Genomic DNA, 57,671 nt, shown 5'->3' with positions numbered 1-57,671 from the left:
TATGGTCATCCTTTCCCGCGCCTGCTGCAGTTCAAGGTTCTGCTGGCTCGCATTGTAATAGGACTGAAGACCATTGAATAAATTAAGGGTCATGCCGAGGACGATCTCATTCTGTTGCTCGGGCAGATCGTCCTGATCCAGGCGCCGCGTCCGGCGTAATTCAGCGGTAAACTCGGGAAAAAAGGCTCCTCTGGCTGCTTTGTGCTCAGCCTGTTCGCTGGCGATCAGCGCCTGACTTTGGTGCAAAAGAGGATTCTCGGCCAGGACTTTGCCATAGAGAACTTCCGCCTTATCAGGCAGATTCCTGGGAATGTCGGGCCAGACCAAAGGGGCGTCCGGTTCAAAGCCTAGATACTGGAGCAGCTGGGCCCTGGCAATTTCCAGCTGACTTTCAGCCATCGTTGCGGAACCTTCCGCAGCCGCCAGTCGAGCCTCGGCCTGCTGCACGTCGGAGCGTATGGCGGTGCCGGCCTTGAAGCGTGCGCGTACGACCGTCACCTGCTCCTTCAAAACTCTCACCTGCTCCCGCTGGTGCTCAAGGATCTCCATGCGCGCGAGTATCGCGAGGTAGGTCTGCGTCAATTCCAGTTTGATATTCTGCAGTGAGGAAGCTGTTCCGGCGATACGGGCGTCAAGCATGGATTGAGCGGCCCGCCACTGATAAAAACGGGATCCTCCATAAAAGAGAGGCTGCGCCAGGCTAATGGAATATTCAGAGGCGCGCCGGGGTTCATCCACGTCGGTCGTGTCCGGCCGCTGGTGGATGGAGCCCCGTATATTCAATTGAGGCAAAAGCTGGCCTCGGGCTCTTAACGCGGCCGCCTCGGCGATCTCGATATTGGCCTTTTCCGCCTGAACATAGGGGCTATCCTTTAATACATGCTGCAAGGCATCGTTCAGCGTAAAATGTTTCTGAGCATAGGATGCTCCGGACCAGGACCAGATCAAAACAAAAATGAAGCGTTTCACACTAGAGCCTCGTGAGTTTCGAGTCTGCCTTCACCCTGCCTGGCAGCACTTTCCAACTGCGTCTCCAGGACCTTTCCGGCCTGGCCACGAGGTTTTACATGCGGTGCGATCAGGGAATAGGCCAGCGGCGTGAGATAGAGCGTAAACAAGGTGGAGAGTCCCAGGCCGCCGAAGATCACCCAACCGATGGCGTTGCGGGCTTCTGCTCCAGGACCCTGGCTGAGCAGGAGCGGTAAACTGCCGAGAACGGTTGACAAAACGGTCATCATAACCGGTCGCAACCGAACCCTGGCTCCTTCCATAACCGCATCGGGAACATTGCGGCCTTCGTCCCGCAGTTGATCCATAAACTCAACCAGCAAAATGGCATTTTTCGTCATCAAACCGATGAGCATGACCAGCCCGATCTGGCTATACAAGTTAATGGATTGACCCGTCAGCAGGAGGGCAAACACCGCCGCGGCGATGCCGAACGGCACGATAAACATGACAATGAAAGCGGTTGCCAGACTTTCAAACTGAGCCGCCAGAACCAGAAAGACAACAGCAATGGCGAGAAGAAAGGTGATGGCGACTTCATAGGAGGTTTCCTCAAGCGTCGCGGCTTCCCCCAAAAAAAGAATGCTGATGTTCGCGGGTAACACTTCAGCTGCGACCGCGCGGACCTGCGCCATCACATGACCAATGGCCGCCCCGGGTGGAAGATCGATATCCAATTCAATGGCCCGGCGCTGGGCGTGCCGGTCAAGCTCAGCTGCGACGCCGCGCTCCTCCACACTGATGAGAGAGCTCAAGGGCACAAGCTTCTGGTTCGCATTGGGTACAAAGATATTGAGCAGGTCACCGGGATCATTGACAGCGCCCATTTTTGATCCCAGCATCACGGGAACGGCCTGATCCTCGATATTGAGGTCAATGACATCATATTCATCGACCATCACCCGCAGTGTCTGGGAAATGGCGTCCAGAGGAACCTTGAGATCCTGGGCTTTCTCGCGATTGATATTGAAGGAAAGCTCAGGCTGGGAGGTATCAAACTGGACCCGGACATCCTCAATCCCGTCCACACGCTCCAGGAGAGCGGCCGACAGTTTGTGAGCAGCTTCGGCAATGTCTTCATATTCATTCCCGAGCAGGGCCAGCTCCAGGCCGGAACCGCCACCTCCAATATCAAGCCCGGATCCCTGATTGATACGCACCTGAGCCCCAGGCAATGCCGAGAGCTGCTGATTCACGTCATCCGCCAGCTCCATCTGGCTGAAATCCCGATCTTCGGCATCGACGAGAGTGGCAATCGTCAGAGCCCGGTTTTTATCCCAGCTGCCGACGATCGTATAAATGTCCTTGATGAGTCCCGCCTCCTGATAGGGATGGAGAATGGATTCCACCTTCTGGGCCTGACGATCGGCATAAGCCAGAGAAGCTCCATCGGGCCCGGTCAGGGATATGCGCAGTTCCCCGCGATCTTCCACGGGCAGCAGCTCCTGATTCAGTTGGAAAAAGCCGAACGCGCCGGCGACCCCCAGGACGAGGGCCGCAGCCAGGGACAGGAAAGGTCGCGCCAGCATTTTTTCCAGGGTTTGAAAATAATACTGGCTCAATCGGTGACCGAATTCACTGAGACGCCTTTGAAGGAACGATGAATCTTTTCCGCCGGAACCTGTATTCATGCGGGACATGATCATGGGGCATAACGTGATGGCCACGAAAGAACTTATACTCACGGCAATGGCCAAAACCAGCGCAAACTCGCGAAACAGCCGGCCCGCTTCTCCCGGTAAAAAGGCGATCGGCAAAAAAACAGCGACCAGGGTCACGGTCGTCGCGATCACAGCGAAAAACACCTGATGGGTTCCAATCACAGCGGCCGCCATGCTGCCCAGACCCTGGTCCATGCGTCTTTGAACATTCTCCATGACAACAATCGCATCATCCACCACAAGGCCAGTGGCCAGAACCAAGGCCAGGAGGGTGAGCAGATTGATGGAAAAACCAAATATCCAAATGGCAGCCAGAGTCCCTATCAGCGAAATGGGCATTGTCACGGCAGGCACCAGTGTGACCCGCCATTGGCCAAGGAACAGGGCGATCACGAGGAGAACGATGAGGATGGAAATGATCAGGCTATACAAAACCTCCAGGAGCGCACCCTTGATGAAGACGGCATCGTTCGAGGTCAGGACGATCTCAAAGTCGCGAAAGCGCTCATTCATCTGCGCCATGCGTTTTTCCACTTCGTCCGATATCGCGATGGTATTGGAACCGGCCTGCCTGATGATTCCGAGGCCAATCACCATGCGACCGTTTAAAAGCGAATAGGATTCCGCTTCCTCCGGCGCGTAAAATGCGTCTCCAATATCACCGATCCGGATATTGCCGCGGATATGCATGCGCTCAACCTTGGCGGGTTCGATGACAGAGGCATAAGCACGAACGATCAGTTCCTGGTCCTCGGATTCGTAGCTACCGGCTGGCACATCGAAATGAGCATTGCGCATGGTTTCGATGACGTCAGCCGCCGAAATAAGATTAGCGGCCATGCGCGCCGGGTCGAGCACAACGCGAAGCACCATGGGCTGATCCCCGTTCAAGCGCACATCCGCCACGCCCGCGATGGAGAGTAATTCAGGGGCCACATCCTTTTCGATGCGTTCGGCCAACTCATGCTTTGAGAGTTGCGTGCTCATAACAGAGAGCTGCATGATGGCTTCGGCGTCGTCGTCGGCCTTTACCACAAAAACCTGATCAATATCTTCCGGCAGATCCCGCTGAACCCGGCTCACGGCTTCGCGCACATCATTGGAGGCGTCATTGATATCGACCTCCGGCTGAAACTCAACCCGTATCCGCGTGCTGTTCTCTTCACTGGACGATTCGATATTCCTGACGCCGGAGACCCGGGCGACCGCTCCCTCCAGAATGCTGGTCACTTCCGTATCCATGGTTTTTGGGGAAGCTCCCTCATACCGGGCCTGGACACTCACCACGGGGCGATCGACATTGGGCAGCTCGCGAACATCGATCCCCAGCAAACTCGCCAGACCCACCAGCATAATGAGAAGATTCATGACGGCGATCGTCACGGGGCGTCGCACCCCGAGGGCTGTCAGTGTGTTGCCACTCTCCTTCATGATTCTCCTGCCCCTAACATCCGGACCTTGCTGCCAGGAGTCAGACGCTGCACGCCTTCGACAACAACATGATCGCCGTTTGTCACCGCGCCCTCAACCAGGACCCGTCCTGAGGTTCGGGCGATGACGCGGACGGGTATTTTTTCAGCCTTGTCCCCGCGAATCACCCAAATAAAAGCCCCCTCGCGGCCCCATTGCAGAGCAATTTCAGGAACGGTTGGAAATTCGTTGCCTTTTATTTTCCAGCGGGTCACGAAGGACATTCCGGGGCGCAAGAGATCCTTCTCGTTCACGATATTGGCTCTGACCATCATCGTCCGGCGCTCCGGATCGATCCGACTCTCCAGGGCGGATATATGAGCGTCGAACGTAAGTCCAGGCCACGCTGGTGTTGTCGCGGTTATGATCTGTTCGCCTTGAAGAGAACTGACCAGGGCCTCGGGAACTTCGATATCGACGTAAAGGATGTGCCGGTCGTCCAGCACTGTGATCACCGTATCGGGAGAAACCCTGTCACCCGGATCAATTCTCGGCAGACCGACAACACCATCAAAGGGTGCGATGATACTGTGCAATTCCAGGTCGAGCTGAGCCTGGTCCCGCGCGACTCTTTTCGCTTCAAAATCAGCCCGAGCCTGGTCCACTTCCGACTTCGGAACTCCTCCCTGCCGTCCGGCCTGTTCGTAGCGATTCAGCAAACGCCTGGCTGCGTCCAGCTCAATCTCCGCCCGCCTGAGAGCCAGTTTCTCTTCGCGGTCGTCCAGGCGAACCAGGACCTCACCTTTTTTGACAGGACCTTGGGCTGTAAAAAGCACTTCCTGAACAGCCTCGGACACGGCCGGATAAATCTGAACCGAGAGGCGTGCACGTCCCGTTCCGATCGCTTCGAAAATGCGATCGTTCCCCGTTATGGCGATGGGCTCCGTAATCACCGTGATGACGGGTGCCTTGGCATCGGCATCTGACGAACCCAAAATCGAATCCTGATCGTTCCAGAAAAAATCCCTATTCCAGAAAATCATGAGGATAACCACCAGGGTTATGGCTGCGATGATGAACCTTTTTTGTCGTAAAATGTTAATACCCATCCTCCATCCGCGCAATGTATCACAAACACAAGAATACAAAAGCTTCGCAGACGAACGTCATTATTGTCTGGGTAATAAAATTGAATCAAGCTGGTAAGATTTCATCGGGGATTTTCTGGATCGTCCCCTTGGCTACGCAATCACCTCGGGGCTGGGGGAAAGTGTTCGACGTGACAATCGCCCTTGCGACCCAGATAGATAACCCTGCGACCGGCAAGACAGGCAATGTAATAGACAGTCCCGGCGTCCATGATCCTTTGCAAAAACTGGGGATAGGTTATCTCCCCGGCCTGGCTGCTCCTGACGGCTGCTGCAACCTTCTCGGCTGAAAATTCCTGGGCTGCAGTCGGATGCGGGAACGGAACGCTTTCAACATGATGCTGGCCGGATGCCGTGTAGTAGCGATTCTCAGCCCGCACCAGATCCACATGGTAGGATTCCACCCCCTCTGCCATGAGTTTGCCGACCACCTCGGGGAATCTGAGTGTGTTGCTCCATGAACCTTGGATAACTTCCTTTAACGTGCTGATGTTCATATGTCCTCCTGTTATTCGATGGGAGCGCTGGTCAGGCTGTGAACTCTGGCCAACTTTTTCAAAATCCTTGTCAGCTGTTTGCGCTCGGCTTCGGTGAGTGGCGTAAAGTACTCGTCATCATTTTGATCCGCAAGGGCAGCCAGCCGGGGAACGAGTTCCTGCGCTTCGGCGGTCAGTCGGATGTCCTGGTAGCGTCGATCAATCGTGGATTCGGTGCGCCCGATATAGCCTTTCTGCAAAAGGCGCTCCAGGAGTTTGGAAACAGCTCCCCGGGAAAGGCCGGTGAGGTCGGCGACCTGGCTGGGTGTCGTCAGACCAGCCTCACCGTACATCTCCCGCATCACAACCCATTCAGCCACCGTCACGCCGGTTGATTCCAGCTTCCTTGCAAACGCCTGCGAGACATTGTTCGAAACCAGCCTCATCCAGAATCCAATATGCGACTGCAATGGACTCACCGTTCTGCCCTTTGCCATGCCCGCCCTCCTCTGCTGCCGACATTAGTTTAATCGGAAATAGTTGTCTAGGAAATTATTAGTCAGACTGAAACGTTGTTATATCAACGGGTTATAGTGGAGGATTCTGAAAAATGTCAGTGTTCGCCATCCGATTCCGCCATTTTCTGGAGAACTATGGCGATGGTTGCGGCATCGACTCTCGCGGCCTTCATCAACTTTTCTGCTTGTGCGAAATCATCCGAGTCGATGGCTTCAAAGAAGTCGTCCACCTTGTCGATTTCCGCGAGTTTCTCAAGAACAAGGGATCCTTCGAAAAATGTGTCGTCCATGGATGTACTCCTTATCATTCCTGCTTCGTTCCACGTGTTGGACCTTTCCTTCCCGCACCTGCGGCGCTATAACTGAATAGCTGAAACCGGCAATGGTTCGAAAAGGATGATGCCTGCCATGACAAACAGATGGAAACTGGTCGATCAATTGAAAGGTGCCACACGTCTTGCTGTGGAGGCCACCCATAGTATTACCAGCCTCGTGGAAACGATGCATCATACAATTGGGGGCGGGCCGGCGCTGGTTGGACAGCCTCTGGGAGCGGTCACAAAGCTGCTGACCGCGCCGACCTATGGAGCGATTCGCGGTGTGACCGGCATGGTTGGATGCGGATTGGAACGCGTTGCTTCCGAATGTGAACCCTTCCTGAGCACACCAGGTGCCGAGCGGGGCGTGTTTCTCGCGGCACTCAATGGCGTTCTTGGGGATTACCTGGTTGAAACGAACAACCCTTTGGCTATCGAGATGCGTTTGTGTCACAACGGGAGGCCGCTGCGCCTCGAACGGGAAGCCCTGGAAGCGAGCTTTCCTCAAGGGGGACGGCCCTTGATCCTATTGCATGGATCCTCGCTCGATGAAGGCAGCTGGCTTCGAAAAAATCATGATCATGGTGTGGCGCTGGCGGCCGAGCTCGGTCTTATCCCGATCTATCTGCGCTACAACAGTGGTCTGCATATTTCGCAAAATGGACTGGCGTTCGCCATACTCCTGGAACGCTTGCATGAAGCATGGCCTGGGCCCATGGAGGATATTCTGTTCGTGGGCCACAGCATGGGCGGACTGATCGCGCGGAGCGCGTGTCTTGCGGCGGAAGCGAAGGGCATTCCGTGGCGTCAGAAACTGCGCGCGCTGGTCACCCTCGGCACGCCACATCACGGAGCACCGATGGAGCGCCTGGGGAACTGGGTGGATACGCTGCTCGGCATCAGTCGGTACAGTGCTCCCTTGGCCCAACTCGGTAAAATACGGAGCGCGGGTGTTACCGATCTGCGTTACGGCAATGTCCTCGATTCGCATTGGCAGGATCGCGATCGTTTCGCGCGCGGCGGTGATCCCCGAACAGCCGTGCGTCTGCCAGCTGGTGTCGCGTGCTTCGCCGTGGCTGCGAGTCGGAGTCTGGACACATCGCGACCTCTTGCCGGTGATGGCATCGTCCCGGTTGCCAGTGCTTTGGGGCAGCATGGGAACCCGGAATTCGACCTGGCCTTCGCAGCGGATCAGCAGTGGGTGGCCATGGGAACTTCGCATCTTGGTCTGCTCAGCAGCCGGGCGGTCCATGAACAAATCCACGCCTGGCTGAAACCGATCCTCCGTCTTTCCGAATCTCGTTAAACAAGCAGCCTCATGGTGTCATGCAGGGTCCTGATCAAGCGCATGATAATTTTTCTGTAGTGCCGACCGTCTTTTTGCGCAGTGGAAACTTTGGCTTTCTATTGGATAGACTCCACGCATAACTCCTCATCGGGTTATGTCCTCTCTCTCTATTTATCAATAAATACGCCACGGTTGGGGGCGAGTATGCCAAACTTCTTCAGCGATCTTCTGAGTTCCGATTCGTTCATGCCCCATGGACATTGTTACCTCTGGCAGGCGAACATCCTGTGGACCCATGTTATTTCCGATGCCATCATCGGCCTGGCCTATGCCACGATCCCGTTCGCCCTCATCTATCTCGTCCGCAAGCGCAAGGATCTCGCGTTCAATTGGATCTTCGTCATGTTTGGAATCTTCATCCTCGCCTGCGGCGCCACTCATGTGATGAATATCTGGACGGTATGGGATCCGGTCTATCGTCTGACAGCCGTCGTCAAAGCCATCACTGCAGCCGCATCCATAGGAACGGCCGTCGCCCTTTGGCCCTTGATTCCTCGTGTTCTGGTGCTTCCCAGCCCCTCGCAGCTAAGAAAGGCCAACGAAAGCCTTCACCTGGAGATCGTGGAAAGGAAGAAGGCGGAGGAGGCGCTGGAGGAGAGGAATCGAGCCTTGATCGAAGCCGAAAAACTCAAAAGCGAGTTTGTAGCCAACGTCTCCCATGAACTCCGAACGCCCCTGACTCTGATCCTGGCGCCCATCGAGTCGCTGCTGAACAGCCCGGAGTCCAGAAATTTGCCGGAAAGAAGTCTCAATTCCCTGGCGACCATACATGGCAATGCCATACGCCTTCTGCAGATGGTGAACAGTCTGCTGGATTTCTCCAAGCTTGAAGCCAATAAAATGGAGGTCAAGCGTGAACCGACAGATATCGCGAAGGTCACCCGGGCGATCCTTGCCGATTTTGAACCGATCATGGCCGTCAAAGGCATCCAGGGACAATTCACAAGTCACGAGCCATCCCTTATCGTGGACATGGATCGTCACCTTTACGAACGGATCCTCTTCAACCTTCTCTCCAATGCGGTGAAGTTCACGGATGAAAAGGGTTCCATCTCCGTGGACCTGGCCCACAAGGGCGACCGCCTCGAACTGAAAGTGGCCGATACCGGGATCGGTATTTCCGAAGAGGATCAGCAGCATCTCTTCCAAAAGTTCAGGCAGCTCGAAGGATCCGCCGACCGGCGCTATGAAGGAACCGGTCTTGGATTGGCCCTTGTCAAAAACTTCAGTGAGTTGCTGGGAGGTCATGTTTCGGTCCAAAGTCGTCCGGGGGAAGGCAGTGTCTTCAGCGTCAATCTTCTTGCTCCAGCGGCCGATGCGAAGGCCCTCATCCGTTCTGATTCCCAGCATGCTCCCATGTTTCACGCCGCGCTCCCCAGGGTTGAGCCGATGCATCGAGGCGAGCAGGCTCAGGTTAATGGTGCCCTTCCCAAGGTGCTCATTGCGGAGGACAATAGCGAGCTGTCCACTTATATCAGCTCGGCGATTCAGGATATCTGTCAGACGAAAACAGCCGTCCATGGAGACGAGGCCCTGGCCATTCTCAAGGACTGGCAGCCGGACCTTATTATTTCCGATGTCATGATGCCGGAAAGAGATGGCCTTAGCCTCTGTCGGGCCATAAAAAGTAACGAGGGGACACTGCACATCCCCGTTGTTCTTCTCACGGCCTTGACGCATCGAGAAGCACTGATTCGGGGATGGGAAGCCGGTGCCGATGAATACCTGTTCAAACCTTTTCATCCTACCGAATTGATTACCCGGGTCAAAACCCTGCTGGAGGGAGCCGCATCCCGCAAGGAATCGGAAGGACATCGGCTGGCTCTGGTCAGGGAAAGTGCCGCGCGTGAAGAGGCGGAAAAGAATGTCCAAAGGCTCGAAAAGATCGAAGTTGAATTACGGCGCATCAACAGGCTCAAGGATGAGTTTCTGGCGATGATTTCCCATGAGCTGCGAACACCCATGAATGCCATACTCGGCTGGTGCGAACTCCTGGTGGAACAGCAGGTCGACGAAGCGGAATACCACGAAATATTCAAAATCCTGTACCGCAGCGCCAAAGCCCAGGCCAGGATCATTGATGACGTCCTTGATATGTCCAATATCATAACGGGGAAAATGCAACTTCACATTGAACCCGTGCGGTTGTCCGCGATCATCGCGGAAACAGTGGACTCCATGCGCCTCGCGGCTCAGACCAGGAAACTCAGCTTGGAGATGGCCCTGGATCATGCAGCGGGTCTGGTGGGTGGCGATCCGGATCGGCTGCGGCAGGTGGTCTGGAATCTTCTGTCCAATGCCATCAAATTCAGTCGAAACGGGGGTGTTATCCAGATCGTTCTGGAAAAACAGGAATCCAAAGTAGTGCTGACTGTTGCCGATCAGGGCGAAGGCATCGATCCCGAGTTTCAGCCCCATGTCTTTGAACGGTTTCTGCAGGAGGACTCAAGCCTGACTCGAAAGTTTGGAGGGCTGGGCCTCGGCCTCTCCATCGTCAAATACATTGTTGAGTCGCACGGCGGCAGCATTGAGGTGCAGAGCCCGGGCAAAGGTTTCGGGACCACTTTCAGGGTTGTGCTTCCCGTATTGGCCGTCGGCGAAGTGGTGGAAGAGAAGAGTAAAGGCAATTCCATCGCGCTGGTGAACAGTTCAGAGGAAAAGTCGTCCCATCAGCAGGTGCTGTGAAGTGGTCCCGGCGCGTCGCGAGCCGGGAGCGCAACATCATCGTTATTTGGCGTGATAGAGTACAGCATCGAATTCAATCGGCCGGTGATTCGGTGTGGAACCGTTCAGATGATCGCTGGCGCGTCCCATCTGAATGCCGACGTCATGATCCTTGATGCGATCATAAACATTGGTATGAAGCCTGGGTATCCTTTGACCACCACAGTTCAAACCGGCGACGTCCTCGGGCTTGCCAGCCTGCCAGTTGCGAATGCCACAAAGTTCATAGGCATTGAAGTTGTCCGCCACGCCTTCGCTCAGCGGCGTCAGACGTATGGTCGTGAAGCTGTAGTCGATGAACCCCAGGGTTTCGTCGAGATGATAGGGTCCTTCGAAGACGAAATCATAGGCCGGTGCGAGGCACTCACTGTCCCCAAAGACAGTCTGCACCTGCTTCAGCGTGTCGCCATCAAATGCCATATCTTTATATGCCGATAAGCCTTCGACCTGCAGGCATTCACTGCCATACAGCCCCTGAATGGCTGCATGTGCATCAGTCCCCATCCAGAGCAGGGCTGCTGTGAAAACCGTGGATTTCATGGTCCCGGATCCTCCTTGCCTCATGTTGGTGTGAACAGCTGTGACGGCGAGAATAGGGAATACCGTCGCCATTGGTCAACACAAAATCATGCATGACTCCGGCAAAGAGCCGCGTGTCCGAGGCTCGGGCAGAAGGAATGGGGATTTTTCAGGGGCTTGGACGGCTGAAAAGTTTTTCGCGCAGGGCCTGCAGCTTAAAGAACTGTCGCTGCATGCTCCGTTCATCTGTCAGACTTTGGGCGTCATCAAGGCTTAACCAACGCAGGTCATGCGACTCTTCGCTAATCACAAGGGGCAGACCCGGGTCCAGACTGCAGAGAAAACGCACGTCAAAGTGAAAATGCTGAGGGTCCTGCTTCCGCGCCGGAATCAGGTGAATGTCGATATCAAAGGGCAGGGGCTCTTCCATGGCTGGCATGCCCCACAGCGTTTCGTAGGAGAAAAGTCGAACTTCGCTGCGACCGGATTCCTCCTGCGCCTCCCGCAGAGCGGAATATGGGATATCGCTGTCGCTATCCACGTGGCCGCCGAGCTGCAGCCACTTGTTAAGCTTGGCGTGCAGAGTCAGAAGAACCTTTTCGCAGTGGGGATCGGTGACCAGAGCCGAGGCGGTGATATGACCTTCGACACAGCTGCGTTCCAGGCAGTGAGGCTCCCGTCGCACAAAATCCCGCAGGCGATTTAAGTTGCCGAGTTCTTCACCGGCATCAAAGGTGGACCAGGCAAGGACCCCGCGTGCCCAGGTCTGCTCGTATGCATCCAGCAGTTCGAGAAGTTTGTGTCGATGCATCGCGTGGTCCCTTGCTCTTAAAGACGGAAATCGGCGGCAAACAGGAAAGTTTGTTCGCTCAGAAGGTAGAGGTCAGCGCGCAGGTCAATGGCGGGATCCACCGCGAAAGCTCCGCCCAACCGGATATTCAGACGATTGTCGCGTTCCACGTCATCGTTCGCCGAACCAAAGTCGATCTCGCCATCGGAGAAGAGATAGGCTTCGAGTCCACCATAGAGCGAGGCCCGGCTGATGCGATGCGCGAAGAGTCCACCGATCTTGATTTCGGTCATCGTGAGATCAAGATCGATGTTACGGCCCACAAAGTCCTCCTGGAAGGAGTAGCGATCATGGGTGAGCGCGAAGGTTCCCATCAGGGTGTTGGCGCCCCATTGTTTGAAATTGAATTGACCATCCACGAAAAGACGAAGACCGCTGCCATCTTCAGCACGGGCTTCATCCCCCAGTTCACCATCCAAAACAATACCCACGCCAGCGCCGAGAGCGAAGTTAGGGGACAGGGCGGCCTTATATCCCCCCATCAGCTGGGTTGTCTCAACATTAAAGTCGGCCGTCGTTTCATAGTCGGTATCTTGGAGGAGGAGACCACCCGTCAAGCGTCCGCCGCTCGAGACGCCGGTCACGCTGGTGTAAGCTGAAGCCTGGCCTGTCGCCAGCATAAGACAGAATGCGGAAGCTAGATAAGAAATGCGCACAGGATACTCCGAAAAAAGGCTGCAAGATACGTGAGCAACTCACAGCCTTTCCTCTTATCCTCAGTCTATATATTTTTCAAATATATAATCAGTGGCTTTGGCTTGAGCGTTGTGGCATTCGTAGCAGCCTTTGACCACATCCACCGCTTTTCTTTTGCCTTTTGCGTCATACACACCATACGCCCAGCCCCCGGTGGCCGAGGCTTTCGGAGTTTTCACCATGACGGCGTCCATGATTTTTGCACCTTGAGTGGACGCGCCACCTTCGTTTTTGACTTCATAGAACGACACGACGAAAGCCGATCCATCCGGATAGGGGCCGTTGCCCGCCTTCAACGTGGTCAACGCTTTCTTGTTGGCGTAAATATTATGAAAACCATAAAGTCCGTGTGATTTGTCAGGAATGACCATCGATTTGGTATGAGTCCACATGCGAAAGCCTTTGGGCAAAACAGCAAATTCAGCCGCAAAAGCCAATCCTGCCGAACAAAGAATACTCATTACACCAAGCGTCGCCAGAGCTGTCTTCATGACAAACCTTTCGGTAAATAGAAATGATGCGGGTATTAATGAGCATTGTACCGAAAGGAGCGGCGCCGGGGTCAAGAAAAATCGGGGTGCCGGGCCGCGAGTTTTCGGGCTTTACTTGCAAAGCGCTCAATGAATGGACAACGCTGACATAAATCCTCCCGCCGTTCGCCGCGGGCAAAGCCTTGGCGGATGGATTCAGCGCGCGGACTCTGCAGGATTTCCGTCAGACTTTGCCTGGCGATATTGCCGAGGTTGATCACGGCTTCCTTATCCAGACAACAGGGAACGACCGTGCCATCGGCATGAACTCCAAAATGATTGGAAAGACCGTGGCAGAATCCGGTTCGGGACAGTGGGGGCAGCGAGGGCGAAGGCCAGGTGAAGCGCGAATCGAAATGCAGGTAGATGCGACCCTGCAGAGGCAAATTCTTGCGCCGTCTGATATCGACTTTCAATTGCGAAAGGTCGAGGTGAAATTCCTCTTCGATATGCTGGCGAATGGCGGCGTTGGTCGCGTTGAGGCTGGACGGATCGGTGAGATCCCAAAGCCTGAGATTGATGTAAAGGTCCGGGCGTTGCGCCAGCGCCTCGCGGGTGAATTGAAAAACACGCTCCATATAAGGACCCACATCGCGCAAACCGAAATTCGCCTCAAAACTATGCACCGAAATATTCACCTGCCGCACGATCGGATGCAGAGCCCATTCCTTGCGCGGACCCTGCAAAAGAAGACCATTGGTGGTTAAATTCACCGGCAGCTGATGCCTGGCACAAGCCGCTATGAATTCTGAAAAACGCGGATGATTCAAGGGTTCACCCATGAGGTGCAAACAGACTTCATCCACCAAAGGTGCCAGCTGCGCAGCCAGTTGATCAAAGGTTTCCGGTCGCATGACCTGTTTTTCCCGTTCGACTTCCGGGCAGAAACTGCATTTCAGATTGCAGATGTTGCTGATTTCCACGTTGGCTCGTCGATAGGTTTTCGGCATCTTTTCAACCAGAGCTATGGGTCCATGAAGAGATGGACACTATTACGGATCGTTCGCCCTCGCAACTGCGCCATTAAAGCCGAAAATGTCCTCCATGGTTTCTCCATAGTCCTTGCCTAAAGTCTTTCCAAACTACTGAAACAGGAGTTCTCATGATGCCTCGAATCAGCCGTCTTGCGATCCTGCTGCTCCCCCTGGCCTGTTCCCCCAAGGATGAGAGTGAGAGTCAAACCCCCAGCGCCAACGCCCAGGGGCCGGCTCTGACTGAGGAGCTGACCTACTACGCCGACATCAAGCCGATCCTGGAACAAAACTGCGTCAATTGCCATAGGGTCGGTGGCATTGCGCCCTTCAGTCTCGAGGATACGAACACGGCCCTGCGTCTGCACAAGGCGATCGCCCATGCCACACAGACCCGAGCCATGCCGCCCTGGTTGGCCGGCCCTGGCTGTCAGGACTATGCGAATGATCGGTCCCTTTCGGAGGAGGCCATTCAAGCCCTCGGCGCCTGGTCCGCGGCCGGCGCGCCGGCGGGTGATCCGGTCGATTATGTGGCGCCACCGCCGCAGCCGGAGCAACTGAGTCGCGTGGATCGCGAGCTGATGCCGCTCGAATCGTATGTTCCCAAACCCAGGACCAATGACTATCGCTGCTTTATCATCGACTGGCCGGACACCAGCACGCAGTACATCACGGGTGCCGGCGTGCAGCCCGGTCAGCCGGAGATCGTCCATCATGTGATCGCCTATCGTGTGCCGCCGCAGCTGCTCGGCGCTGTGAAAGCCATGGATGAGGCTAAAGCCGGGCCGGGTTACACATGCTTTGGTGGGCCGTTGGAAGGCGGAAAAAACCTGCCGCAAATCGCCCATTGGGCTCCGGGCAGCATGGGACGTGATCTGCCGGCCGGCACCGGTTTGAAAGTGGAACCGGGCTCCAAAATCGTGATGCAGGTTCATTACCATACCGAACATGGGACGAACCCGGCCGATCGCTCGAAGCTTCTTTTGAAACTCGATGCCAGCGTGGACAAGGAAGCGTTTGTGGTGCCGTTTACCAATTCGGATTGGGTGAACAATCACACCATGCTGATACCGGCCGGACAGAACAATGTGATCCATGCCTATGGCGCGCCCTTCACCCAATACGCGGCCTCGTTCACGGGCGGGCAGCTTTCGGCTTCGGCACCGCTGAAAATTTATTCCAGTGCGCTGCATATGCACCTTCTGGGGCAGAGCACGCGTTTGCATGTGGAACGCAAGGACGGGGCCCGCGGCTGCCTTCTGGATATTCCGCGCTGGGATTTTCACTGGCAGAGCAGCTATGTGCTGAAAGAGACCATGACGGTGAACCCCGGTGATCGCCTGAACCTCGAATGCCGCTTCAATAATCCGGGCCCCAAGGATGTGAATTGGGGGGAAGGCACCGAGGATGAAATGTGCATAGGCTTTGTCTATGTGAGCCCATGATCCGCCGGCGGACGCTGCGTCCGCCACATGGATGAACGCGGTCTATTCGTAACGCAGGGCATCAATCGGGTTCAATTGGGCCGCCTTGCGGGCCGGATAGATTCCAAAGATGACGCCGACACTTGCAGAAAAGACAAAGGCCAGCGTTACCGATGAGGCGGTGATGCTGGTATTCCAGCCGGAAACTGCGGAGAGCGTGGTGGTGATCAGCACGGCCAGGGCAATGCCGGACACGCCACCGACCAGACTCACCACCACCGATTCGATCAGAAACTGCCAAAGGATATCCGCCCGGCGCGCGCCGATGGCTTTGCGCAGACCAATTTCGCGCGTGCGTTCGGTGACGGAGACCAGCATGATGTTCATGATGCCGATCCCGCCGACAAGAAGCGAGATCGAGGCAATCACCGACAGAAGAAGGGTCATGATACGCGTGCTCTCACTCAGGGCATTTTGAATTTCGGCCATATTGCGAATGCTGAAGGCCTCATCCTGCCTGGTGGGCGGCACCCGCTTGCGCCTGGTCATGAGTTCCTCGGTGCGCTCCTCAACGCTGTCCATCGCCTCGGTGCTTTCCACTTCGATCTCGATGTAGTCCACGTAATCCTTGCCGAGGAGGCGATGCATTGCAGTTTCCACCGGCATCAGAATCTGATCATCCTGATCCCGAAAACCGGAGGCGCCTTTTTCCGGCAAAAGACCGATGACCTGAAAATTCACCTTGTTGATCTTGATCAACTCGCCGATCGGGTTCCGGCCTTCGAAGAGCTCCCGCACCAGGGTGCGGCCAATCACAGCCACCCGCGCGCGCTTTTGATTTTCCTCTTCCGTGAACATGCGGCCCACATCGGGAACCATGGAATGCATGCGGGCATAGGAAGGCGTGGATCCAATCAGGGATGTCGACCAGTTTTTGTTGCCGAAGGTCACCTGACCACGGCCGTTGACGTTGGGAACGGCCTCCCGCACACCGGGGATCCGCTGTTCAATGACATCCGCATCCTCCACGGTAAAGCGGGTCACGGCCCCGGCCTCCGACCGGGCTCCACCCGGACCACGTGAAGCGCCGGAGCGGAGCACGAGCAGATTGGAACCCAGGGAGGAGAGTTGCCTTTCAATGGCGGACTGCGCGCCCTTGCCCAGGGCCAGCATCGCCACCACCGCCGCGACACCGATCATGATGCCCAGCATGGAAAGACTCGTGCGCACCTTGTTGGCGGCGAGCGTGCTGGTGCCCTGAACAAAATGCTGCCAGATGTGGCTCAGACCGGAACCACCTTTTTGTGCGGCCTCACTCAAGGTCGGCGGATTTTGAGGCTTGGGCAGAGGGGCCAGACGTTCATCGGATTGAATTTCCCCGTCGCGCATGCGAATGAGGCGTCGGGCCTGTTGTCCGATCTCGTCCTCGTGGGTGACCATGATCACGGTGATGCCTCGCTCATTCATCTCGCGCAGCAGAGCCATGATCTCTTTTTCACTTTTGGAGTCGAGGTTTCCGGTTGGTTCATCGGCCAGAACCATCAGGGGTTTGTTGATCATCGAACGGGCGATGGCCACACGCTGCTGTTGACCCCCGGACAATTCATTGGGTCGATGCTCCTTGCGCGTGCCGAGACCCACGGCGTCGAGAACATCATGGGCCCGCTCGGCCTGGAGTTTCCCTTCAGAATAGAAAAGGGGCAGGGCCACATTCTGAGCCGCGGTCATGCGCGGCAGCAGGTTGAACTGCTGAAAAATAAAACCGAGCACCCTGCGGCGTAAAACGGCCAGGTCATCCTCGTTCAGCTGCGCAACCTCACGGCCATGGACCAGATAGGATCCTGACTCGGGCACATCCAAAAGACCCATGATATGCATCAGAGTGGATTTGCCGGAACCCGAGGGACCCATGATGGCGACAAAGTCACCGCTTTCGATCGTGACGGAAACATTGCGAAGCGCATAAACCGTACTATCGCCCATGCGATAACTTTTGTTGATATTCCGCAGCTCGAGCATGCTCTTATCGGCCTCCTCTGGAACCGCGCGGTCGGCGCGACGGCATGAAAGGATTGCCACCGGCCGCCGCCCCGTTGCCCAGCGTCAGGTTTTCAATCAGGATCGTGGCGCCTTCTTCAAGGCCTTCCACAAGTTCCGTCTGCTTGCCATCGGTCACACCGATTTTAATCGGCTGTTCGATGGGCGGCAGGCTTTGGTCGGGATTGGGCCGCAGCACGGCGGGTTTGCCGTCCATGAACTTGATGGCCTCGCTCGGAATGGTGAGAACATCCTTCTTTTCCGAAACGAGAAAGGTGACGTTGGCTGTCATCCCGCTGCGCATGAACTCCGGAGTTTTATTCGGCAGCACATCCACGGTATAGGTCGTGACATTGTTCACGGTCTTGGCATCGTAGGCGAGTTTTTCCACCTTGCCGGGAATTTCCTCACGGGGGTAGGCGTCCAGCACAACGGTTGCGGTCTGGCCTTTTTTAATCTGGGCCAGATCGGTTTCATCCACCTGGGCCTTGATGGTCAAACGGTTCGACATCGAGAATACCGAGTCCACGTTGGAAAAGGTCTGACCGGCTTCCACATTGCGCAGGATGATGGTGCCGTTGATGGGAGCCATGATCGGAGTGGGACGATAGATATCCTCCCAGCGTTTGACTTCAGCGGCGCCTTTTGCACGGGCGGCATCGAGCAAGGCCGCCCGTTCGGTGGAACTCATCCAGGCGAGGATCTGGCCCTTTCTCACTTCGTCGCCCTCATTCACCAGAACCTGTTCGACCCGACCGGCGATCGGCGGTTTGATTTCGAGGCGATTTTCCGGCTGCACAATGCCGGTGCTCAGAATGGTAATCTGCAGCGTATCGCGGGTGACCGTGGCCTCGGTATAGGTCACCGGAGGCAGGCTTTTCTTTTTCTTATAGTAGTACCAGCCTCCACCGCCGAGCAAAAGAGCGACACCCAGAAGAATCCAAAGTTTCAGACGGGATTTTGACTTGGCTTGATTCACTGCAGTGCTCCTCTTCCCTGCGCTTGTTCCCATGCGGCTTCCGCGGTCACCCGATTGCCCTGACTGGACAGCACCGCGCGCTGGCGATTGATCAAATCACTTTCAATCAAATCCCAGTCATCGAAGGTGGTCAGGCCATTGTTGTACTTGCTCCGAGCGATTTCCGCACGCAGCGTGACGGCATCTTCAAAACTTTCATCCACTTTCAGGCGTTCACTGGATTCCAGGAGAGTCACATGCGCCTGACGCAGGCGGGCCACGATATCACGTTCCGCATTTTCCCGTGTGAGGCCGGCGGCCGTCAATCGATTGATCGCAGCCTGCCGCGTATAGTAATCGCTGCCGCCTGAGAAGAGCGGAACGGTCAGCACCACACTGAGCGACCAGGCTTCATTCTCAGGGAAAAAGTGATCATCCGTGCGGCCGATGCTGCCGCGCAGACCAAGCTCGGGATAAAAGCCGGCCCGGGCGAGGGAGAGATCCGCGGTCGCGGTTTGCTCCTGCGCCTGGCTCAATTTGAATTCGGGCGTGTTGCGGGCGAGGGCCGTGAAATCCACCCGGCCGGGAATGGCGCTGAGGGGCACATCACCCCGAAGTTCGTAGCTGCTGTCATCGGCACGACCCAGCACCTTGTTCAAACGGGAGCGGGCCACGTTGAGATTATCGCGGGCCTGCATCTCTTCAAAACGCGCCTGTTTCAAATAGGCTTCGGACAGGCGCACGGAACCCTTGTTTTCCTGGCCCGCGGCGAAACGCAATTCAACGAGTCGCAGGTTTTCCTCGCGGCGCTTGATAATATCCTGATAAAGGCGGAGCGACCTCTGCGCCTGCATCATGCCCGACCAGGCTGTTTTCAGATCATAGCTGAGGCGCGCTTTCAGAATTTGAATCTGGTGCTCGCTTTCGCGAACCCGTGATTCCGCCTGCCCGACCCGCGACTGCGTGGCAAAACCATCAAAAATGGTTTCACTGGCTTCGATCGAGGCTCCATAACTGTCGGTCGCACGGGCCTGCAAATCCTGGTACGTGGTGGGTTCGAAGGTGCGGCTGGTGATTTCACGACCCTCCAGTCCGGCTGAGAATGATGCTGAAATCCGTGGCAGATAGCCGGCGCGCGCGACCTGGACATTCGCCTGAGCACTCTTCACATTTTCCTGAGCGGCCTTCAGCTCCGCATTGTTGCGACTGGCTTCCGTTACAGCCGCTTGCCAGGTCAGCGAGTTCGGAGCGGACTGCGCGGATGAGAAAGAAATAAGAATGCCATGGAGGATGAGCCAGATGCCGAGACCTTGCAGGACTTTGGTTCGGAGGCCGGGATTGAGCTGATGTTCCATTGGAATGTCTTTCTGGGCTGATACTGTTCTACTACGGATTTACCGTAAACATCGGCGAAAGGCTAGAGGCTGGCGCTCGGGATTACGCGATTGACGAAAAAATGTCAGCGGGAGGGCGGGGGACAGGCGCCCTGCAGGGCGCCTCGGGATTGAGTTTGATCGGAAATCAGCCGGCCCATTTTCTAAAGACGACACAGCTGTTCACGTCACCAAATCCAAAACTGGACTTGGCCGCCACCTGAATCGCTTTGTTAAGAGCTTCATGAGGAATGCTACCTGCGATCTTTTCAATATCGGGATGCAGATCCTCGCTATTGAGCGAAGGATGGATAAATCCTTCATGCATCTGCAGAATCGTGGCGATGCACTCCACGGCTCCGGCTGCACCGAGAGCGTGACCGATCATGGACTTGGTCGAGTTGATCACAGGGAAGCGTTCTGCCGGCAGTTCCAGGGCGGAAAGCCAGTTGCCCACTTCCAAAGGATCCGCGCCGGTGGCCGTCAGGTGTCCGTTGATATAATCCAGTTCCTCGGATTGGATTCCGGCATCCATCATGGCATCCCGAATACAGCGACGCACGCTATAGGGACTTGGCGCCGTCATGCTTCCACCCCGACGCATGCCGCCACAGTTGAGAGCGGAGCCCAGAACCTCGGCATAAATGCGTGCGCCACGAGCCTGTGCGGTTTCCAAAGCCTCGACCACCAGCACACCGCCGCCGCTGCCAGGAATGAAACCCTTGGCTGTGGCACTCAGAGGACGCGAGGCGGCCGTGGGCTTGTCATTGCTATTGCGATTCAAAACGCGCATGGCATCGAAACCGGCCCAAATATAAGGATGCGCGCCTTCCGCTCCACCCACCATCATGCGATCGGCCAGACCATCACGAATGCGCTGCACGCCCATGATCAGGGCTTCCGTTCCGGTACTGCAGGCGCTGCTGTTGGTCGTCACCTGATTGCCAAGCGCAAAGAGTCCACCAAAGCGGGCACTCACCGAACTGGCCATGATCTGTTCAATAATGGTGCTGCCGAGGCGTCGAACCTGACCCTGACTGGTCTGAGGAATGACTTTTTCGGCCAGGGTATCCACACCGCCAATGCCGGTTCCCACGATGGCGCCGGTATCCTCGTGCACGTGATCGGAACCAAACTGCGGCAAATCCAGTCCAGCATCCTTCCAGGCATCCACACCGGCAATGCAGGCAAAGGTCATGGCCGTGTTCATGGCCAGCAGCTCATCCGGACTGAAGTAGGATGTCTTGATTTCATCGATATTTTGCGGCACGCCGGCCACCTGACAACCGAATTTGAGTTGCTCCAGTTCCGGCAGGTGACGCAGACCGGACTGACCCTGGCGCAAGGCCTGGCTGAAGTTTTTCAAACCATGACCGTTGGGCGCGACCACGCCCATTCCCGTAACAACAACGCGTCTTTTGCTCATTGTTTTTTCACTCCCATACCGGACAGAGTTCCGCGAGCGATCAGCTCACCCTGTTCGTTATAAAGTTCCGCCTGCGATCGAATCTTCCGAAAACGCCAGCTCTGCTTGGTGCCGCGAACCTGAACCTTTTCACCCGCATGCACGGGCTTGAAAAATTCCATTTCCACGTCGGTGAACAGAGTCACATATTCGGACGGATTCAGACCTTTTCCGTTCTGAGCGTCCACATCAATCAAATGCAAACCCATGGCGACGACCACGGTCTGGGCCACGGTTTCGATCAGAATGGTTTCGGGGACCACATTTTCCTTTTGATAAAAGGGCAGCCCCGGATCAAAGGTATATTCCCCGACGATGTTCTGGGCATCCAGATCGACAATGCGATCCAGGAACCGAAACGGATACTGCTGGGGCACCATTTCCAAAATGGTTTGTTTGATGTCAACCGTCATGCCGGAAACTCCTCTTAACGAACCAGAATACCGCCGCGCGAGTTGGCTGAAGGCAGCGGATAATCGGGATAACTGATGCCAGTAAAGCTGCCGACACGGGCACCTTTGATATTGTAAATAGGCTGATCATCGACCAGCACGCGCGCATCACCCACAGCGATGGCTGCGCCTTTGCCTTTCAAAATGGAAAGGCGGCGAATGGTCACTTCATAACGCACGAGCTTATCGTGCGGGCGAATCTGGCCCAGGAATTCCACGCTTTCGCAGCCCAGCGCGCGACCGCTGCCGAGACCGCCGTTGGCAAAGCAGTAAAACCCAATCAATTGCCATACTGCATCAAGACCAAGGCAGCCCGGCTGTACAGGATCACCTTTAAAGTGACATTGAAAATACCAGGCATCCAGCTGCACATCCTGTTCGGCAATAATGGAACCAGAGGAACCATTGCGAGTCAATTCCACGATGCGATCAAACATCAGAAAGGGAGGTGCTGGAATGCGGCCAAATTCCGGAATCGGGGTATCTTCCACAAGCAGACCATTGGCATGGGCGATCAATTCCTGCTTGTTGAATGAGGTGCGTTCAAGAAATTCTGCGTAAAGCATGGGAAACTTCCTTCGGTGATTGGGACTCCTTCTCTTACATATCCTTTGTTAGCTCAGCCTCCAACTGTAATGTTGCACGTGCGCCGCTCTTGCGAAAAGTTTACACAAGGACTAGGATTTTTTCGTTTGTATTTGAGAGTAGAATCGAACTGATTCTTCGCGCTTTCACCTATTTCAGCAAGGCATATTATGTCACAAAGGCAACTGACACCCTTTGAAAGTTGGGTGATCGATCAAAAAGGAACCGAGCGGCCCTTTACTGGTCTTTATGTGAACACCACAGCACCTGGCGTGTATCATTGCAAAAAATGCGGGGCTGCGCTCTACCGGAGCGACGATAAATTTCATTCCGAATGCGGTTGGCCGAGCTTTGATGACGAAATCCCTGGCGCGGTGGAACGCAAAACCGACGCCGATGGCCGGAGGACCGAAATTCTTTGCAAAAACTGCGGGGCTCACCTGGGCCATGTCTTCCAGGGTGAGCGTTTGACTGATAAAAATACCCGGCACTGCGTGAACAGCGTCTCCCTGGAATTTGAACCGACCAAGGTCCCTGGCGTCCGTAGCGTGGTCCTGGCTTCGGGCTGCTTCTGGGGAACGGAATACTATCTGGGACGCATCCCAGGCGTTTTAAAAACGCAGGTAGGGTACAGCGGGGGGCATGTGGAGAACCCCAGCTACAAACAGGTTTGCAGCGGCACCACAGGCCATGTCGAGGCCACGGAAGTGACCTACGATCCGGTTCAGGTGGATCTGGCGGAGATTCTGCGGGTGTTCTTTGAAACGCATGATTTCTCGCAGACTGATGGACAGGGGCCGGATATTGGGCCCCAGTATTTATCCGTTTTGTTTTATGAGAATGAGGAAGAGAAAAAACTTGCAGAGGAGTTGATCGAACAGCTCAAAGCCCGGGGCATGAAGGTGGCGACGGAATTGAGGCCGCGTACAAAATTCTGGCCCGCAGAGGATTATCACCAGCATTATTATGAACGCAAAGGTGATATTCCCTACTGCCATCGTTATCGGCAACTTTTTCCGCGATCCTAAAGGCCTTCTGCCGTGCGCCAAGGGCCTATCGCGGTGGTGACGGGCCCGGCATTCACACCCTGATGAGCACCAGCGGGAATGTTGGGTCGTACTCCGTTACTGTTCAAAGTCGCGTCGATGATTTTCAGATTCTGACCACAGGCTGTGGCGATATCCTTGTCCATAAACTCATAAGCAAAGAGTCCGCTGTGGCAAGCCTTGCAGGGCTGCAGCGCGGTGGCCACGGCCCGAAAACTTTCCGGCGCCTTGCACTCCCGGTAATTGGGAATGCCGTCCAGCAAAGCATCTGGCAAAGGTTCGAGCGCGGAGAAACGCATTTTGATCGAAGCCCCGGCGCTGATGTTGTCAAAAGTCACCGTCGTCAAGCCTGCCAGGGGCACCGTGCGGGCCTTGGGAATTTTCAGGTTGATGTTCGCTCCGATCGGATACTGCGTTTCCTTGGTTCCATCCATCAGAACCAGCACGGGACGATACAGAACAAAGCCGGTATTGGCTGGTGTTTTGATCGCCACATTGCTGAGAGTGATGGAAGCAGGAGCCGCACCGGCGGCGGCATTGACGGTCACGGTCGCGGTCAGCGTGGCTCCGGTTAGAGCCGGTTTTGCCGTGGCCAGATCAAAGCTCACGGGACCGGCGGCGACCGTCATCGCCGTCGTGGTCGGACCAGCCGGAATGATGTCATCACCCGGCGTGGAAGGGTCCTGCGTATTATCGTTCGGAGACGTCGGGCTCTTTGTGCCATCGGCACGATTTCCCCCGGTTGTCTCCTGTTGTCCCGCACCCACAGCCGTGGGTGGCTGTGAGCGCGAGACTTTGGGTGCTTCTTCTGCACAACTGCTGAGCACGAGGCCTGCGATAAGCAGACATGACAAGGGAACGTGCCGCATGATGCTATCCTTTCATCCGAATCAGGCTTTGATGATCGCCGTGTGAGGGTTCCCACCGAAGCCTTGCACCACCGATGCGGGGGCCTTGGCCAGGGCTGCAAGAAGACCCCACATGCCGTTGATGCCTGGAGATCCTGCCGGCAGACCGACGTTGGCATCAACCTTACCGGTCGTGCCGAGTTTCACGTTCGGGCCGATGACCGTGGCGGAGGTTACCGACGCATGATCGGAACCAGGCAAGGAACGGGCAAAGTCACCAAAGATGACGACAGTTACGTTACTGTCTGCTTTCACCATGCGATCGGTGAACACTTTCAGACCAGGCAGGATTTCCTGCGTAAATCTCTGACGGGCACGCTGTCCCGAGGTATCACCATGAGTATCCCAACCATTGGAGACTGCCGTCACCACGTTGGCACCGGAACGAACCATCAACTCAGCGGCTGCGAATTTCGACATCATGCTGGTCACAGCTGTTCCCGTGAGGTTATAAGCTGTCATGAGTTCCTGGGCATTGAACGGTTGCGATGGTTTGGACAAAGTGTCAAAAGCCGCTTTATAACCGTTGGTCATGCTGGCCAGCGACGCAGGGTTACCCTTCAGACGCTGCAGAGACATCATTTCAGCTGCTGTAATGCCTTTGGCTGCGAATTCACGCTTGGGCATGGTTGGATCCACAGCCCCACCACCGAGAGCATCAATCGTGGATTTCATATCGCTGATCTGCTGCAGTGAGGTTCCACCGACAGCCGTTTGCGGACCAGGCGCCATTTCCGCACCGACGTTGGCGGCTTTGATGGAACCACTTCCGCCCATGCCGGCCGCCAGTGACAGGACCGGATTGAGGTTATTGACTGTAAATTGTGCGGTTCTCGCCCCACCGTGAGCGGCGATACCGTGAGCCACACCGATCGTGGCCATGTTTGCTTTCGCAAAGGCACCGAGAGTGGCGAGGCTGTTATCGACCACCAGGCCGCCGCCGAGGTCCAGCATGTTGGCGTTGGTTACACCGAAGGTGCCGGCGCCGCTGAATGAGTCAGCCGAGGTGAAGATAGCGTTGTAACCACCTGACAGGTAGACCACCAGGACAGCCGATTGCGTTGCGGTTTGCGCCAGCGCCTCGGAAGTCAGGATACCAGGGACGAAACCGCCGAGAGCGACAGCACCTGTGGTACCGGCTGTCAGCTTGATAAGGTCGCGACGTGAAATATTGCTCTTGGACTTGCTCATGTTCTGTGCTCCTTAGTAAGCGAGAAAGCCGGCAGCCGTTAATACCGATGCCAGGGTATAAGCCCAGCGTGCCTTGATATCTGTTTCCGCCGCGGTTTCAACCAGGGCCACCTTTTTACAGGCACTCACTTCCTCAGGACTTGGCAAACGATTCCAGGCCTGACGGGCAACGGCTGTACAGTTCGCCGTTGCGGTTTCCTCGGTGGGCGCCGCCGCGTATTTGCTGTCGGTGCCGGCCAGGGTGAGAGCCGCTTCGTAAGCCACGCGGTAACTTGTGAACAGGGTCACAGCGCTGGCCTGGGTATCCGTATACCAACGGTCAGGAGCAGCGGCAAAGGTTGCGGCGTTGGCTGTCAGAGATGCAGGAATAGCGCCTGCCACGCGCATGTATTCGCCGGACAGAGCCGTATAGGGTTTGACACGATAACGATCACCATCCTTCGCCACTTCAGTCTGGCGACCGGCGACCAGGTTAACATTGCCAAAACCTTTATAAGCACGGCCGTCCGTCAAGGAGCAGGTCAGCATTGTGCTGGCGCTAGGATCCTTGCCATCAGGATTGGTGTCCGTCGGTCCGTTGGGTACGCTTCCCACCGTGGGTGAGGAACGATGTTTCGGGGCTTTGCCGCAAGCCACCAGACTTGCTGCCAGGATCATCAAAAGGCCTATCGTACTTTTCATGGTTCATCTCCTTATTGGCAGAAGCTTGGGTCTTTGGCTACAGTCGCCAGAGCGGACTGAATCATGCCTGATGCATTGAGCGACTCCACGCATTTATCAAATACGGCGGATTCGCAGGCGTTTTCTTCACGACCATAGAGGTATTTGAAAACGGTGCGGCAGGCATTGAAAGCAAACTGCTCGGAGTTGACCATGGCGTCCACGAGTTCCTTGTCATCTTTGAGCATCAGGCCGCCGAGAACCTCCTTGGCTTGACCGTCGGTGGGCGTGAAGGTCACGTTGTTCCCCTGACGCTGCACACGGGTGAGGATCTGCGCGGTCTTATCCAGCGCGTACCAGCCATCGAAGTGACAACCTTTACAGGCCGGAGATGCACGACCGGCGGCGGACACGTCCGCACCCGGAGCGTTGGTGGTGGCCACCAGCTGCAGACCGACCACGTTGTTGAGCAGGCGATAGGCTGAGTTCAGTTTCAGACCGGTCAGCTCATTCCCGGCATAACGCTCAAGCCAGGCCTGGCTGCGGAAATAGCCGAGACCGTTGGGATCCGGCTGCACGTTGACAGTCCGGTTATTGTTATTGCCCGTGGCGACGATGTTATAGGCTCCGTTAAAGAGCTCCTTCCACGGCTTGTTATTTTGCAGGATGTACTTGCCCAGGTGATAGGCGCCGTCTTCTTCTGATGTGGCACCAGGAGCGTCGTTCATCACACTGTTAATAAAACGGGCGAATCGTTCCTGAAAGATCGGATCGGCGATCAATGTATCCACCTGCGATTGAGGATCCGCGCTTTGCAGCAGCGCATCGCTGGGGGACGTGCCGAGAAAGGATACGGAAAGACGGGTCGCGCAGCGAACGCCTTTTCCCGGATCGGCATCATTCTGAGCCTGAGCCTGCGTGCCGATCTCCAGGTTGGTGAGCACGCCGGCCGCAATTGCAAGCACCGCTCCCGCTCCTAGGACCGTTTTCTTGATGTGAGTCGACATTCCAAATCTCCTGATGCTCTGAAGGGTTGTGCAAGCTCGCCTGTGCATTGCATATGCCAGGAATCAAGGGATTCAGAATTTCAATAAAAACCGCATGGTGGACGACTCCGGGTTTGAGGCAGGAGGTCGAAGTTTCGTCAGTCCGAATCGAGATTTCTGATTTCCTTTTTGATCGCACTGTCTTGCAGCCAGGACCTTGCTTTTTGAATTCTGCCGACAAGTCAGAATCCGGGACGATCGCACATAAAGGTCAGCCAAGTTCGGGTCTTGCCTGGCCGCCGGAGGCCCAAAATGGTTTCCGTTTTCAAACTCTGACCGCGGGGCAGAAATAGGGGCTTACCACCCCAATTGGCCAAGGCATTGACAGGCCAAAGACCGGAATTGAAACCGGAAGTTAAAATTTTTTTAACTTTGCACCAGGTTTGCAACCGATAAGTCCTCAAGTTTTCCCTAAGGGTCATTTCAAGGTTTTTGGCGAATTGTGGGAGGTTTTATGCCTCTGTTTACGATTCTGTTGGGGCTGCTCCTGCTTCAGGTGCTGCTGACGGCCAGCCTGTTTTGGGACCACAAAGGTGGTCGGCTGCTGCTCCTGCATTTGGCCGTGCAGACGCTTTGCTGGACGCTGCTCAGGCATCTTGAGGATTCCACCCAGCTCTTTACCTTCGGCATGGAACAAACTGTTTTCTGGGCCAATATTCTGCTCGGTCTAGTCTGGGTGGACTGGTCTCTGCCTGCGCGCTGGATGAAAATTCTGTTTGCCAGCCTGGTCTTCTTCAGTGCCGCCAGTGCCGGACTCGAACTGATGGAGTGGGAGTTCGCGTCCTATGGAGCCATGATTACTCAATTCAGTTCCCAGCTGCTCATGGCCTGGCTTCTGGCGCAGACGATTCGCCATCAACAGGATGTCTCACTCTCAGCCTTCCTTGGGGGATGGCTGGGATTGATCGCCATTCAACTTTGGTCGCAGGTGAATTTCCATCTGCTGGATGAACCCCTCGATATCTCCTCGCAGTTTATCGGTGCCTTTATCGTCGGCTCGGCCGCTTGCTTTCGTCTGTGCTGGCTGATGCTCGTCCAACGGAATGATGAAATGGAAAAACTGCGCGAGGAACTGCAGGCAGCGGACGAACGTCTGGAAAGGAAGGACCAGCAGATCCTGGAGATCGCTGATCAGCTGACAGCCCTGGAAAAGGAATTCAAGAAGTTGGAAAAGGATCTGCAGCGCAGCCAGTCGGAACTTTATCAGCAGGCGAAGACCACCAGCCTCGGCCATTCCTCGGTGCAGATCAGCTATCAGCTCCAGGGCATTCTGGTGGGCAGCATGAACCGCATGCGGCGTATCGTTCAGGGGCTTGAGGATAACGGTCACAAGGATTCTGTTGTATGCCAAAAGCTGGCGGTGATTTTGAAAAGCCTCGACCAGGCCACGCTTCTGACCAGCACACTGCAAAAATTCGGCGGCGGTCGGAAGGAAGCGGCGGAAACGTTTCTGAATGTTCAAACCTGGCTGCAGGAGGTGATCAGCCTCTGTGATCAACGGATGAGAAAGAGTGAAATTCATCTGGATATCAAACATGAGACCGGGGATGTCTGGGTCAAAGGCCGGGTGGCGGACCTGATGCATGCCCTGCTCATACTCCTGAATAATTCCTGCGATGCTTTGGAATTCAGCGAAGTCAAACGCATCACGATTGAAGTGAAGCGTGTCGTGCATGAAGGTGGCGACCGGCTGCGCATTATTATCAGCGACAGCGGACAGGGTGTGCCGACCGGCATCCGCGCCCGCATTTTCCAGCCCTTCTTTTCCACAAAAAATCTGGGGCAGGGCAGTGGCCTTGGTCTGACCATCGCCTCCCGGATCTTTGCCGATCACGGCGGGGGCATTCAACTGGATGCCGAAGCCCTGGCCACCACGTTTATCGTCGAGCTGCCTCTGCAGATGCCGACGCCGATGGGCCAGGAACTCGTGACCTGATCATTTTTTGGCAAAAAACGCTTGAATGGCCTGAGCGGTTTCCTTGGAACGGAGCCGCTCGATAAAGGCCTCGCCTTCCACCCGCATGTGTTTCAAAACCTCCTCGTGCTGATGTTTCTTCAGCAGGGCCTTCGATTCCTGCACCGCCGCGCGTGGTTTCGCCGCCAGCACCTGGGCCCGCTGCCGGGCGTGTTCCACCACCTGGGATGGGTCTATGATCTGATTGATCAGACCATATTGCAACGCAGCCAGAGCGTCGAAGGGTTCGCCGAAGTACAGAAGTTCGTGAGCTGCTTTCGTGCCTGCCACCCGCGGCAGAAGCAGGCTGGAGCCACCCTCGGGAACCAGACCAAGGTTGATAAAGGGCAGCTGAAAACGGGCATTGTCCGCCGCATACACGATGTCGGCATGCAAAAGCAGAGTCGTACCAATTCCAACCGCAAAGCCTTCCACGGCGCAAATCAAAGGCTTCGAAAAAGTTGCCAGGGCGGTGAGAAAGTGAAAGACCGGCGCATCCAACCCCGAGGGTGGCGCCTCAAGGAAATCCTTAAGATCATTTCCCGACGAGAAATTGCCACCCTCACCGCGCAAAAGAACGGTGCCGATGTCATCCCGCTGGGCGGCCTGGGTTAATTCGTCTGTGAGTTTTGCATACATCGCGCTGGTAAAGGCATTCTTGCGCTCCGGACGGTCGAGAACCAGTTCCAGAACCGAACCTGCGACAACACTGCGGATACCTTGAGTGCTCATGAGGACTCCCTGTGAGAACGGTCAGGTGCTCATCATCAACAATTTGGATGGACTTGCAAGCGGAAGCTTGAGACAGCGAAGAGTCGCAATTCTGACTTTATTCCCCTTTTCGTCAAACTATACAACATCAGCTCTCGATAAAGCTCGAAAAATACAAGGGAATGAATTGGCCCGGATGCTGCACAGGCCATTTTCAGGTTGCCGGCCACCGTTTTTGTTCATGAAGAAACCACATTCAAAATGCATGCGAAAGGGTGAACGATGAAGATTGTTGCTTTGAGCTTTACGATCCTGATGCTTGTGAGTTGCGGAAAAGTTGCCAACACCTCATCACCTGATTCCGTGATCTCTGCCGATGCTGCCCGGTGGCCGAATCCCAAGCTTGTGCCGATCTGCTTTACCAACAAGGATGTCGTCAGTCAGGAGATTTACCGCGACCTCCTGAACACGGCCGTCAACGAATTTGCGAAGGCCGGTGTCCACTTTAGAAAATGGCGTGAGTGCGAGGCACAGGATTACAATGACTCCATCATCCGCGTTCAATTCAAGAACGTCTACAATTGGAACAACAGCAGCTATTCCTATGGTGGTGGCAAATCAAAAGTCGGCATGACCCGGCGCGCCCTGAACGATGGAAACGGTTCGACGCTTTGGATCAAGCTGGATGACGACTATCCAAACCAGGAAGGTCGAAAAAGAGATACGGTCATTGCCGGGACCCGCAGTGCTTTCTTGCATGAGATAGGCCATGCCCTTGGTCTTCTCCATGAGCACACGCGCACGGACTACAATCCGGACGGTGGCGAATGCGAAGCGGGTGAGAACCATGACAACATCAGAGAATCTGCAGGCGACATCGATTACATCGGGCGCCCGGACTATGATTCTGTGATGTCCTATTGCAATTTGAAGGTTGCGAAACTTTCCCAGGGTGATATTGCCGGAATTCAGGCACTTTATCCTGAGTTGAAGGACTGACAGACAGGGTGCCTCCTCAGGCTGCTCGCAGCTGGCAGGGGAGATAGGCGGCACTGACAGACAGGGTGCCTCCTCAGGCTGCTCGCAGGCGGCAGAGCAGATAGGAGGAGTCATCCTCCAGCGCCAGCTGGTGCCTTTGCATCATCTCTTCGATGCGCTGATGAATAAGGTCGATGGCGAGGTCAGGCTGGATATGCTCGGCTATGGCTTTCAGGTGATTGCGCTGCCCGGTATCGGTCTGATCGAGAAGGCCATCGGTAAATAGAAAAATCACATCCCCGGCCGCCGCCTGCCAGGACTCATGCCCAAAATCCGGCTCATCGCTGATGCCCAGCGGCGAGCCGCCTTTCAGAATAAAACGCTGCCCCGCCCGCCCGCTGATGAGAATCGGGGTATGACCGGCATTGCGATATTCCACGCGCCAGGTTTCCAGATTGATACAGACCAGAGCCATGGTCGCCATTAAACCCGTATTCTGGGCCGTCGTGCGCACAACGTGATCGAGCCGATCCATCAGGACTTTCAGAAGGTCCGCATCATCAAGGGATTGAATCGGATCCGCCGCTGCCAGACCATAGAAGGCTCCGTGCAAGGCGCCGGTGAGCAAAGCGGATGGAAGCCCGTGGCCGGTGACATCGGAAATCGCCAAAAGAAGACGCTGGCGCGAGGCATCATACGCATAGCCGAGCCAGTCGCCTCCAATCTTGGCGCTCATCTGATGGGAGCTGCGAATTTCATAGCGTGGGGTGAAGCTATCGGTTCGAATAAAGGCATCCTGCACCGTATGGGCATCGTCCAGACTCTGCTCCAATTTTTCCCGGGCTTGGTGCTCCTCCTGCTGCTCCTTTTGCGTGCGACGGAACTGGTCACCCACCGCCACACCCAGAAGGATCGCCTGCATGGCCGCTCCGATCACAGGAAATTCAAAACGAATCGTCTGTTGCCAGGCGGGACTGGAAGCCACCCAGACATTCAAATCCTGGATGAACACAAAGGCATTGCCCACCAAAACCGGAAGCCAGGCTATTGAAAAATAGCGCGCCGGCCCATAGCCGCGAAGCCAGATATGGAGACCGATGCCATAATAGAGGAAGAGGCACAGCATCGAGGCTATCGTGGAATACTTCATCGCTTCCGGCGTCATGTCGATGATAGCCCAGCCGATGAAGAACAGACAGCGCAGGGGTATCAGCCGAAGGATTACATCAAACCGCGGCGCATAACGCTGCGTCTGCAGAGTATCGCGGACAAACACGGCACCGACGAGGTGTGTGAACTCACCGAGCAGCAGCGCAGCACGATTCGACCACCAGGGCGCGTCCGGCCAGAGATAAAGGGAAGCGGTCTGATTGTAGGTGAACTGATAGAGCAGATGAAAAAAGAGCAGCACAAAGCTGTAGTACAGAAAGTTGCGGTGGCGGGTCCGGAGAAAGATATAGACCGTGAGGATGTAAGTAAACAGCATGACACCCGCGTAGGCCCCCAGGAAAAAAGACTCGCGTTTTTCCTTGAGACGCAGACTTCGCTGCGTATGCAACTTCGGATTCAGATTGATCGCATGATCCGAACGCATTTTGATAAACCAGGTCCCGCCACGATCCGGCGCAACATCCAGGTGCCAAGTCGGAGAACGGTGCCGATCCTGAGCCGCGCGGGGCCGGCTGAGGCCTGCCTCATAAACCGGCTGCTCCTGACCGGGAACGTAAACCTCCCAGCGGCTCAGCAGCGCGGAATCGAGTTCCAGCCACGGACTCGCATCCGCCGCCGCCGGAGGCAGATCCACCCGTAACCACAGCGTGCCCTGCGTGAAGCCGAAGCTGATGGAATTTTTGGGAATGGCCTGAAAAGTCTGGTTTTGTGCTGCCGCGAAATCGCTTTGACCACTGGCGTCGAACCAGTACTTCAGGTGTTCTGCCTGGCGCTTCGCTTCCCTGTCTGCATCCGCCAGCCCGTCCGTGACAAGCAACAGAGCGGCAAGCGCGCTGATCAGCAGGGCTAACCAGGAACTCTTATGATGATACCAACGCAGCACGTCCACCTCCTCGACTCTTCAAATATCGGGTGTTTTTGTGATTTCTAAAGAGCGGCAGGGTGCTACACTGGGTAGAAACCCAAAAGCCTCTCGTGAAGAAGGACGCGCCAGCCATGGATGAGACGCAAGATCAGAGCGTGCATCGCAAGATTGCGAAAAATGTGTCTCTTCTGAGTCTATCCGTGGGGCTCACCATGGTCATCGGCCTGGCTCTGAGGATGCTGCTGCCTCGGATCATGGGTCCGGAAAAAATGGGGATATTCTATTTCGCGGATTCCTTCACCACCGCTTTTTTCGCGTTTCTGCCCTTGGGCTTTACCACCTATATCAATCGCACGGTGCCGAGCAACCACGGTCATGTTCGGGATATCTTCGACACCATTGTTCTGATGGAACTTCTGATGGCCGCTCTCATCGGCCTCGCGATGTTCGCCAGCCTCATGATTTTCAAAAGGGATGCCGGCTGGGAAACCTGGGGCACGGTGATGATCATGGGCATCTATGCCGCAACCTTTAATTTTCAGCGCAATATCCTGCACAAGATCTTCATTGCGATCGATAAGGTGCGCCTGGTCTCGATCATCAACGTCGTCGTCAAAATTGTGCTGGTGGCGGGCTGCCTTGTCATTTTTAAATTTCATCCGACCATCCTGCTGGTTGCGATCATGCATGCCCTGTCCGAGATTTTTGGTCTGTTCTACATGATGCGTGAGGCGCGCCGGCATCAGTTCTTCGGCGAAGGCTTCAGCCGGGAACGGCTGCGGGAGCTGCTCAAGGTCAGCCTGCCGTTTTATATGGCCGGCGTGCTGACCACCTTTTTTACCGAGACGGATACCAACATGCTCAGCTTCATGAGCAGTGATATCGAGGTCGGATACTTTGGTTCCGCCAACAAGCTCATCGGCGTTTTTCTGCTGCTGATTCCCATTCTGCAAAGCTCGTTCACGCCGGCGTTGTCGCAGGCTCTGCATGAAGGGGCAGGGAACTTTGGAAAACTTTATAAGCAGCTGATGAACCTCCTTCTGGTCTTCTCCCTGCCCTTGAGTGTGGTCCTGATCCTCTTCGGCGATTATATTTCGCGGCTGCTCTATGGCGATGGCTTCCAGGCCAGCTATAAAATCGTCTGCTTTTTAACGCCTGTCCTGACCATGATGTATATCAATACGTTTACGGGCGCCTGCCTTTACCTGTCGAGCCCGGGAGGCCAGATATCCCGCATCTTCATTATCGGGCTCATCATCAATGTCGCGCTGGATATGGTGGCGATTCCCATCGGTTTGAAGTTTGGTCCAGGCGGCGCCGGGGTGGCTGTCACGTTCTGTACGTTTATTTGTGAGGTTTATACCTTCCTCGCCATGACGCGCATCTTTCCCACGCAGGTACTCGACCTGAAGCTCTTTAAAAATATGCTCGTCATCCTTGCCCCCTGTTGGCTGGGCATGCTGTTCTATGAACCCATGGTCGCCTTGAACTTCTGGGAGCGTCTGGCCATCGCTGCGCTGGCACCCTTTTATGCGCTGCTGACGCGACTGGTGACCATGGCCGAAATCAAGGCCTTCTCCCGCCTGGTGCGTTCGACTCTTACTTCGTGACATACTTATTGTTCCGCGATGTTTGACAATTCGCCGGCTTTTGGGCAGTTTGAACGACTGTTCATCCCTCTTTGCGTTGGAGAAAGCCATGCTTGCGAATCGAAGCGTTCGACGGATCGCCCTGGGCGGTGCCCTTCTCATCCTGGCCCAGAGTTCACGGCTGCTGGCTGTGATTGCGGAACCCCTGCCCATCGGAGCCGCTCTGTCTCAGACGTCCAATGTTGCGCTCCTCGGTCAGGAACAGATCGTGGGTGTGCAGCTCGCCGAGGAATATTTCAACAGCAAGGGCGGCGTCGGTGGCACCAAAATCCAGGTGCTCGTCGAGGATTCCGCGGGTGATGAAGCTTCGGCCATCAACGCCTTCAATGCCCTGTTACGCAAAAATGTTGTCGCCATCGTCGGACCTACGCTTTCACAACAGGCTTTTGCCGCTGATCCGCTGGCGGACAAGGCGAAGGTTCCCGTGGTGGGCCCTTCCAATACCGCCAAAGGGATTCCTCAGATTGGAACCTTTGTCAGTCGTGTGTCGGCGCCGATCGCCATCGTCGCGCCTCATGCTCTCGACGCGGCGTTGAAGCGCAATCCTCAGGTGAAAAATGTGGCTGTTCTGTATGCGCAAAACGATGCCTTTAATACCTCGGAGTCGCAAACCTTTCAGGCTGCCGTCAAAGCTGACAAGCGTCTGCATCTCAGCACGATTCAAAAATTTCAGACCACCGATACGGATTTCACCACCCAGGTAAGTGAAGTGATGAAGGTGAAGCCGGACCTTGTCATCATCTCCGGCCTCGCCGCGGATGGAGGCAACCTTGTCAAGCAGCTGCGACAGCTCGGATACAAAGGCTTGATCATCGGTGGCAACGGGCTCAATACCCCGAACGTCTTTCCCGTTTGTCAAAAATACTGCGACGGCATCATGATCGCTCAGGCTTATTCACCGGAAGCGCCTGATGCGATGAACAAGGTGCTGATTGATCTTTATCAGAAAAAATATAAAAAGATGCCGGGGCAGTTTACCGCGCAGGCCTTCACAGCCGTGCAGGTCGTGGTCGAGGCGCTGAACACCCTGCATCAGAAAAAGAAGATCACGAGCTATGATGTGAAGGAGCTGCGGAAGGAGCTGAATCAACAGATTCTGAAGCAGAGCTATCAGACGGCTCTTGGTCCCATCAGCTTCGATAAGGACGGTGAGATTATTCAGAAGTCCTTTTATGTGGCTGAGATCAGGATGGGTGCGGACAGCAAGAGCGGGACGTTTGCGTTTCTGAAATAAGCGAGGCGACGCTTCATGCTGCAGATCCTGCTGAATGGTCTTTCCATTGGATCGGTCTATGCGCTCTTCGCCCTGGGCTATGCTCTGGTCTTTTCCCTGCTTGGGGTTATCAACTTCGCCCAGGGCGCGGTGTTTGCGGTCGGAGCCTATCTCACCTGGAGTCTGACCACGGGACAGTGGGGTGGGGGCCAGATGCCTCTTTGGGAAACGGACATGCGTCTGCCGTTTCTGGCGGCCGCTGCTCTCTCTCTTCTCTTATGTGCTGGTCTGAGCGCACTGATCGAACGCTTTGCCTTTGAACCTTTGCGGCGGCGGAAGGCGGAGCCTTTGCTGTCTCTGGTCTCCAGCCTCGGGGTGGCCATCGTTCTGGTCAACGCCCTGCTGTTGGTTTATGGCGCCGAGACTCGCAACTTTGATCTTGAAAGCCTCAGCTTTATTCCCGTGCTCCTGGAATGGGGCGAGCTGCGTTTGCGCGGCATTCAGCTGGTGATTCTGCTCGTCTCCCTTTTGGCTCTGGCGGGCCTGCTCCTGCTCTTTCGTTTTTCCATGCTGGGCAAGGCTCTGCGTGCGGTGGCGGAAAATCAAAGCACCGCGAGTCTTCTCGGTATCCCCGTGCAGCGGACGATCGTCCTGACCTTTGCCCTGTCCGGGGCGCTGGCCAGTCTTGCCGGAACCCTGGTGGCCGCTGGCTTCAGCATACCTGGACCGCATTTTGGTTTGCTCTTCGGTTTAAAAGGCCTGGCGGTGATTGTGCTTGGCGGGATGGGCGAAATTTCCGGTGCGGTGCTCGGCGGTCTTCTGCTGGGATTGATTGAAGCCGCCGTGCCCGCGGAATATTCAGGTTACAAGGAGGCGGTGGCCTTCGCGCTTCTCTTCCTCGGCCTGATGCTGCGCCCGCAGGGACTTTTGGGACGACGGCCCTTGGAAAAACTTTGAGATGTTTATGCCGGAATTGGATGCGTTTATTATCATCGTGATGCTGCAGCAGGCCCTGCTCGCCATCAGTCTCTACGTGCCGCTCATGAGCGGTCAGCTCTCGCTGGCCTCGCCCGCCTTTTATGCCATCGGCGGATATCTGGCGGCGCTCATCTCCACGAAATATTTCACCGCGACCGATGACAGTCTTTACCCCTTGACCTGGGTGCTTGGGGAAATGCTGCTCGCCGGACTCCTTTGCTTTGCGATCGCGCAGGCCATCGGTCGCATGGTGCTGCGTCTGCGCGGCATTTATCTGGCTCTGGCCACGCTCGCTCTGGTTGAAGTGGTGCGGGTGACCTGTTTGAATCTGGAATGGACCGGAGGGGCCATCGGCATCTTTGCCATTCCCCAGGTCTTCGCCGAGCAGCAGGGTTATCTCTGGCTGTTTTTACCGCTGTTCCTGCTCATCCTCTACGGAGTTCGCACCATGGAGCGCAGCCGCATCGGGGAAGCCTTCCGGGCTTTGCGCGAGGATGAGTATGCAGCCGCCGCCATGGGTATCGACCCGGCTCGCTGCAAAACTCTGGCCTTTGCCTGGGGTGCGGCCATCGCTGGCATCACCGGCGCCGCCAGTGCTCATCTTTTGAATACGTGGAATGCAAGGCAGGGCACCTTTGATGCCAGCATCAATATCCTCGCGTATGTCGTCATCGGTGGTCCCTGGTCCGTTTGGGGAGCTGCGCTCGGCGGCGCGGTCCTGTCCGCCTTGCCGGAAATCCTGCGCCCTCTGCAGGATTATCGCCTCGTCGTGAATGGAACCTTGATCGTGCTGGCCAGTCTTTATCTCCCCCGCGGTCTGATTCCGGATCGCCGTCGTAAACACCCGAGACCCACGAGCTGGCCCACTCTGCGGGAGGCGCCCGTGAGCGGCGATGAACTGATTCTGCAGATTGAAGGTCTGGACGTGCAGTTCGGTGGCCTGAAGGCGGTGCATGGTCTTTCGCTCGCCATCAAGCGCGGGGAAATCTTTGGCTTGATCGGACCCAACGGGGCCGGGAAAACCACCGTCTTTAATGCCCTGACAGGTTTTGCGCCCGTCACGTCCGGGAGCATTCGTTTCCTTGGTCAGGATATCACGCGCGCCTCGGTGCATCATCGGGCCCGCATGGGATTGATGCGCACCTTTCAAAATTTAAGACTTTTGCGCCAGCAAACCGTTTTGCAAAATATCCTCGCGGCCACCCATCGCTTTGATGCGAAGCAGCGCCGCGCCCTCTTTCCTGCCGGTGCGGAGGCGGAGGCCTGGGCCTGGATGGAATTTGTCGGACTTTTGGAGCAGGCGGGCCGTTGTGCAGGTGATTTGAATTATGGAGATCAAAGGCGTTTGGAACTCGCGCGGGCACTGATGTCGCGACCGGAGGTTCTTTTGATGGATGAACCGGTCGCCGGCATGAACCCGAGTGAGAAGGCTGGCATGCAGGCTTTGATTCGACAGATTCGCGATCGCTTTGGGATCACGGTGATTCTGATCGAGCATCATGTGCCCCTGGTGCTGGGTATCTGTGATCGCATCGCCGTTTTGAATTTTGGAGAAACCATTGCGCTGGGGGAGCCGGCTGCGATTCAAAACGATCCCGAGGTTCGGCGTGCGTACCTGGGATCGGAGGAAGCCCTCGCATGACGGAAGCCCCTCTGCTCCAGGTCAAGGATCTCTCGGTGCACTATGGAGGCATTCAGGCCCTGCATGATGTTAATCTTCACGTGAATGCGGGGGAAATCGTCACGCTGATCGGTGCGAATGGAGCCGGCAAGACGAGCTGTCTGCGGGCCATTTCCGGTTTGATTCGCCCGGCCGCGGGATCGATTCATTGGGCCGGACAGGATCTGCGCAAATGCGATGCCGCCGCCCGTGTGAGGCTGGGTCTCGCGCATTCCCCCGAAGGTCGCATGGTGCTGGCGCAGCAAAGCGTGGAAGATAATCTCAAGCTCGGCGGGTTTGTGCATCGGGCGGACAAGGCCGGCAACCAGCAAAGCCTGGAGGAGGGCTATCAACTTTTCCCGCGCCTGAAGGAAAGACGCCAGCAATCGGCTGGAACCCTGTCGGGAGGGGAGCAGCAGATGCTGGCCATCGGTCGCGCGCTGATGGCCCGACCGAAACTTCTTTTGCTGGATGAACCGAGTCTGGGACTTGCCCCCTTGGTGGTCGCGGAAATTTTCGATCGCATGCGCGGGATGAATGCCAAGGGCATGGCGCTCCTGCTCGTGGAACAGAATGCACAGCTGGCTCTGCGTCTGGCGCAGCGGGCTTATGTTCTGGAAAGTGGTCGGGTGGTTTTGGAAGGAAGGGCCCAGGAGCTTTTGCATGATTCCCGCGTGAGAACAGCTTACCTGGGCGCGTGAGCTGTTACAGGGAAACGATGCCTTCGATCAAGGCAGCCTTCTTATAGACTGCGATAATATCATCCGAAGCCTCGACCCTGGTCTTAAGACTGATGGAGATATATTTACCGGTCCGGGAAAGCTTTTCCTCGATCAGACCTGTTGGGAGCACGTTCAGCAGTTCGCCTTTTTTGTGCATGGGCACGATGAATTTAAAAAGGTAGTTCGAAGGCCAGGTGTGCACCGTGTCCAATCTGTTTTTGAGTTGATCAAAAAAAGCCATGGGTTCACCTTTCTCCCTGGAGATTGACAGGGACAGGGCATCTTATGAAAATCGGGAGCGTATTGCAAGGACTGCGCCTGCATTGCGCATTGAGCCGGGCTTGCGCCCGGTCCAAAATGCTAAGAAAATCAATAAATTGGGGAAAAGTCAGGTTGGCATGATCAGGTTTTTTTCTGTCCGAACACATCCACCAGATAACGCTGTCCGTTTTCCATATCCTTGAGCCAGGCCTCCGCAGCGGCCGCATCCTTGCCGGTTTTATCCGCATAAATCCGGGCGAACATCGCGCGGACATCCGGCGCCATCTGCAGGCCATCACCACAGACAAAGATCACAGCATTCTTTTGCAGAAGCTCCCATACCCGATTCCGCTGCTCCCAGATGCGGTCCTGGACATAACGGAATGCACTGCCCTCCTGATGCGAAAAAGCGCAATGAAGTTCCGTCACCGCCTGCTGCTGAAAGCCTTCCATCTCGGTGCGATAAATAAAGTCCTTGTCCTGCCAGCGGCAGCCAAAAAACAGCAGCGCCGGTCCCGGATTTTTCCCCGCATTTTTCAGAGCCAGACGTTCCTGCAAAAATCCACGGAAGGGCGCAAAGCCTGTGCCTGGTCCCACCATAATGATGGGGCGTTCCGCATCCTGCGGCAGGGTAAAGGGCAGGGTCGGGGCTTTCACAAAGGCAAAGATCGCATCGCCGATTTCACGACTCTGCAGAAAGGACGAGCAGACGCCTTTGAATGTGCCATTGGCCGCCAGGGACGGACCGGCGACCACACCCACGGTCAGAGACACGGTGCGCGCCTGGGTCAGGGGTGACGAGGAAATGGAATAATACCGCGGGCGAATCGGAGCCGCCATATCCAGGAAGGCATCCAGCGGCAGATGGCACGAGGGGAAAGCGCAGAGGATATCGTAAATGGAACGACGTTTGTTCAGAACCTCCTGTTGATACTGCGCGTGACCTGCGGTGGTATCCTGAGCCCAGCCGCTCAGGGTCTGCCGTTCCTCCTGCACGAGGCAATGGCTCGCCAGTGTTTCCAGGTGACGTCGGGAGACGACCTCCTGCAATTCAATGTATTCACGCAGGAGTCGACCGAGCGCGACCTGGCGCCCGGTGGGAAGAAAACCGCCTTCCTTCTGCTGCTGCTCCAGGGTCACGAGGGTATCGGTCGCAAAACCAAGGCGCAGCGCCACGGCCTCAACCACATGATCACGATTGTGAGCGAACACACCAAGATGATCGCCGACGCGGTAACTCATGCCCTCCGGCAGCTGGAGTTCGATGTGCCGGGTCGAACGTTCGGTTCCATCGGCATCCTCGACCTTATACAATTCGTGATTGGCCACGACGCGGAACGGCTTCGCCTGGTAGCTCGCATGCAGGGGACGCAGGGGTGAATGCTGAACCACCTGCACCTGGTAGCGTTTGGGGGTGGCACGGTTCAGGCCCCGGGTGGGCAATTCCAGATTCAGTTCCTCCAGGGTTTCCTTCCAGAAACCCTTGGTGAACTGTTCGCAGCCGTTTTCAAAATCCGCATTGGCATCCGCTTCACCAGCATCGAGAAGGCGGATGCCGCCTTTGGCTGCCAGTGTCCGATCGATCTCCCGCGGAAAGGCCTGGAAGGTTTTCCATTGGGTGTTGCCGCAGCCGAGGACGGCAAAGCGCAAACCATCGACGCGGAAACGATCGGATCGCATCCACTCGGCAAAACGCTGTGCGTTATCCGGAGGCATGCCGTTGTATGTGGCTGTGACGATCAACACGATCCCGGAATTGGGCATGGCCTCGACGGCATCATCAAGCGCGGCCACGCGGGCCACAAATCCGAGCCGCCTGCCCTGCTGCGCGAGACGTTGAGCCAGCTCTTCGCTGGTGCCCATATTGGAACCATAGTAAATGGCCAGCGCGGTCCCATGCTGGGGCAGAATCATTTCATCCTGCTCGCGCGTTGCCACCGGGACTCTGTCCTCCGCTTTGAAAGCCACCGGAGCCCGATGCAGGGGCAGACGGGGAAAGGCCTTGATGCGGAAATCGGCAGGTTTCAGGGTCAGGGTTTCCTTCACCTTCAGCTTATAGTCGGGTTCACCCTTGATTTCAAAGTGCTTCAGAATCAGAGCGAGCGCGGCCGTGGCTTCGACCATGGCAAAGTGCTGACCGATGCAGGAACGAGCCCCGGTTCCAAAAGGTCGCCAGGCGTATTCCGGAATTTTGTCTTCCGCACCGGCCGCAAAACGGTCCGGATCGAAAGCTTCGGGGTCCTTCCACACCGCCGGATCACGATGCAGGGCCGGCAGAAGCACCAGCACCTCTTCACCCTTCTTGATTTCATAGCGGTCGCCGATGATCGTGTCTTCATAGGGCGTGCGTGCAAAAGCGGGAGCGGTGGGCCAGAGGCGCAAGGTTTCCCGCAGCACGTGGTTCAGATATTTCAGGTCGCCAATATCCTTGAAACTCAGCTGATAGTCCGGATCCCGACCCAGTACGCGATCCACTTCCTCAACGGCCTTCTGCATGACTTCAGGATGGGACACGAGGAAGTAGGTGGCAAAGGAGAGAAGGCCGCTCGTGGTTTCGTGGCCGGCGATCAGGAATGTGATGAGCTGATAACGGATGTTTTCAAAGTCGAGCTTTTCGCCGGTTTTTTTATCCATCCCATTGAGCATGAGAGACAGGAAATCCACCTTGTCCTTGAACTTTTCGGCATTCTTATGGCGTTCGGCCAGCAGTTCATCCACCACGCGGAACATCAGATCGCGGCCGGCGTTGAATTGCCTTTCCGATTTTTTATCGAGGGCGTTTTGCAATTTGGTTTTCTTGATACGGGCTGCGGAATTCTGGAGACCCAGGATCATGGCATCCAGGAAAGGGTGCAGCTGATCCGAGGCGAACGAACGAAAGCGATGATCAAACCCGCAGAGAGCGATGGTGTCCAGCGTCAGCCGGGTGAAGTCCGCGGATACATCAATGCCCTGTTCGCCGACCACCTGCCACTTTTGAAGAAGCTGTTGAGCCACTTCCAGCATCTTGGGCAGATACTCCTTCATCTGCTTCAAACCAAAGCCGGGCAGAAGAATGTTGTGAGCCTTGCTCCAGTTGGGTTCTCCGGGCAGCGCCGTAAACAGCCCATCACCTGCGAAACGGCGGATTTCCATCAGCACGCCGTGGACGGCCTTGTGAAAGCGCTTTTCGTCGCAGACTTCGCGGACCAGCTCATGACTGCTGATGACATAGAATCGGGTTCCTGGAATCACCATCTCATAGATCGGATAGTATTGTCGGGCCAGAGCCACAAGTTCCTGAACGATGGTGTCACCGAAAACCTGGGGCAGGTTGCCGATAATCGGCAGGCGCGGAGGATGCGGAATGGGATGCACAGCCGTCATAAGTCCAGTCCTCATGATCATGATTGATTGAGGACTTATTTTAGCATGAAACCGAAATCCTGACGCGTGACCTGGTGAAAGATCCTAGGCGGCCGACCTCACTCACGCGGCGGGCGCCCTGCGGCGCAGCTGCTGGAGTTTCTCCCGTGCCTTCGGGAAGGCGGGGGCATACTGCAGACAGAGTTCGAGATAGCGGACGGCTTCGTCATTGCGCTTCATCTGGATGGAACACATCGCCAGGTTGAAATACACCCGGGCGTCGGTCGGATTCAGCTGCAGCGCCTCTTCATAGGATTCGATGGCCCGGTTGTGATCACCGAGTTTTTTGAAGCAGACCCCACGGAGATTATGGATCTCGCTGGTCATGCCAAAGGCGCTTTCATGCTGTTGCGTGTAATCCAGAGCGCCTTCCATATCGCCTTCACTGTAGCGATCCTTGCCAAGGCAAAGCAGAAACTCCGGACGCTCGATCCCGACCCGCATCGCGCTGTGGCAGAGCGGGGCCGCCAGACGGAATTGTTGAAAATCCATCAGCAGCTTGATGGCCCTGGTGAAATAAAAGCCATTGGGAAACTGATCCAGCACTTTCCTGAGGAGATCGACAGCCGGCTCGCCCTGATTTTTTTGCAAAAGGATTTTCGCCTGCAGCAGCGCGCGCGCGGGTGAGTCCTCATCACTTTTCGAGAGTTCCTCGATCACCTTCTCCGCCTGGGCGATCTGTTTATCCTGCAGGAAGGCCTCGGCCAGACCCAGGGAACTGCGGGCGCTGTTTTTGGTCAGACCGCGCAGTTCGGAGTAGAGTTCAATGGCCTCCCTGGACTTGTTTTTGATCAGGAAGTCCTTGGCCTTGGAATATTTGTTTTCGAGTGTTCCCGAGGTATTGAAAAGCGAAAGGGTTGAATCCATGGTGAAGTCCAGATCCGAGGTTTGCACGGGAAACTGCAGGTATTTGATCAGACCATAGCGTTTGAGAACCTCATCGCTCTCAGGCTGGGAGTCCCTGCCAAACAGAATCACGGGACGGTTCGGAATGCGGTCGGAGGTCTTGATTTCCTTGATCAGCTGCCAGCCGGAAATGGGGCGGATATTTTGATCGCAGATCAAAAAACCAAAGGCCTGTTCGGTCATCTGTTGCAGGGCATCGATGCCGTTATCCATCACCAGAATATTCTGAATTTCCAGCTTGTTGAGTGCCTTCACAATGGTTTCGGCGTGGTCTTTTTGCGCTGAAAGAACCAATACGCTCAGGTCTTTTTCATAGTTGCCCAAGGTGAACCACTCCTCTCGTCAGATCCAAAAAGCGGACCATTGGCTATGATATCGGCAGAATGGTGCTGACGGTTGACAGGCAGCGGGGGGAGTGAGTCTGGCCCTTGGGCAAAACCAGACTCTTTTGGGAATTCAAGCGAGGAGTTGCAGAAGGTCGTCGCGCGTCAGCGTGGGCAGGGCCGCGCCTTCCCCGACGGCCGCGGCGGCCAGGGCCCGCTTGGCTGCCTGCAGTTCCAGTATCTTTTCCTCGACGCTATCGAGGGCCACGATCGGATGAATCATGACCGTTCGATCCTGACCAATGCGGTGCGCGCGGTCCGCCGCCTGATCCTGGGCCGCGGGGTTCCACCAGGGATCCAGAATAAAGACATGATCCGCCTGCGTAAGGTTCAGACCCACGCCACCGGCTTTGAGCGACATGATGAGTACCGGAGGACCGTCCGGATTCTGAAAGGCATCCACCACCGCCTGGCGATCCGCAGTACTTCCGTCCAAACGGAGATAACGCAGGCCGGCCGTTTCCAGGATGGGCTCCAAAAGATCCAGCAGGCTGGTCCATTGCGAGAAGACCAGAGCCTTGTGACCCTCCGCCAGCGCCACCTCCAGGCTTTCCATGAGAACGGTCAGCTTCGAGGAGTGCGGTGCCGACTGCTGCGGAAGCAGCGCCGGATGACAGCAGGCCTGTCGCATGCGCAAAAGAGCTTCAAGGGCTTCGATCACCGAACCGCCGGCCTGCAATTTTTCCACGACATCGCGTCGTGTGGCGCCCTGGATCGCGGTATAAAGTTCCCGTTCCTCGGGCCAGAGTTCCGCATACAGAACTTTTTCAATACGCGGTGGCAGCTCAGGGGCCACATCACGTTTCAAACGCCTTAAAATAAAGGGTTTGGTGATCTGTCGCAGGCGGTCTGCCACAGCCTGCTCGCCATTCTCGATCGGCCGGCTGAAGCGTTCGCGGAAATCCTTGCGGCCTCCCAAAAGACCGGGATTCAAAAAGGCGAAGAGACTCCAAAGATCATCGAGGCGGTTTTCCACTGGAGTTCCGGACAGAGCGAGACGGAATGTGCCTTTCAACTTTTGTACGGCATGGGCAATGCGACTTTCCGGATTCTTGATGGTCTGTGCCTCATCAAGCACCAGCGTATTCCACGAAGCTTCGGCAAAACGGGCCTCCTCGCTGCGCACAAGGCCATAGCTCGTCAGCACCACATCGGCTTTGGGATCCCACTGCCTTTGCGGTCCATGATACAGGGACACCCGCAGATCGGGGCGGAAGCGCTCCAGTTCGCGCCTCCAGTTGGGCAGAACGCTGGTCGGGGCGATGATCAGATTGCCCTTGGAGGCCAGCGTGGCGATGGCCTGCACCGTTTTTCCAAGACCCATATCATCCGCCAGCAACGCACCGAGTTCCAGACTCTGCAGATGCTGCAGCCAGGCCACGCCCTGCTTTTGATAGGCCCGCAATTCCGCGCGAAAATCCCGCGGCAGTCGCGGGGTGGCCTGATGAAAGTCGAAAAGGCGCAAACGGCGGAAAGGCTGCAGATCCGGAGGACTGTCCTGGCCCTGCTCTTCCAACAGTTGAATGACTTGAGGCAACGCCGATTTCGGAAGCGCGTCCTGGTGCTCTTGCGCAAGCAGAAGATCAAGAATCTGGCGGCCGAAGCGGGCCAGCCAGTCACGCGGCAGCTCGGCAAAACCTCCATCCAGCAAGGGCACAAGGCTTTCCCCGCGCTCCCAGGCTCGCAGGGCCGCGGCCCCATCCACCTGATTTTTTCCCGGCTGGCCTTCGAGTTCCATACCGAGCTGCAGTCGACCCTCCTGCCATTTCACATCCGCCTTCAGCCGGCCCATTTTACGAAACTGCCGGAAACCATCGCCGCTGATCGTGCCATCCCAGTTCTGGAAATGCTCCACGATGCGAATGGCTTCCGGCGCTGCATAGAGGCGACCCTGATAAAGTTCCATGCCCCACTGTCGCCAAAGATCATCCTTGAGTTTGCGTTCACGATCCGCATCGCGAATGGGAACATCCGAACCGAGGGGACGGAACACACCATCCCGTATGCGGGCGATCGGTGGATCGCCATAGACGATACCCGGCTGCAGCCAGAGTTCATTCCCCTGGGCCTCCATATACAGATCAAGGCGGGCCTCGGCCTCGACGAACTTCGGCATGTTCTTCGCACTATTTTCGATACGGAAACGACGTTCCCACTTGGGGAGAGTTTCACTGGAAAATTTTTCGAGATCCCGTAAGGGCACATGAAAGCCGGCGACCAGCATCTGCCGTTCGTCGGGATCGAGATGAAGTTCCGCCTGCGGATGCAGGCCATCGGCGGCAAGGACGGCACCGTTGCTGAAGGTCTCGGTTATGCGTGCGTCCCGCCTTCCCTGAACATGAATGCCGATGCCTTCATCCCGCAGCGCAATCACAAGGCCGAGGGGTTCGCGCTGCACGGAACAGGGCTGGCCATCCAATGTCACCTCAGCCTCCACGAGCAAAGGCAGAATACGGGCGATGGTGGTCGCCTGCAGACGGCCTCGACGATCGCCTTGCAGGGCGGATTCCACCGCAAGGTCGACTTTGGTCGGGGTCACCGGCAGACTGGTCACGCGACCGGTGGAGATGCTGGTCAACGGTGCGGTCAGCAGCTGCAAATTCCCATCGAGGCTGATCACGCGCTCGAAGTGCAAGGCTCCATGATCGCGTGTGAACGCATGCACAATCGTGCCGGCGGCAGTTTTTGATTTGGGCAGTTCCTGGCCCTGCTCATGGGCCCGCTTGAGGGCAATGATGGCCGCGGTCACGTGCGGACAGGGATCGACCTTGCAGGCGCAGTCGCGGTTCCAGTCAAGATCCTCGGGCAGGAGTGTGATGACAGCGCTCACTCCCGTCTTGCGATCGAGCACACGCAGGACAATCTCCTCGTTCGAGCTGCGATCGCCGGTCACCGCATCCTGTCGCGCCAGCTCCACGCCGCGCGACCAGGCATCCTTGCTGGCGTTTTCCCGTACCGCTTCAAACAGATCTTCCATAGCTCTCGCGACCTCAGTGTGTTATTATGGCTTTTAAAATTCAGCCCATCCTGGAGGTCTATAAAGATGCCTAACAGCGGAGTGTCTCGCAAGCCCTCGACGTTGACGGTTCAACTCGATGACACACTCCTGGCGCAGCTTGAACGCCAGGCAGCGCAATCGCTGGTCTCCGTGGATGAGTTGGTGCGTCGGGCCATACGGGAAAGTCTGTCCGCGGGTACTCCCAAGGCCTCCAAAAAAACGCGCCCGAGTGCCACGCGTCATGACGAAGCTCCCTTGGATGCCTTTTTGCCTGAAGGTGTGGATCCTTTTACGCCCGCTGATGTGGTGACCGGACTGGCCACCAACTTTGAAGAGGTGCAGGCTCGCATGCGCTTTGCAGGTACGCCAGCGTTACTAAGAGACCTCGGCTAAATAAAGTTTCAGACGCTGATAATGTGTCTGGAGACGCACAAAGTCCTTCTCCTCGCCGCCGCGGTCGGGATGATGGATCAGGGACAGTTGCAAAAACTTGCGGCGCAAAGCCTGGGTCCCATAATCCCGCAAATCCTTCACATCCCGCAAACCAAAATAGGCCATGGCCTCATCAAGATTGCTGGCCGTATACGTCCGGTAGCGTTTCCAAAACGTGCCGAGCATATCCTCAAGATCCGTTTCCCCATACTGCGAAAAATTGTGAAGCTCCGCATAGTAGCGGAACATGATCGCCTGCTGAGTCGCGCCGTCCTGCGGATTCCAAAAGGCTTCCGCCGCGTGCGCCTCACAAAAAATTCCCCTGGTGGGTGTCACGCAGGACCAAAGACTGTAGGCATCGAACGCGCGACATAAACCAGTCGGCCGCCAGCTGACATGAATGCCGAGTGGCGAGAAACCAAAGAGGGGTAAAACATCGGGCCCATGGATGCGCTGCCAGCTGTCGAGCAGGCATTGCTGCAGCGGGACGTCCACCTGTTCGTAGTGTCGATGAAAGAGCAGCTGCAATTCGGTGATGCGATGCCGCAGAGCAAAGCTCAAGGCATGCACACCAACCCAGCCGGTCTGCATCGCCGTGCGATAAAGGTCCGCCGGCACCATGCGTTTTAACAGGATTTGATCCTGCACCGCCGGTGGACGGGCCAACGGCAATGTGCCCGGCGCGGCCTCACGATCCTGTTCCAGGAGAACAGCAAAAAGCTGCTCGGTCTCAATCCATGGAAGAAGAGCCTCAATCATTGGAAAGTCCCCTGTTATTTCCGGATATTTTATCACAGGCTGGTTAAAGGTGGCATGAGACCTGCTTTTCTTCCAAGGTATGAACAGAAAGTGGGTGGCCTGTGTTCCGTATCCTATGGACAATACTCATACTATTGCTTTGTTCGGAGCCTGGGGATGGGGCCTGGGCTGACGAACTTTCCGTCAATCGCTTCGACCCTTCCCGGGTGACCGCGTTTACTCTGCCCAACGGTCTGAAAGTCTTGCTTTATCCGGATGCCTCGCAGCCGGAACTCACTGTCAATATCGTTTACAGGACCGGAGCCAAACACGAAAAACCTGGTGAATACGGGATGGCTCATCTTCTGGAACATCTCCTTTTTCAAGGCACGCAGCGGTATCCCGAAATCCCGAAGGAATGGCAACGGCGCGGGGCGCGATTCAATGCCAACACCAACGCGGATCGCACCACCTATTATGCAACGCTGCCGGCTTCCCCTGAAAACCTGGAGTTCGCTCTGTCCTTGGAAGCGGATCGCATGCGGCATGGTGTGTTAAGTGATGCCGCCATTCAAAAGGAAATGGCCGCTGTGAAAAAGGAATGGGAACAAAGCGGGCAGTCGGGTTTTCAGCCCCTGCTGAAGGAAATGCTGCGCATCGCCTATCCCCATCATGCCTATGGACGGGATACCTTCGGCCTGCAGGAAGGACTTTTGGAAAGTCGCGCGGAGGATTTGCGGGCCTTTTATCATAGGCGTTATGGACCGAACCTTGCCGTGCTCAGTCTGGGCGGTAATTTTGCAACGCATGAGGCCCGACGTTTGATTGAAAAATATTTTGCGGGCATCCCCAATTTGAAACTTCGCGAGGAGTCTGTCCTTCCCCTGCGAGCTCAGCAGGGCGCGCGTCAGGTCACTCTCTCCCGGCCGGGCGCGCCCGCTTATGTCGGCGTTCTGTATCGGGCCATGTTTGGTACGGATGCGAACCATGCACCGGCTCAGGCCCTGGTGCATTGCCTGGTCAGCAGCCCGCAGAGCATACTCCAAACCCGACTGGTGCGAACCGGATGGGTCGAGGATGCCTTTGGTTTTGTGCAGCAATCCGCGGATGAAGGCTTTATCGCATTCATGGCCCGCCCGGCTCGTGGCCAGGATCCCTTGCAGGTGGCGCAAAGAATGTCCAGTCTGGTGGAGGATGCGGCCCTGTCCTGTGGGTCACATGATCTTCCGTTGTTCCAAAAGGAAAATCATCAGGCCTGGGCGGAGCTGATCCGCGATACCCGCGCCCTGACCATGCAACTCGGTGAATACGAGGTGCTGGGCGGCTGGCAGCGCATGGCACGGGAGGAATCTGTGGGTCATCACCTGCAGCCCAAGGACGTGAAGGATGCCGCACGCTGGCTCACACACAATAATCGAGTCCTGGGTGTGCTCGATCCGCGAACACCCGGAAATCCGCCTCCAGACAAGGTTCAGGGCCAGGCGTTCATGCTTTTCCCGAGGCCCACAGGCCGTCTGCACCATCCGCAGCCTTGACCTTGAGGCTGGACGCCCGCTGCTGTTTTGGCCTATAATCAAAGCTAATCAAAGCCAGGTGGGAATATGGAACAAGGCCGCGTCCTTCTTTTGGACGATGATAAGGAAATTCTGGAGACCTGCGGTGAAGTCCTGAGCAGTCAGGGTTTTGAGATCAGCCCGTTCCATGAACCTGCTGCGGCGCTGGAGGCATTGGCCACCGGCCACCAGACGGACGTGATCCTGGCCGATTTTCGCATGCCCCAGATGAACGGTCTGCAATTTTTGGAACGCGTCCAGGAGCTGAATATCGCCGCTCCTTTGATCATGTTCACGGGCGTGGCTGACAAGGAACTGGCGATCAAGGCCCTGAATTCCGGCTGCCATTTTCTTTTGGAAAAGCCGGTGCGCAACCAGGAACTCATTCATTACACGGCGCAGGCCGTGGCCTATGGCCGCAGGGAAAATATTTCGAGCCGTCTTCTGCATGCGAGCCAGGAGCTGATCGGCCTTCTGCGCAACCTGTCGTCAGTTTATGAGTCACGCTTTGCCCAGGCTGAGCAAATCATTAGTCAGAACAAGGGCACCGGCCAGACGCAATCCGCGGAAATCCAAGGCTATCTGAAAAATATAGCGCAGGGCATTTCCATTCAGACAGAAATTCAGAATGCCAGTGAGCTGGTCGAAGCGCTGAGCCAGGAACATGCGGATCTTGTCAGCCGGCTTTTTTCAAGGTCACCGTAAATTCCGTCCAGTGATCATCAGGATGATCCTCTCGCGCCTGGGATCGAACCGCGACCGTGCCACCCAGTTTATTCACATAGCGCTGAACCAGAGGCAGACCCAGGCCTGTGCCTTTCTCCCCGGCCGTTCCCGGACGATTGGTTTTGCCGCTCGGTGAGAAGAGATTCAGAAGCAGACCTTCCGGTATTCCCATGCCATGATCCTTGATATGAACCGCCACCCTCTGCTCATTGTTCGGATTCACCAAAATTTCAATCGTATCCTGGGGCCGGGAGAACTTGATGGCATTGACCAGAAGGTTATGCAGGATCGTGTATTCAAGCAGAGTTGGTTCGGCGAGCACACGAAGATGAACGGGAACATCCGTGACGAGTGTGATGCGAATCTGCTTGGCGTCGGCCAGTGGCTGCAGGCGATCGAGCGTGGCCTGCAGCGTGGCGCCTAACGGAACCGGCTTCAGCACGAAGTCCACCTTTCCCGCCTCGATCGCTTCCAATTCCTTGACGGTCTTCAGCATGGCCTGGGCGCTGTCGGCGGCCTGAAAAATGCGGGCGAATGCCTGATGAACCCTGGAGTCAAGCGGTCGGGTTCCTTGCAGTTCGGCCATGGACTGGATAATGAACAGCGTTCCGGAAAGATCATGGGTCAGGATGTGAAGCAGGCCCCGTGCATCCTGCAGGTCCGCTGCCTTCTGATCGCGCTCCTGCATGACCTTTCTTACCCTATGCATAGAGTAAAAGACCAGCCCCAGCAGGCAGGTGGCCAGAATCATCAGCAGGACTGTGAATGGCGATAGCATGAATTGCGACTCCCGTTGGGTGTGTCGACAGAAAAGCCGGAAACTTCAATGAAACTTCGGTAAGATAGCCGCTTCTTACCGAACAAAAAGGGTTGGCGCGTATTTTAGCGATTGTTCTTTGGCAGAAGCATGATAGAATAATAAGAAAGTCAGGGCTCCGATAGGAAAAGTCGCCTCGCAAGCATCCTCATGAAGGTAAAAGCAACCGTTGTCTCTTTTTCCCTTATCATCGTGAATACCAGGTTTTCCAGTGAAGCTGTCCCAACAGCGTTCGCTTTTTAAGACTCTTTTGTTAAGGTTTTGTTTGTATGAGTAAAAAGTTGTTCATCGGTGGCTTGAATTTTAGAACCAGCGAAGAAGGTTTGCGAAGCGTATTCGAAGCCATCGGCGCGATCGAGGAAGTCAAGATCGTCACAGATTACGAAACCGGCCGCTCCAAAGGCTTTGGTTTTGTGACTTTTGCTGATCCCGCGCATGCGAGCGAAGCCATCGCTCAATTCGATGGTCAGGAAGTCGACGGCCGTCGCGTTAAAGTGTCGGAAGCCATCGACAACAGAAAGCGCGGTCCTCGCGACTCGCGTTCCGAAAGTTTTTGATCGGGAATAGTCTTCGGACTATTGTCGTTTCAAATATTCAAGAGGCACAGGGTCAGTCCCTGTGCCTTTTCTCATTGACGGCCGGATGAGGAAAGATACTGCGTTGCTCGGTCGGCTGCGCTGCTCATTGGCTGATGCCAACTCCGCTGCTCGCCTCCCTCGCGCCTTGTCTCTTTCCTCATCCGGCCGTCAATGGGGGGGACCTTAGACACTTTGCAGAATGTCGGGCCGTCGGCGGTAGAGATGGAGAATCAGTTCGCCGAAAAGGGAGTTTGCCCAGCCAAACCATGAGCGTGTAAAGTCCTCGGGCGTGTCCCGATGGAAGGACTCGTGCATGAACCCGGTGCCGGCATGGGTGGCGATTAAAATTCTGAGCGCGCGCCGGATTTCTTCATCGCTGTCACTCGTCATGGCCTGCATCATGAGACTCATCGGCCAGATATAGCCGAGGCCCGTATGCGGACTGCCGATTCCTTCATAATGTTCATTCTTAAAAAAATAGGGGTTTGCTTCACTCCATAAGAGCGAACGCGTGTTCTGATAAACCGGATCGTCTCCATGCACATAACCCAAGTAGGGCAGTGAGAGCAGACTCGGGATATTGGCGTCGTCCATAAAGAGGCGGCTGCCGTATCCGTCCACCTCATAGAAAAAAACCGCCCCATCATGATGCTCCCCAACACCCCATTCGCGGATGCCGGTGTCGATGGTCTGGGCGAGCTGCCGACACTCCTGCGCCAGATCCATGAAACCCAGCTTCTCCGTCATCACCCCGACGTTGCGCAGCGACACCACAAGCATGGCATTGGATGGAATCAGGTAAGGAAAAATACAGGCATCATCAGACGGTCGGAAGGCGGAGGCCACTAGACCACAGGGGCGGACAGGGTTGCCCATTCCCGCCAGCGGCAAGGTTTCATTCGGCGTATCGGTGAGACGCTGGAAGTGATAATACTCACTGCGCGTCGCGCTCATCTGTTCGACGATCACCTGGCATCCGAGTCGCACGACCTGAACCCAGCGATCGCCGAACGGTGCGGACGAGCCGGTCAGCTGCCAGTAGCCATGAGAAAGCCGCAGAAAATAAGCAAGGTTGTCGAGCTCCCACTTCCGTTCATGAATACCTGGTTTCATCTCCGTTCGATCGGTGTGCCAGGGACTTTCGCGAGCCTCCTGATAAAAGGCATTGGCATAGGGATCGAGCAGGAGACACTGGACCTGCCGATGGATGGCGCCCTGGAACAACCGGTCGAGAATCGGATCCTCCGGGACCAAAGGCAGATAAGGCCAGATTTGAGCACTGGAATCCCGCAGCCACATGGCGAGGATATCTCCGGTGATGATAAAGCTGTCCGGTTCATCCGGATCAAAGAACACGGTCGTATCCAGCGTATTGGGAAAGCAATTTTCAAACAGCCAGGCCAGTTCACGGTTGGGCAGAAATCCGCAGATCTCACGAATCAGTTCCTCGACACGCGGACTGGAAAAACAGCGCTGGCTCTCAGGTGGCCGGCGATTCGAATAGCGGCTTTTGGCAGTCACCATGTTCTCCTCTTCCCCTATGATGGTTGCAGAACGTCGTCACCGGTTTCAAGCGCAGTATACCCAAGGAACACCGCGCTCCTAGCAGTATATGCGTCCTGCGATCATTTACCCACGACGGTTGGCCCGGATGAGTCCGCTCCCATCCCCGGGTTTGCCTTTTCTGTTGCGTTTCCCCGAGTCGATTGCGACTTTACCTGGGGTTCCATCATGTGTGAGGCGTGCCGTGATCCATCGCAAATGGGAAGGAATTTTAAGAATAGGCACGCTCATCCCGTTTCTATCGGAACCGGCGCTGGCGCGATGGAATCATCATGAAGCGGATGCTCTGAATCGCGTGATAGGATTGGGGACCGAATACTATAACGATATCCTCAGCTATCGGGATCCCTTGAGCTGGGAGCGGGACGCGGCACAACATGCTCTGAGTTATCGCGGTTCCGCGGGCAGCCTCAATACCAAGGAATTTCTGTTTCGCGAAGAGATCCGCTTGAGAAGCTCGACCGAGGGAGAACGCTGGCAGCTGGCCTTCCAATCGGATCGCGATGAAGAGCCACGTCGGATCCTTCGCAATTCAGCTCTGGAGCTGTCGTATGGACCCGAGCATGAACGCTGGCGCGTCGGAATTCTGGGCGACGGTCATACCGAAAAATCATTTATGGATCTGGGGATGCAGTTGAAGCTTGTGCCGTTCGCAGGTGCGCATTGGCAACTCGTCGGCTGGTCCGTGGATACCTTCTATACAGCGAAAAGACTTCGTCGCGAGGACTATCGGACCAAGGATCCGTGGACGTGGGAGCTGTCCCTGCAGCAGGACTGGGGACGTACTCAGCTCCACCTTCAGCATGAACAGGACCAGCCCGTGATCTGGTATCAGGTTTCACGGGATCGCCGCTATGCTTTCCAGCATCGTGCCACCCAACTCCGTTGGAGCTGGCTCAGCGATGCGGACCGCGAGCTGTATTTCGAGTTCCAGGAAGACGCGGGACGCGAGTCGCTGGCTGCGCTGTCCGAGGTGAACGGTCGGTCCTATCATGACCTGAGGCGTATAATGGAGATTGGCGAGGTGATCACAAAGGGACAGGAATCCTATGCCTATGCTGTCTGGGGGCTGTGGGAAGGAACCCGATACGAAGCATTCCAAACAGAAACGACCCTGATGCAGGAGATGCGGCGGCAGGAAATTGCGGGCCTTTGGAACTGGACGAAGCCCTTCTGGAATGAACAGCATACTCAACATTGGGGATTGGTGATGAACTACGTGAGGCTCGATGAAGGAAAACGGAAGCAGGCGACAGAAATCAAAGTCACCTGGGGACCTGACTTCGTCCTGGGAAAGACCGGCCGATTGCGATTGAACACGACGTGGGATCTCGACCAGATTGCCGGCGACTTTCCCTTTACGGAACGCCGCTTTCATCCCTGGGGTGGGGGGCAGGCCAGCTTCATGATGACTTTTTAGTGTGTCCAGCCGTCGCGATGCGTGTTCCGATGTCTTGTGGATAATGTGGAAAGCCTTTCCAGAAGTTCCGGAAAACGCAAAGGTTTGAGCAGGACCGAAACGTTTTCCCGGGAAACAGCCTCCATGAAGGTATCATCGCGATTGCCCGTCACCATCAGGCAGTCAATTTCCTTCGACCTTTTTCGAACCTCACTCACGAGCTCCAGGCCCGTCGTGTCAGGCAGGTAATAATCGGTCATTAATATGTGGGGATGAAAGTCTCCTTCAATCATCGACAGCGCGGCCCGCCCGGAATTGCAAAAGCAGGCGGAAATACCTGCGCGCTTGAAGAGCTTCCGCCATACGGCCGTTAGGTCCTCGCTGTCCTCCACCACGAGGATTTTGAGTTCAGACAGATGTGATGGTGCCTCCATCGTTTCCTCCTTTTGGCAGGACCACTTCGAAACAGGTATTCGGCAATGCTGCGTTGATCGTCAGGTCTCCTCCGTGGGCTTTGACAATCGACCGCGACAGGCTCAGACCAAGCCCGGTTCCTTCATCCTTTGTGGTGAAGAACGGGGTCATCACCATGGTGGCAATCTTCTTTGGAATGCCCTGGCCACTGTCAATGACTTGAATGGTGATACCAGTCTCTTTCTCCATGAGCTTGATCTGGATCCATTTATCCTGAAGATTTCTGATCGCGTCAATTGAATTGTTGACCAGATTGACCAGAACCTGGCAGATCTGGGTGCGGCAGCCATGTAGCATAAGGGGCTTTCCTGGGGCGTCGACGCACACCTTGACCCCCTTATTTCGAAGGTGGAAATCGCAGATCCTGAGAACCTCCTGCACCAGCTCGACAAGGTCAAACCTGGTTGTCGTCTGGTGGCTGTCAACTTTGGCGAAAGACTTGAGACCCACGATGATTTCAGAAATCCGTATGATGGTTGACTCAATCTTATCAAGGGAGGATTTTGTCTCCTCGTCGAAATTCTCCGCGGCCGGGCTCCACCTGATAACGTCCACATAGCTCTGAATTGTACTCAGGGGTGTGTTCAACTCGTGGGCAATGCCAGCGGCCATCTCACCCAGTGACGCGAGCTTCGCCGCCTTCATGACCTCCTCGTGCTTTTTGCGAAGAAGCTCCTCCGCCTCCTTGCGCGCCGTGACATCGAAGATCATGAGCGACAGCTGAGTCGCCACCTTTGAGCCGGCCGGATTGTAGGCGGTTGAGCGCGCTTCGAAATAGCGAACCATGTCGCCCGTGGTGCGTTTTGCTTCCAACGCGGCTCCGGATGCCAGCGTTTCACGCAGAATGCGGGCTCCATCGTTTTCGGGTGAAGGATCAAACAGCTTACCGAGAACAGTTTCAAATGTTGTTCCCATGAATTCGGAAGCCGGAATGCCGACCAGCGTCGCGAGGGACTGCGAGGCGAAGGTGGTCTGGTAGCGGCCATCCTCCTGACGCTCAAAGATGAAGATGCCCTGCTCGGATGCGGAAATGGTGGCCTTAAAGAGTTCCAGCTTCTCTCGTGCTTCCGTGGCTGCCGTGACATCAAAGGATACAGCGCAAACGGATTCCACGATACCGTCCGGACCAAATAGCGGAAAGCGACTGGTGAGAAAGGTCACCTGCTTACCTTTGATGGGGATGACTTCCTCCCTTATCTGGCTGATACGGCTTCCCAGGACCTGAAGGTCCCTCTCCCGCATGGCCCGAACCACATCCTCGGAAAAAATTTGCTCGTCATTCAAGCCGATAACCATTTCGCTTCGCAGCTCGAAAAGTTCACAAAAATGGCGATTTACATAGGTATAATGTCCGGTGGCATTCTTAACGGTAATAACGGCAGGAACGTTTTCGAAAATCGCGTTGAGTTTTTTTTCCGACGCCTCGACGGCCCGTAAAACTCGGAGCAGTTCCGTATTGTCAACGAACGATATCACGATTCCGTCAAGTTCGCCCTTGTGATTGTAAAAGGGGTCGCACTTGACTTCGTAATCATGGTCCTTGGTCTTGATCTGGGTCTTTTTCTGCTCATTCGCCTTGAAGGCCGCTTCAATGGTCAAATACGCAAGGTCAAGCGGCTCGCTCGTACTGATCAAGCGAATATTCTTGCCTTTCTGTGATGGATGCAGCCGGAAAACAAGTTCAGCGCAGCGATTGAAGCGCACAAGATTCAGATTTCTGTCGACCACAATGGTGGGATACTGGATGGCATCCTGCACGGCCGTTAGGTAATTGTTGAGGTCGATGAGTTCAGCCGACTTGACATTAAGCTCTTCATTGAGAGTGGTCAGCTCCTCATTGGTCGACTGCAGTTCCTCATTGGATGTTTCAAGCTCCTCGTTCGTTGACTGAAGTTCCTCATTGGCCGAGTGTAATTCCTCGTTGAGCGCCTGCAGTTCCTCATTGGATGTTTCCTGCTCCTCGATAACGGTCTGCAGGTGTTCGCGGGTGGCCGCCAGCTCCCGTTCAAGCTGTTCGAACTCGTTGGCCATGGATTTGTTGTGGGAGGAGGACTCCAACTTTTCATCCAGTGGCACCGCAACCGTCTCGAAACTCAGAACGAGGCGGGGCTCATGATTTATCTTGATGGGAAAAACCCGGGGCTGGATGACCTCCCGCGCGCCGTCCTTGTGAAAGTCAAAATACATTCCGACGGCCATTTCATGGTTGCGCTTGGC

The 57,671-nt window shown here is 55.9% G+C and carries 48 protein-coding genes (2 of these 48 running past the window's edge); 16 read left to right on the top strand and 32 right to left on the bottom strand.

Annotated elements, in window-relative coordinates:
* The 6 genes from OLTU_RS19695 to OLTU_RS19670 form a co-directional block, all read right to left on the bottom strand.
* Positions 1-969, bottom strand: partial view of a TolC family protein gene (locus OLTU_RS19695; RefSeq protein WP_141734476.1) — the 5' portion only. Its footprint begins 270 nt before the window's first position; only the first 969 of its 1,239 coding nucleotides appear in the window; it begins with the start codon at positions 967-969; its stop codon lies beyond the left edge, outside the window.
* A complete protein-coding gene (locus OLTU_RS19690; RefSeq protein ID WP_141734475.1) occupies positions 966-4,100 on the bottom strand; it encodes an efflux RND transporter permease subunit in 3,135 nt (1,044 codons plus the stop codon). Before OLTU_RS19690 ends, OLTU_RS19695 begins: the two co-directional genes overlap by 4 nt.
* On the bottom strand, positions 4,097-5,074 hold the full coding sequence (locus OLTU_RS19685; protein ID WP_176736780.1) for an efflux RND transporter periplasmic adaptor subunit: 978 nt from the start codon (positions 5,072-5,074) through the stop codon (positions 4,097-4,099). The genes OLTU_RS19690 and OLTU_RS19685 overlap by 4 nt, the downstream gene beginning before the upstream one ends.
* A 254-nt stretch (positions 5,075-5,328) precedes the next feature.
* Positions 5,329-5,724 carry a DUF1398 family protein gene (locus OLTU_RS19680; RefSeq protein ID WP_141734473.1) on the bottom strand — a complete coding sequence of 132 codons (396 nt, stop codon included), beginning with the start codon at positions 5,722-5,724 and terminating at the stop codon, positions 5,329-5,331.
* 11 nt (positions 5,725-5,735) lie between these two features.
* Positions 5,736-6,200 carry a MarR family winged helix-turn-helix transcriptional regulator gene (locus OLTU_RS19675; RefSeq protein ID WP_141734472.1) on the bottom strand — a complete coding sequence of 155 codons (465 nt, stop codon included), beginning with the start codon at positions 6,198-6,200 and terminating at the stop codon, positions 5,736-5,738.
* A gap of 116 nt (positions 6,201-6,316) precedes the next feature.
* Positions 6,317-6,511 (bottom strand): hypothetical protein, encoded by a 195-nt coding sequence (locus tag OLTU_RS19670; protein ID WP_218110143.1) that lies wholly within the window; start codon positions 6,509-6,511, stop codon positions 6,317-6,319.
* Positions 6,512-6,629: 118 nt separating this feature from the next.
* Here OLTU_RS19670 and OLTU_RS19665 point away from each other — a divergent pair, with 118 nt between their 5' ends.
* On the top strand, positions 6,630-7,844 hold the full coding sequence (locus tag OLTU_RS19665; protein WP_141734470.1) for an esterase/lipase family protein: 1,215 nt from the start codon (positions 6,630-6,632) through the stop codon (positions 7,842-7,844).
* A 186-nt stretch (positions 7,845-8,030) separates the two neighbouring features.
* Positions 8,031-10,571 carry an ATP-binding response regulator gene (locus OLTU_RS19660; protein ID WP_141734469.1) on the top strand — a complete coding sequence of 847 codons (2,541 nt, stop codon included), beginning with the start codon at positions 8,031-8,033 and terminating at the stop codon, positions 10,569-10,571.
* A gap of 42 nt (positions 10,572-10,613) precedes the next feature.
* Here the strand turns inward: OLTU_RS19660 and OLTU_RS19655 are convergent, their stop codons facing one another.
* The 5 genes from OLTU_RS19655 to OLTU_RS19635 all read right to left on the bottom strand — a co-directional run bounded on the left by OLTU_RS19655 (position 10,614) and on the right by OLTU_RS19635 (position 14,155).
* Entirely contained in the window at positions 10,614-11,150 is a 537-nt protein-coding gene (locus OLTU_RS19655) for a hypothetical protein (RefSeq protein ID WP_141734468.1), read from the bottom strand.
* A 148-nt stretch (positions 11,151-11,298) separates the two neighbouring features.
* Positions 11,299-11,940 carry an NUDIX hydrolase gene (locus OLTU_RS19650; protein ID WP_141734467.1) on the bottom strand — a complete coding sequence of 214 codons (642 nt, stop codon included), beginning with the start codon at positions 11,938-11,940 and terminating at the stop codon, positions 11,299-11,301.
* A gap of 17 nt (positions 11,941-11,957) precedes the next feature.
* On the bottom strand, positions 11,958-12,635 hold the full coding sequence (locus OLTU_RS19645; RefSeq protein WP_141734466.1) for a hypothetical protein: 678 nt from the start codon (positions 12,633-12,635) through the stop codon (positions 11,958-11,960).
* Positions 12,636-12,695: 60 nt separating this feature from the next.
* Positions 12,696-13,166, bottom strand: coding sequence for a cytochrome P460 family protein (locus OLTU_RS19640; RefSeq protein WP_141734465.1), 471 nt, complete (start codon positions 13,164-13,166; stop codon positions 12,696-12,698).
* Between the two features lie 71 nt (positions 13,167-13,237).
* Positions 13,238-14,155 (bottom strand): radical SAM/SPASM domain-containing protein, encoded by a 918-nt coding sequence (locus OLTU_RS19635; protein WP_141734464.1) that lies wholly within the window; start codon positions 14,153-14,155, stop codon positions 13,238-13,240.
* Positions 14,156-14,307: 152 nt separating this feature from the next.
* Between OLTU_RS19635 and OLTU_RS19630 the strand changes: the two genes are divergently transcribed.
* Positions 14,308-15,621, top strand: coding sequence for a monooxygenase (locus OLTU_RS19630; RefSeq protein ID WP_141734463.1), 1,314 nt, complete (start codon positions 14,308-14,310; stop codon positions 15,619-15,621).
* A 42-nt stretch (positions 15,622-15,663) separates the two neighbouring features.
* On the opposite strand, the gene OLTU_RS19625 is transcribed toward OLTU_RS19630, so the two are convergent.
* The 6 genes from OLTU_RS19625 to fabA all read right to left on the bottom strand — a co-directional run bounded on the left by OLTU_RS19625 (position 15,664) and on the right by fabA (position 22,451).
* Positions 15,664-17,679 (bottom strand): ABC transporter permease, encoded by a 2,016-nt coding sequence (locus OLTU_RS19625; protein ID WP_218110142.1) that lies wholly within the window; start codon positions 17,677-17,679, stop codon positions 15,664-15,666.
* The gene (locus OLTU_RS19620; RefSeq protein WP_218110141.1) at positions 17,624-18,616 is read right to left on the bottom strand and encodes an efflux RND transporter periplasmic adaptor subunit; all 993 of its coding nucleotides are present in this window, start codon (positions 18,614-18,616) and stop codon (positions 17,624-17,626) included. The genes OLTU_RS19625 and OLTU_RS19620 overlap by 56 nt, the downstream gene beginning before the upstream one ends.
* On the bottom strand, positions 18,613-19,950 hold the full coding sequence (locus OLTU_RS19615; RefSeq protein WP_141734460.1) for a TolC family protein: 1,338 nt from the start codon (positions 19,948-19,950) through the stop codon (positions 18,613-18,615). The genes OLTU_RS19620 and OLTU_RS19615 overlap by 4 nt, the downstream gene beginning before the upstream one ends.
* A gap of 166 nt (positions 19,951-20,116) precedes the next feature.
* Entirely contained in the window at positions 20,117-21,394 is a 1,278-nt protein-coding gene (locus OLTU_RS19610; protein WP_141734459.1) for a beta-ketoacyl-[acyl-carrier-protein] synthase family protein, read from the bottom strand.
* Positions 21,391-21,846 (bottom strand): 3-hydroxyacyl-ACP dehydratase FabZ family protein, encoded by a 456-nt coding sequence (locus OLTU_RS19605; protein WP_141734458.1) that lies wholly within the window; start codon positions 21,844-21,846, stop codon positions 21,391-21,393. The genes OLTU_RS19610 and OLTU_RS19605 overlap by 4 nt, the downstream gene beginning before the upstream one ends.
* Positions 21,847-21,860: 14 nt before the next feature.
* Complete coding sequence (gene fabA, locus OLTU_RS19600) at positions 21,861-22,451, bottom strand: bifunctional 3-hydroxydecanoyl-ACP dehydratase/trans-2-decenoyl-ACP isomerase (RefSeq protein ID WP_141734457.1); 591 nt, start codon at positions 22,449-22,451, stop codon at positions 21,861-21,863.
* 189 nt (positions 22,452-22,640) lie between these two features.
* Between fabA and OLTU_RS19595 the strand changes: the two genes are divergently transcribed.
* Positions 22,641-23,498 carry a bifunctional methionine sulfoxide reductase B/A protein gene (locus OLTU_RS19595; RefSeq protein WP_141734456.1) on the top strand — a complete coding sequence of 286 codons (858 nt, stop codon included), beginning with the start codon at positions 22,641-22,643 and terminating at the stop codon, positions 23,496-23,498.
* Here OLTU_RS19595 and OLTU_RS19590 read toward each other — a convergent pair.
* Genes OLTU_RS19590 through OLTU_RS19575 form a run of 4 tightly spaced genes read right to left on the bottom strand, consistent with a single transcriptional unit; the run spans position 23,495 to position 27,282 of the window.
* Positions 23,495-24,385, bottom strand: coding sequence for a hypothetical protein (locus OLTU_RS19590; protein ID WP_141734455.1), 891 nt, complete (start codon positions 24,383-24,385; stop codon positions 23,495-23,497). The genes OLTU_RS19595 and OLTU_RS19590 overlap by 4 nt on opposite strands.
* A gap of 21 nt (positions 24,386-24,406) precedes the next feature.
* Positions 24,407-25,615: a DUF1501 domain-containing protein gene (locus OLTU_RS19585; protein ID WP_141736823.1), complete on the bottom strand. Its 1,209-nt coding sequence runs from the start codon at positions 25,613-25,615 to the stop codon at positions 24,407-24,409.
* Positions 25,616-25,627: 12 nt separating this feature from the next.
* Entirely contained in the window at positions 25,628-26,296 is a 669-nt protein-coding gene (locus tag OLTU_RS19580) for a hypothetical protein (RefSeq protein ID WP_141734454.1), read from the bottom strand.
* Positions 26,297-26,307: 11 nt separating this feature from the next.
* Entirely contained in the window at positions 26,308-27,282 is a 975-nt protein-coding gene (locus OLTU_RS19575; RefSeq protein WP_141734453.1) for a hypothetical protein, read from the bottom strand.
* Between the two features lie 493 nt (positions 27,283-27,775).
* Between OLTU_RS19575 and OLTU_RS19570 the strand changes: the two genes are divergently transcribed.
* Positions 27,776-29,257: a sensor histidine kinase gene (locus OLTU_RS19570; RefSeq protein ID WP_141734452.1), complete on the top strand. Its 1,482-nt coding sequence runs from the start codon at positions 27,776-27,778 to the stop codon at positions 29,255-29,257.
* Here the strand turns inward: OLTU_RS19570 and OLTU_RS19565 are convergent, their stop codons facing one another.
* A complete protein-coding gene (locus OLTU_RS19565; protein WP_141734451.1) occupies positions 29,258-30,007 on the bottom strand; it encodes an enoyl-CoA hydratase in 750 nt (249 codons plus the stop codon).
* Between the two features lie 261 nt (positions 30,008-30,268).
* Here OLTU_RS19565 and OLTU_RS19560 point away from each other — a divergent pair, with 261 nt between their 5' ends.
* Positions 30,269-30,985 (top strand): M12 family metallopeptidase, encoded by a 717-nt coding sequence (locus OLTU_RS19560; protein WP_141734450.1) that lies wholly within the window; start codon positions 30,269-30,271, stop codon positions 30,983-30,985.
* A gap of 73 nt (positions 30,986-31,058) precedes the next feature.
* Here OLTU_RS19560 and OLTU_RS19555 read toward each other — a convergent pair whose 3' ends face one another.
* The gene (locus OLTU_RS19555) at positions 31,059-33,017 is read right to left on the bottom strand and encodes a SpoIIE family protein phosphatase (RefSeq protein ID WP_176736779.1); all 1,959 of its coding nucleotides are present in this window, start codon (positions 33,015-33,017) and stop codon (positions 31,059-31,061) included.
* 113 nt (positions 33,018-33,130) lie between these two features.
* On the opposite strand from OLTU_RS19555, the gene OLTU_RS19550 reads away from it, so the two are divergent.
* The 5 genes from OLTU_RS19550 to OLTU_RS19530 all read left to right on the top strand — a co-directional run bounded on the left by OLTU_RS19550 (position 33,131) and on the right by OLTU_RS19530 (position 39,200).
* Positions 33,131-34,609, top strand: a complete 1,479-nt coding sequence (locus tag OLTU_RS19550) for a flippase (RefSeq protein ID WP_141734448.1) — start codon at positions 33,131-33,133, stop codon at positions 34,607-34,609.
* A gap of 88 nt (positions 34,610-34,697) precedes the next feature.
* On the top strand, positions 34,698-35,882 hold the full coding sequence (locus OLTU_RS19545; RefSeq protein ID WP_141734447.1) for an ABC transporter substrate-binding protein: 1,185 nt from the start codon (positions 34,698-34,700) through the stop codon (positions 35,880-35,882).
* Positions 35,883-35,897: 15 nt separating this feature from the next.
* Positions 35,898-36,818, top strand: a complete 921-nt coding sequence (locus OLTU_RS19540; RefSeq protein ID WP_141734446.1) for a branched-chain amino acid ABC transporter permease — start codon at positions 35,898-35,900, stop codon at positions 36,816-36,818.
* A gap of 7 nt (positions 36,819-36,825) precedes the next feature.
* On the top strand, positions 36,826-38,481 hold the full coding sequence (locus OLTU_RS19535) for a branched-chain amino acid ABC transporter ATP-binding protein/permease (protein ID WP_218110140.1): 1,656 nt from the start codon (positions 36,826-36,828) through the stop codon (positions 38,479-38,481).
* Positions 38,478-39,200 (top strand): ABC transporter ATP-binding protein, encoded by a 723-nt coding sequence (locus OLTU_RS19530; RefSeq protein WP_141734444.1) that lies wholly within the window; start codon positions 38,478-38,480, stop codon positions 39,198-39,200. The genes OLTU_RS19535 and OLTU_RS19530 overlap by 4 nt, the downstream gene beginning before the upstream one ends.
* Before the next feature lie 4 nt (positions 39,201-39,204).
* Here OLTU_RS19530 and OLTU_RS19525 read toward each other — a convergent pair whose 3' ends face one another.
* The 4 genes from OLTU_RS19525 to OLTU_RS19510 form a co-directional block, all read right to left on the bottom strand.
* The gene (locus OLTU_RS19525; RefSeq protein ID WP_141734443.1) at positions 39,205-39,462 is read right to left on the bottom strand and encodes a DUF493 family protein; all 258 of its coding nucleotides are present in this window, start codon (positions 39,460-39,462) and stop codon (positions 39,205-39,207) included.
* Positions 39,463-39,623: 161 nt separating this feature from the next.
* Positions 39,624-42,848 carry a bifunctional cytochrome P450/NADPH--P450 reductase gene (locus OLTU_RS19520; protein WP_176736778.1) on the bottom strand — a complete coding sequence of 1,075 codons (3,225 nt, stop codon included), beginning with the start codon at positions 42,846-42,848 and terminating at the stop codon, positions 39,624-39,626.
* Between the two features lie 102 nt (positions 42,849-42,950).
* Positions 42,951-44,117 (bottom strand): tetratricopeptide repeat protein, encoded by a 1,167-nt coding sequence (locus OLTU_RS19515; RefSeq protein ID WP_141734441.1) that lies wholly within the window; start codon positions 44,115-44,117, stop codon positions 42,951-42,953.
* A 132-nt stretch (positions 44,118-44,249) separates the two neighbouring features.
* On the bottom strand, positions 44,250-47,153 hold the full coding sequence (locus OLTU_RS19510; RefSeq protein WP_141734440.1) for a DEAD/DEAH box helicase: 2,904 nt from the start codon (positions 47,151-47,153) through the stop codon (positions 44,250-44,252).
* Positions 47,154-47,219: 66 nt separating this feature from the next.
* On the opposite strand from OLTU_RS19510, the gene OLTU_RS31995 reads away from it, so the two are divergent.
* Positions 47,220-47,567, top strand: a complete 348-nt coding sequence (locus tag OLTU_RS31995; protein WP_176736777.1) for a ribbon-helix-helix domain-containing protein — start codon at positions 47,220-47,222, stop codon at positions 47,565-47,567.
* Here the strand turns inward: OLTU_RS31995 and OLTU_RS19500 are convergent.
* Positions 47,550-48,365: a hypothetical protein gene (locus OLTU_RS19500; protein WP_141734438.1), complete on the bottom strand. Its 816-nt coding sequence runs from the start codon at positions 48,363-48,365 to the stop codon at positions 47,550-47,552. The genes OLTU_RS31995 and OLTU_RS19500 overlap by 18 nt on opposite strands.
* A 101-nt stretch (positions 48,366-48,466) precedes the next feature.
* Between OLTU_RS19500 and OLTU_RS19495 the strand changes: the two genes are divergently transcribed.
* Both OLTU_RS19495 and OLTU_RS19490 read left to right on the top strand, forming a co-directional pair.
* Positions 48,467-49,879: a M16 family metallopeptidase gene (locus OLTU_RS19495; protein ID WP_141734437.1), complete on the top strand. Its 1,413-nt coding sequence runs from the start codon at positions 48,467-48,469 to the stop codon at positions 49,877-49,879.
* Positions 49,880-49,945: 66 nt separating this feature from the next.
* Positions 49,946-50,602 carry a response regulator gene (locus OLTU_RS19490; protein WP_141734436.1) on the top strand — a complete coding sequence of 219 codons (657 nt, stop codon included), beginning with the start codon at positions 49,946-49,948 and terminating at the stop codon, positions 50,600-50,602.
* Here OLTU_RS19490 and OLTU_RS19485 read toward each other — a convergent pair.
* Positions 50,574-51,401 carry a sensor histidine kinase gene (locus tag OLTU_RS19485; RefSeq protein WP_141734435.1) on the bottom strand — a complete coding sequence of 276 codons (828 nt, stop codon included), beginning with the start codon at positions 51,399-51,401 and terminating at the stop codon, positions 50,574-50,576. The genes OLTU_RS19490 and OLTU_RS19485 overlap by 29 nt on opposite strands.
* A gap of 308 nt (positions 51,402-51,709) precedes the next feature.
* Here OLTU_RS19485 and OLTU_RS19480 point away from each other — a divergent pair, with 308 nt between their 5' ends.
* Positions 51,710-51,997 carry an RNA recognition motif domain-containing protein gene (locus OLTU_RS19480; protein ID WP_141734434.1) on the top strand — a complete coding sequence of 96 codons (288 nt, stop codon included), beginning with the start codon at positions 51,710-51,712 and terminating at the stop codon, positions 51,995-51,997.
* 204 nt (positions 51,998-52,201) lie between these two features.
* Here the strand turns inward: OLTU_RS19480 and OLTU_RS19475 are convergent, their stop codons facing one another.
* A complete protein-coding gene (locus OLTU_RS19475; RefSeq protein ID WP_141734433.1) occupies positions 52,202-53,542 on the bottom strand; it encodes a glycoside hydrolase family 125 protein in 1,341 nt (446 codons plus the stop codon).
* A gap of 223 nt (positions 53,543-53,765) precedes the next feature.
* Between OLTU_RS19475 and OLTU_RS19470 the strand changes: the two genes are divergently transcribed.
* On the top strand, positions 53,766-55,001 hold the full coding sequence (locus OLTU_RS19470; RefSeq protein WP_141734432.1) for a hypothetical protein: 1,236 nt from the start codon (positions 53,766-53,768) through the stop codon (positions 54,999-55,001).
* Here the strand turns inward: OLTU_RS19470 and OLTU_RS19465 are convergent.
* Both OLTU_RS19465 and OLTU_RS19460 read right to left on the bottom strand, forming a co-directional pair.
* Positions 54,998-55,414 carry a response regulator gene (locus OLTU_RS19465; protein ID WP_141734431.1) on the bottom strand — a complete coding sequence of 139 codons (417 nt, stop codon included), beginning with the start codon at positions 55,412-55,414 and terminating at the stop codon, positions 54,998-55,000. The two genes, OLTU_RS19470 and OLTU_RS19465, sit on opposite strands and share 4 nt — an antisense overlap.
* On the bottom strand, positions 55,389-57,671 hold the 3' portion of the coding sequence (locus OLTU_RS19460; protein ID WP_141734430.1) for a chemotaxis protein CheB. It continues 1,797 nt past the right edge of the window; the window shows 2,283 of its 4,080 coding nt (coding positions 1,798-4,080); its start codon lies off the right edge, out of view — the gene reads right to left on this strand; the stop codon is at positions 55,389-55,391. The genes OLTU_RS19465 and OLTU_RS19460 overlap by 26 nt, the downstream gene beginning before the upstream one ends.

Origin of the sequence: Oligoflexus tunisiensis (genome assembly GCF_001748245.1) — a bacterium.
Classification (GTDB): Bacteria; Bdellovibrionota_B; Oligoflexia; order Oligoflexales; family Oligoflexaceae; genus Oligoflexus; species Oligoflexus tunisiensis.
The sequence above is the reverse complement of the archived record's forward strand: the minus strand, read 5'-3'. Positions and strand labels throughout refer to the sequence as shown.

What these genes read in the sequence shown, in the direction of transcription:
- OLTU_RS19650 (WP_141734467.1), bottom strand. Translation starts at nt 11,940, where the DNA reads ATGCATCGACACAAACTTCTCGAACTGCTGGATGCATACGAGCAGACC.
- OLTU_RS19480 (WP_141734434.1), top strand. Translation starts at nt 51,710, where the DNA reads ATGAGTAAAAAGTTGTTCATCGGTGGCTTGAATTTTAGAACCAGCGAA.
- OLTU_RS19550 (WP_141734448.1), top strand. Translation starts at nt 33,131, where the DNA reads ATGGATGAGACGCAAGATCAGAGCGTGCATCGCAAGATTGCGAAAAAT.
- OLTU_RS19530 (WP_141734444.1), top strand. Translation starts at nt 38,478, where the DNA reads ATGACGGAAGCCCCTCTGCTCCAGGTCAAGGATCTCTCGGTGCACTAT.
- OLTU_RS19510 (WP_141734440.1), bottom strand. Translation starts at nt 47,153, where the DNA reads ATGGAAGATCTGTTTGAAGCGGTACGGGAAAACGCCAGCAAGGATGCC.
- OLTU_RS19610 (WP_141734459.1), bottom strand. Translation starts at nt 21,394, where the DNA reads ATGAGCAAAAGACGCGTTGTTGTTACGGGAATGGGCGTGGTCGCGCCC.
- OLTU_RS19560 (WP_141734450.1), top strand. Translation starts at nt 30,269, where the DNA reads ATGAAGATTGTTGCTTTGAGCTTTACGATCCTGATGCTTGTGAGTTGC.
- OLTU_RS19485 (WP_141734435.1), bottom strand. Translation starts at nt 51,401, where the DNA reads ATGCTATCGCCATTCACAGTCCTGCTGATGATTCTGGCCACCTGCCTG.
- OLTU_RS19655 (WP_141734468.1), bottom strand. Translation starts at nt 11,150, where the DNA reads ATGAAATCCACGGTTTTCACAGCAGCCCTGCTCTGGATGGGGACTGAT.
- fabA (WP_141734457.1), bottom strand. Translation starts at nt 22,451, where the DNA reads ATGCTTTACGCAGAATTTCTTGAACGCACCTCATTCAACAAGCAGGAA.
- OLTU_RS19665 (WP_141734470.1), top strand. Translation starts at nt 6,630, where the DNA reads ATGACAAACAGATGGAAACTGGTCGATCAATTGAAAGGTGCCACACGT.
- OLTU_RS19640 (WP_141734465.1), bottom strand. Translation starts at nt 13,166, where the DNA reads ATGAAGACAGCTCTGGCGACGCTTGGTGTAATGAGTATTCTTTGTTCG.
- OLTU_RS19670 (WP_218110143.1), bottom strand. Translation starts at nt 6,511, where the DNA reads ATGGACGACACATTTTTCGAAGGATCCCTTGTTCTTGAGAAACTCGCG.
- OLTU_RS19690 (WP_141734475.1), bottom strand. Translation starts at nt 4,100, where the DNA reads ATGAAGGAGAGTGGCAACACACTGACAGCCCTCGGGGTGCGACGCCCC.
- OLTU_RS19595 (WP_141734456.1), top strand. Translation starts at nt 22,641, where the DNA reads ATGTCACAAAGGCAACTGACACCCTTTGAAAGTTGGGTGATCGATCAA.
- OLTU_RS19605 (WP_141734458.1), bottom strand. Translation starts at nt 21,846, where the DNA reads ATGACGGTTGACATCAAACAAACCATTTTGGAAATGGTGCCCCAGCAG.
- OLTU_RS19660 (WP_141734469.1), top strand. Translation starts at nt 8,031, where the DNA reads ATGCCAAACTTCTTCAGCGATCTTCTGAGTTCCGATTCGTTCATGCCC.
- OLTU_RS19565 (WP_141734451.1), bottom strand. Translation starts at nt 30,007, where the DNA reads ATGAGCACTCAAGGTATCCGCAGTGTTGTCGCAGGTTCGGTTCTGGAA.
- OLTU_RS19540 (WP_141734446.1), top strand. Translation starts at nt 35,898, where the DNA reads ATGCTGCAGATCCTGCTGAATGGTCTTTCCATTGGATCGGTCTATGCG.
- OLTU_RS19475 (WP_141734433.1), bottom strand. Translation starts at nt 53,542, where the DNA reads ATGGTGACTGCCAAAAGCCGCTATTCGAATCGCCGGCCACCTGAGAGC.
- OLTU_RS19545 (WP_141734447.1), top strand. Translation starts at nt 34,698, where the DNA reads ATGCTTGCGAATCGAAGCGTTCGACGGATCGCCCTGGGCGGTGCCCTT.
- OLTU_RS19575 (WP_141734453.1), bottom strand. Translation starts at nt 27,282, where the DNA reads ATGTCGACTCACATCAAGAAAACGGTCCTAGGAGCGGGAGCGGTGCTT.
- OLTU_RS19580 (WP_141734454.1), bottom strand. Translation starts at nt 26,296, where the DNA reads ATGAAAAGTACGATAGGCCTTTTGATGATCCTGGCAGCAAGTCTGGTG.
- OLTU_RS19585 (WP_141736823.1), bottom strand. Translation starts at nt 25,615, where the DNA reads ATGAGCAAGTCCAAGAGCAATATTTCACGTCGCGACCTTATCAAGCTG.
- OLTU_RS19520 (WP_176736778.1), bottom strand. Translation starts at nt 42,848, where the DNA reads ATGACGGCTGTGCATCCCATTCCGCATCCTCCGCGCCTGCCGATTATC.
- OLTU_RS19570 (WP_141734452.1), top strand. Translation starts at nt 27,776, where the DNA reads ATGCCTCTGTTTACGATTCTGTTGGGGCTGCTCCTGCTTCAGGTGCTG.
- OLTU_RS19490 (WP_141734436.1), top strand. Translation starts at nt 49,946, where the DNA reads ATGGAACAAGGCCGCGTCCTTCTTTTGGACGATGATAAGGAAATTCTG.
- OLTU_RS19680 (WP_141734473.1), bottom strand. Translation starts at nt 5,724, where the DNA reads ATGAACATCAGCACGTTAAAGGAAGTTATCCAAGGTTCATGGAGCAAC.
- OLTU_RS19675 (WP_141734472.1), bottom strand. Translation starts at nt 6,200, where the DNA reads ATGGCAAAGGGCAGAACGGTGAGTCCATTGCAGTCGCATATTGGATTC.
- OLTU_RS19635 (WP_141734464.1), bottom strand. Translation starts at nt 14,155, where the DNA reads ATGCCGAAAACCTATCGACGAGCCAACGTGGAAATCAGCAACATCTGC.
- OLTU_RS19630 (WP_141734463.1), top strand. Translation starts at nt 14,308, where the DNA reads ATGATGCCTCGAATCAGCCGTCTTGCGATCCTGCTGCTCCCCCTGGCC.
- OLTU_RS19615 (WP_141734460.1), bottom strand. Translation starts at nt 19,950, where the DNA reads ATGGAACATCAGCTCAATCCCGGCCTCCGAACCAAAGTCCTGCAAGGT.
- OLTU_RS19590 (WP_141734455.1), bottom strand. Translation starts at nt 24,385, where the DNA reads ATGCGGCACGTTCCCTTGTCATGTCTGCTTATCGCAGGCCTCGTGCTC.
- OLTU_RS31995 (WP_176736777.1), top strand. Translation starts at nt 47,220, where the DNA reads ATGCCTAACAGCGGAGTGTCTCGCAAGCCCTCGACGTTGACGGTTCAA.
- OLTU_RS19535 (WP_218110140.1), top strand. Translation starts at nt 36,826, where the DNA reads ATGCCGGAATTGGATGCGTTTATTATCATCGTGATGCTGCAGCAGGCC.
- OLTU_RS19465 (WP_141734431.1), bottom strand. Translation starts at nt 55,414, where the DNA reads ATGGAGGCACCATCACATCTGTCTGAACTCAAAATCCTCGTGGTGGAG.
- OLTU_RS19525 (WP_141734443.1), bottom strand. Translation starts at nt 39,462, where the DNA reads ATGGCTTTTTTTGATCAACTCAAAAACAGATTGGACACGGTGCACACC.
- OLTU_RS19500 (WP_141734438.1), bottom strand. Translation starts at nt 48,365, where the DNA reads ATGATTGAGGCTCTTCTTCCATGGATTGAGACCGAGCAGCTTTTTGCT.